At 63.9% G+C, this 53,466-nt stretch carries 64 protein-coding genes; 15 read left to right on the top strand and 49 right to left on the bottom strand.

Annotated elements, in window-relative coordinates; genetic code table 11:
* Positions 1–93 precede the first annotated feature (93 nt).
* The 7 genes from ttcA (at position 94) to PHA8399_RS07910 (ending at position 7,765) form a co-directional block, all read left to right on the top strand.
* A complete protein-coding gene (gene ttcA, locus PHA8399_RS07940) occupies positions 94–981 on the top strand; it encodes a tRNA 2-thiocytidine(32) synthetase TtcA (protein WP_058285625.1) in 888 nt (295 codons plus the stop codon).
* Positions 982–1,047: 66 nt separating this feature from the next.
* Positions 1,048–2,592 (top strand): putative bifunctional diguanylate cyclase/phosphodiesterase, encoded by a 1,545-nt coding sequence (locus PHA8399_RS07935; RefSeq protein WP_058285624.1) that lies wholly within the window; start codon positions 1,048–1,050, stop codon positions 2,590–2,592.
* Between the two features lie 133 nt (positions 2,593–2,725).
* The gene (gene yidC, locus PHA8399_RS07930) at positions 2,726–4,528 is read left to right on the top strand and encodes a membrane protein insertase YidC (RefSeq protein WP_058285623.1); all 1,803 of its coding nucleotides are present in this window, start codon (positions 2,726–2,728) and stop codon (positions 4,526–4,528) included.
* On the top strand, positions 4,525–5,280 hold the full coding sequence (locus tag PHA8399_RS07925; RefSeq protein ID WP_058285622.1) for an MOSC domain-containing protein: 756 nt from the start codon (positions 4,525–4,527) through the stop codon (positions 5,278–5,280). The genes yidC and PHA8399_RS07925 overlap by 4 nt, the downstream gene beginning before the upstream one ends.
* The gene (gene yihA / locus PHA8399_RS07920) at positions 5,280–5,927 is read left to right on the top strand and encodes a ribosome biogenesis GTP-binding protein YihA/YsxC (protein ID WP_058285621.1); all 648 of its coding nucleotides are present in this window, start codon (positions 5,280–5,282) and stop codon (positions 5,925–5,927) included. The genes PHA8399_RS07925 and yihA overlap by 1 nt, the downstream gene beginning before the upstream one ends.
* Positions 5,928–5,930: 3 nt before the next feature.
* Entirely contained in the window at positions 5,931–6,296 is a 366-nt protein-coding gene (locus PHA8399_RS07915) for a DUF2946 family protein (protein WP_082649493.1), read from the top strand.
* Positions 6,297–6,367: 71 nt separating this feature from the next.
* The gene (locus tag PHA8399_RS07910; RefSeq protein ID WP_058285620.1) at positions 6,368–7,765 is read left to right on the top strand and encodes a PepSY-associated TM helix domain-containing protein; all 1,398 of its coding nucleotides are present in this window, start codon (positions 6,368–6,370) and stop codon (positions 7,763–7,765) included.
* A gap of 143 nt (positions 7,766–7,908) precedes the next feature.
* Here PHA8399_RS07910 and PHA8399_RS07905 read toward each other — a convergent pair whose 3' ends face one another.
* Complete coding sequence (locus PHA8399_RS07905) at positions 7,909–8,637, bottom strand: SDR family NAD(P)-dependent oxidoreductase (RefSeq protein WP_058285619.1); 729 nt, start codon at positions 8,635–8,637, stop codon at positions 7,909–7,911.
* A 134-nt stretch (positions 8,638–8,771) separates the two neighbouring features.
* Between PHA8399_RS07905 and argB the strand changes: the two genes are divergently transcribed.
* The 5 genes from argB (at position 8,772) to PHA8399_RS07880 (ending at position 12,462) form a co-directional block, all read left to right on the top strand.
* The gene (argB, locus tag PHA8399_RS07900) at positions 8,772–9,632 is read left to right on the top strand and encodes an acetylglutamate kinase (protein ID WP_058285618.1); all 861 of its coding nucleotides are present in this window, start codon (positions 8,772–8,774) and stop codon (positions 9,630–9,632) included.
* Positions 9,633–9,794: 162 nt separating this feature from the next.
* On the top strand, positions 9,795–10,589 hold the full coding sequence (locus PHA8399_RS07895; RefSeq protein ID WP_058285617.1) for a sterol desaturase family protein: 795 nt from the start codon (positions 9,795–9,797) through the stop codon (positions 10,587–10,589).
* Positions 10,590–10,688: 99 nt separating this feature from the next.
* Complete coding sequence (locus PHA8399_RS07890) at positions 10,689–11,399, top strand: ferredoxin (protein ID WP_145977005.1); 711 nt, start codon at positions 10,689–10,691, stop codon at positions 11,397–11,399.
* The gene (locus PHA8399_RS07885) at positions 11,396–11,893 is read left to right on the top strand and encodes a SixA phosphatase family protein (RefSeq protein WP_058285616.1); all 498 of its coding nucleotides are present in this window, start codon (positions 11,396–11,398) and stop codon (positions 11,891–11,893) included. Before PHA8399_RS07890 ends, PHA8399_RS07885 begins: the two co-directional genes overlap by 4 nt.
* A gap of 113 nt (positions 11,894–12,006) precedes the next feature.
* Complete coding sequence (locus PHA8399_RS07880) at positions 12,007–12,462, top strand: DUF411 domain-containing protein (protein WP_058285615.1); 456 nt, start codon at positions 12,007–12,009, stop codon at positions 12,460–12,462.
* 92 nt (positions 12,463–12,554) lie between these two features.
* Here the strand turns inward: PHA8399_RS07880 and PHA8399_RS07875 are convergent, their stop codons facing one another.
* The 36 genes from PHA8399_RS07875 to PHA8399_RS07700 form a co-directional block, all read right to left on the bottom strand.
* Positions 12,555–13,346, bottom strand: a complete 792-nt coding sequence (locus PHA8399_RS07875; RefSeq protein ID WP_058285614.1) for an amino acid ABC transporter ATP-binding protein — start codon at positions 13,344–13,346, stop codon at positions 12,555–12,557.
* Between the two features lie 12 nt (positions 13,347–13,358).
* Positions 13,359–14,657, bottom strand: a complete 1,299-nt coding sequence (locus tag PHA8399_RS07870; protein ID WP_058285613.1) for an amino acid ABC transporter permease — start codon at positions 14,655–14,657, stop codon at positions 13,359–13,361.
* Between the two features lie 3 nt (positions 14,658–14,660).
* The gene (locus tag PHA8399_RS07865) at positions 14,661–15,893 is read right to left on the bottom strand and encodes an amino acid ABC transporter permease (protein ID WP_058285612.1); all 1,233 of its coding nucleotides are present in this window, start codon (positions 15,891–15,893) and stop codon (positions 14,661–14,663) included.
* Positions 15,894–16,019: 126 nt separating this feature from the next.
* On the bottom strand, positions 16,020–17,036 hold the full coding sequence (locus PHA8399_RS07860) for an amino acid ABC transporter substrate-binding protein (protein WP_058285611.1): 1,017 nt from the start codon (positions 17,034–17,036) through the stop codon (positions 16,020–16,022).
* A gap of 229 nt (positions 17,037–17,265) precedes the next feature.
* Complete coding sequence (locus PHA8399_RS07855) at positions 17,266–17,970, bottom strand: ATP12 family chaperone protein (protein WP_058285610.1); 705 nt, start codon at positions 17,968–17,970, stop codon at positions 17,266–17,268.
* Positions 17,971–17,973: 3 nt separating this feature from the next.
* Positions 17,974–18,642, bottom strand: coding sequence for an HAD family hydrolase (locus PHA8399_RS07850; RefSeq protein WP_058285609.1), 669 nt, complete (start codon positions 18,640–18,642; stop codon positions 17,974–17,976).
* A complete protein-coding gene (locus PHA8399_RS07845) occupies positions 18,639–19,685 on the bottom strand; it encodes an RluA family pseudouridine synthase (protein WP_058285608.1) in 1,047 nt (348 codons plus the stop codon). Before PHA8399_RS07845 ends, PHA8399_RS07850 begins: the two co-directional genes overlap by 4 nt.
* Positions 19,682–20,062 (bottom strand): fluoride efflux transporter CrcB, encoded by a 381-nt coding sequence (crcB, locus tag PHA8399_RS07840; protein WP_058285607.1) that lies wholly within the window; start codon positions 20,060–20,062, stop codon positions 19,682–19,684. The genes PHA8399_RS07845 and crcB overlap by 4 nt, the downstream gene beginning before the upstream one ends.
* Positions 20,063–20,206: 144 nt before the next feature.
* The gene (locus PHA8399_RS07835) at positions 20,207–21,529 is read right to left on the bottom strand and encodes a replication-associated recombination protein A (protein WP_058285606.1); all 1,323 of its coding nucleotides are present in this window, start codon (positions 21,527–21,529) and stop codon (positions 20,207–20,209) included.
* Positions 21,529–22,920, bottom strand: a complete 1,392-nt coding sequence (locus tag PHA8399_RS07830) for a trypsin-like peptidase domain-containing protein (protein WP_058285605.1) — start codon at positions 22,918–22,920, stop codon at positions 21,529–21,531. The genes PHA8399_RS07835 and PHA8399_RS07830 overlap by 1 nt, the downstream gene beginning before the upstream one ends.
* A gap of 304 nt (positions 22,921–23,224) precedes the next feature.
* Positions 23,225–24,304, bottom strand: coding sequence for a 3-deoxy-7-phosphoheptulonate synthase (locus tag PHA8399_RS07825; protein WP_058285604.1), 1,080 nt, complete (start codon positions 24,302–24,304; stop codon positions 23,225–23,227).
* A gap of 279 nt (positions 24,305–24,583) precedes the next feature.
* Positions 24,584–26,986: a CHASE3 domain-containing protein gene (locus PHA8399_RS07820; protein WP_058285603.1), complete on the bottom strand. Its 2,403-nt coding sequence runs from the start codon at positions 26,984–26,986 to the stop codon at positions 24,584–24,586.
* 172 nt (positions 26,987–27,158) lie between these two features.
* The gene (gene rplQ / locus PHA8399_RS07815; RefSeq protein ID WP_058285602.1) at positions 27,159–27,587 is read right to left on the bottom strand and encodes a 50S ribosomal protein L17; all 429 of its coding nucleotides are present in this window, start codon (positions 27,585–27,587) and stop codon (positions 27,159–27,161) included.
* A gap of 143 nt (positions 27,588–27,730) precedes the next feature.
* Positions 27,731–28,747 carry a DNA-directed RNA polymerase subunit alpha gene (locus PHA8399_RS07810; RefSeq protein WP_058285601.1) on the bottom strand — a complete coding sequence of 339 codons (1,017 nt, stop codon included), beginning with the start codon at positions 28,745–28,747 and terminating at the stop codon, positions 27,731–27,733.
* Positions 28,748–28,860: 113 nt separating this feature from the next.
* On the bottom strand, positions 28,861–29,250 hold the full coding sequence (rpsK, locus tag PHA8399_RS07805) for a 30S ribosomal protein S11 (RefSeq protein ID WP_008553560.1): 390 nt from the start codon (positions 29,248–29,250) through the stop codon (positions 28,861–28,863).
* Positions 29,251–29,264: 14 nt separating this feature from the next.
* Entirely contained in the window at positions 29,265–29,633 is a 369-nt protein-coding gene (rpsM, locus tag PHA8399_RS07800; RefSeq protein WP_008557298.1) for a 30S ribosomal protein S13, read from the bottom strand.
* Between the two features lie 223 nt (positions 29,634–29,856).
* On the bottom strand, positions 29,857–30,252 hold the full coding sequence (locus tag PHA8399_RS07795) for a hypothetical protein (protein ID WP_058285600.1): 396 nt from the start codon (positions 30,250–30,252) through the stop codon (positions 29,857–29,859).
* 71 nt (positions 30,253–30,323) lie between these two features.
* Positions 30,324–30,971 carry an adenylate kinase gene (locus tag PHA8399_RS07790; protein WP_058285599.1) on the bottom strand — a complete coding sequence of 216 codons (648 nt, stop codon included), beginning with the start codon at positions 30,969–30,971 and terminating at the stop codon, positions 30,324–30,326.
* Positions 30,968–32,332, bottom strand: a complete 1,365-nt coding sequence (secY, locus tag PHA8399_RS07785; RefSeq protein ID WP_058285598.1) for a preprotein translocase subunit SecY — start codon at positions 32,330–32,332, stop codon at positions 30,968–30,970. The genes PHA8399_RS07790 and secY overlap by 4 nt, the downstream gene beginning before the upstream one ends.
* Positions 32,333–32,442: 110 nt before the next feature.
* Positions 32,443–32,913 (bottom strand): 50S ribosomal protein L15, encoded by a 471-nt coding sequence (gene rplO / locus PHA8399_RS07780; RefSeq protein WP_058285597.1) that lies wholly within the window; start codon positions 32,911–32,913, stop codon positions 32,443–32,445.
* Positions 32,914–33,494: 581 nt separating this feature from the next.
* Positions 33,495–33,710 carry a DUF1127 domain-containing protein gene (locus tag PHA8399_RS07775; RefSeq protein ID WP_058285596.1) on the bottom strand — a complete coding sequence of 72 codons (216 nt, stop codon included), beginning with the start codon at positions 33,708–33,710 and terminating at the stop codon, positions 33,495–33,497.
* 263 nt (positions 33,711–33,973) lie between these two features.
* Complete coding sequence (locus PHA8399_RS07770; protein ID WP_058285595.1) at positions 33,974–34,186, bottom strand: DUF1127 domain-containing protein; 213 nt, start codon at positions 34,184–34,186, stop codon at positions 33,974–33,976.
* Positions 34,187–34,451: 265 nt separating this feature from the next.
* Positions 34,452–35,378: a hypothetical protein gene (locus PHA8399_RS07765; protein ID WP_082649491.1), complete on the bottom strand. Its 927-nt coding sequence runs from the start codon at positions 35,376–35,378 to the stop codon at positions 34,452–34,454.
* 177 nt (positions 35,379–35,555) lie between these two features.
* Positions 35,556–35,744, bottom strand: a complete 189-nt coding sequence (rpmD, locus tag PHA8399_RS07760; RefSeq protein ID WP_008554849.1) for a 50S ribosomal protein L30 — start codon at positions 35,742–35,744, stop codon at positions 35,556–35,558.
* Positions 35,745–35,757: 13 nt separating this feature from the next.
* On the bottom strand, positions 35,758–36,327 hold the full coding sequence (gene rpsE / locus PHA8399_RS07755) for a 30S ribosomal protein S5 (RefSeq protein ID WP_027235532.1): 570 nt from the start codon (positions 36,325–36,327) through the stop codon (positions 35,758–35,760).
* A gap of 119 nt (positions 36,328–36,446) precedes the next feature.
* Positions 36,447–36,806 carry a 50S ribosomal protein L18 gene (gene rplR / locus PHA8399_RS07750; protein WP_008554704.1) on the bottom strand — a complete coding sequence of 120 codons (360 nt, stop codon included), beginning with the start codon at positions 36,804–36,806 and terminating at the stop codon, positions 36,447–36,449.
* Between the two features lie 11 nt (positions 36,807–36,817).
* A complete protein-coding gene (gene rplF / locus PHA8399_RS07745) occupies positions 36,818–37,351 on the bottom strand; it encodes a 50S ribosomal protein L6 (protein WP_058285593.1) in 534 nt (177 codons plus the stop codon).
* Between the two features lie 12 nt (positions 37,352–37,363).
* Complete coding sequence (gene rpsH, locus PHA8399_RS07740) at positions 37,364–37,756, bottom strand: 30S ribosomal protein S8 (protein ID WP_019297998.1); 393 nt, start codon at positions 37,754–37,756, stop codon at positions 37,364–37,366.
* A 13-nt stretch (positions 37,757–37,769) separates the two neighbouring features.
* Positions 37,770–38,075, bottom strand: coding sequence for a 30S ribosomal protein S14 (gene rpsN, locus PHA8399_RS07735; protein WP_058285592.1), 306 nt, complete (start codon positions 38,073–38,075; stop codon positions 37,770–37,772).
* Positions 38,076–38,094: 19 nt separating this feature from the next.
* Entirely contained in the window at positions 38,095–38,658 is a 564-nt protein-coding gene (gene rplE / locus PHA8399_RS07730) for a 50S ribosomal protein L5 (protein ID WP_058285591.1), read from the bottom strand.
* Positions 38,658–38,963 (bottom strand): 50S ribosomal protein L24, encoded by a 306-nt coding sequence (gene rplX / locus PHA8399_RS07725; RefSeq protein ID WP_058285590.1) that lies wholly within the window; start codon positions 38,961–38,963, stop codon positions 38,658–38,660. The genes rplE and rplX overlap by 1 nt, the downstream gene beginning before the upstream one ends.
* Positions 38,964–38,965: 2 nt before the next feature.
* Positions 38,966–39,334: a 50S ribosomal protein L14 gene (rplN, locus tag PHA8399_RS07720; RefSeq protein WP_011567679.1), complete on the bottom strand. Its 369-nt coding sequence runs from the start codon at positions 39,332–39,334 to the stop codon at positions 38,966–38,968.
* A 99-nt stretch (positions 39,335–39,433) separates the two neighbouring features.
* Positions 39,434–39,664, bottom strand: coding sequence for a 30S ribosomal protein S17 (gene rpsQ / locus PHA8399_RS07715; RefSeq protein WP_005621877.1), 231 nt, complete (start codon positions 39,662–39,664; stop codon positions 39,434–39,436).
* 11 nt (positions 39,665–39,675) lie between these two features.
* Positions 39,676–39,876, bottom strand: coding sequence for a 50S ribosomal protein L29 (gene rpmC, locus PHA8399_RS07710; RefSeq protein ID WP_019297994.1), 201 nt, complete (start codon positions 39,874–39,876; stop codon positions 39,676–39,678).
* Positions 39,877–40,161: 285 nt separating this feature from the next.
* On the bottom strand, positions 40,162–40,956 hold the full coding sequence (locus tag PHA8399_RS07705) for an FkbM family methyltransferase (protein ID WP_058285589.1): 795 nt from the start codon (positions 40,954–40,956) through the stop codon (positions 40,162–40,164).
* Positions 40,957–41,068: 112 nt separating this feature from the next.
* Positions 41,069–41,689, bottom strand: coding sequence for a TIGR02466 family protein (locus tag PHA8399_RS07700; protein ID WP_058285588.1), 621 nt, complete (start codon positions 41,687–41,689; stop codon positions 41,069–41,071).
* Between the two features lie 201 nt (positions 41,690–41,890).
* Between PHA8399_RS07700 and PHA8399_RS07695 the strand changes: the two genes are divergently transcribed.
* Positions 41,891–44,059: a methyl-accepting chemotaxis protein gene (locus tag PHA8399_RS07695; protein WP_058285587.1), complete on the top strand. Its 2,169-nt coding sequence runs from the start codon at positions 41,891–41,893 to the stop codon at positions 44,057–44,059.
* A 30-nt stretch (positions 44,060–44,089) separates the two neighbouring features.
* On the opposite strand, the gene PHA8399_RS07690 is transcribed toward PHA8399_RS07695, so the two are convergent.
* From PHA8399_RS07690 to rplB, 6 genes are all read right to left on the bottom strand, one after another.
* Entirely contained in the window at positions 44,090–44,908 is an 819-nt protein-coding gene (locus PHA8399_RS07690) for a DUF2189 domain-containing protein (RefSeq protein ID WP_058285586.1), read from the bottom strand.
* Between the two features lie 255 nt (positions 44,909–45,163).
* Positions 45,164–45,577 carry a 50S ribosomal protein L16 gene (gene rplP, locus PHA8399_RS07685; protein ID WP_019297988.1) on the bottom strand — a complete coding sequence of 138 codons (414 nt, stop codon included), beginning with the start codon at positions 45,575–45,577 and terminating at the stop codon, positions 45,164–45,166.
* 12 nt (positions 45,578–45,589) lie between these two features.
* Positions 45,590–46,300, bottom strand: coding sequence for a 30S ribosomal protein S3 (gene rpsC / locus PHA8399_RS07680; RefSeq protein WP_058285585.1), 711 nt, complete (start codon positions 46,298–46,300; stop codon positions 45,590–45,592).
* Entirely contained in the window at positions 46,300–46,680 is a 381-nt protein-coding gene (rplV, locus tag PHA8399_RS07675) for a 50S ribosomal protein L22 (RefSeq protein WP_008557868.1), read from the bottom strand. The genes rpsC and rplV overlap by 1 nt, the downstream gene beginning before the upstream one ends.
* A 3-nt stretch (positions 46,681–46,683) precedes the next feature.
* Entirely contained in the window at positions 46,684–46,962 is a 279-nt protein-coding gene (rpsS, locus tag PHA8399_RS07670; RefSeq protein ID WP_024088539.1) for a 30S ribosomal protein S19, read from the bottom strand.
* Positions 46,963–46,965: 3 nt separating this feature from the next.
* Positions 46,966–47,808, bottom strand: a complete 843-nt coding sequence (gene rplB / locus PHA8399_RS07665; protein WP_058285584.1) for a 50S ribosomal protein L2 — start codon at positions 47,806–47,808, stop codon at positions 46,966–46,968.
* Positions 47,809–48,153: 345 nt separating this feature from the next.
* On the opposite strand from rplB, the gene PHA8399_RS22280 reads away from it, so the two are divergent.
* On the top strand, positions 48,154–48,663 hold the full coding sequence (locus tag PHA8399_RS22280; RefSeq protein WP_145977004.1) for a hypothetical protein: 510 nt from the start codon (positions 48,154–48,156) through the stop codon (positions 48,661–48,663).
* A complete protein-coding gene (locus PHA8399_RS21910; RefSeq protein ID WP_167592832.1) occupies positions 48,647–49,375 on the top strand; it encodes a hypothetical protein in 729 nt (242 codons plus the stop codon). Before PHA8399_RS22280 ends, PHA8399_RS21910 begins: the two co-directional genes overlap by 17 nt.
* Before the next feature lie 403 nt (positions 49,376–49,778).
* Here PHA8399_RS21910 and PHA8399_RS07660 read toward each other — a convergent pair whose 3' ends face one another.
* The 6 genes from PHA8399_RS07660 to PHA8399_RS07635 form a co-directional block, all read right to left on the bottom strand.
* The gene (locus tag PHA8399_RS07660) at positions 49,779–50,075 is read right to left on the bottom strand and encodes a 50S ribosomal protein L23 (protein ID WP_058285583.1); all 297 of its coding nucleotides are present in this window, start codon (positions 50,073–50,075) and stop codon (positions 49,779–49,781) included.
* On the bottom strand, positions 50,072–50,689 hold the full coding sequence (rplD, locus tag PHA8399_RS07655; protein ID WP_058285582.1) for a 50S ribosomal protein L4: 618 nt from the start codon (positions 50,687–50,689) through the stop codon (positions 50,072–50,074). The genes PHA8399_RS07660 and rplD overlap by 4 nt, the downstream gene beginning before the upstream one ends.
* Positions 50,686–51,390 (bottom strand): 50S ribosomal protein L3, encoded by a 705-nt coding sequence (rplC, locus tag PHA8399_RS07650; protein WP_058285581.1) that lies wholly within the window; start codon positions 51,388–51,390, stop codon positions 50,686–50,688. Before rplC ends, rplD begins: the two co-directional genes overlap by 4 nt.
* A gap of 18 nt (positions 51,391–51,408) precedes the next feature.
* Positions 51,409–51,723 carry a 30S ribosomal protein S10 gene (rpsJ, locus tag PHA8399_RS07645; RefSeq protein ID WP_005621947.1) on the bottom strand — a complete coding sequence of 105 codons (315 nt, stop codon included), beginning with the start codon at positions 51,721–51,723 and terminating at the stop codon, positions 51,409–51,411.
* Between the two features lie 225 nt (positions 51,724–51,948).
* The gene (locus PHA8399_RS07640; RefSeq protein WP_145977003.1) at positions 51,949–52,515 is read right to left on the bottom strand and encodes a PIN domain-containing protein; all 567 of its coding nucleotides are present in this window, start codon (positions 52,513–52,515) and stop codon (positions 51,949–51,951) included.
* Between the two features lie 427 nt (positions 52,516–52,942).
* Positions 52,943–53,466, bottom strand: a 524-nt coding sequence (locus PHA8399_RS07635) for an EF-Tu C-terminal domain-related protein (protein ID WP_244270176.1), incomplete at its 5' end; no start/stop codon positions are given.

The following is a 53,466-nucleotide window of genomic DNA, read 5'->3' as shown; positions in this document are numbered from 1 at the left end:
TATCGCTCCAGCTTAGCGCGCCTTGCCGCCGCCCCCTAGCGCTGCACACCTTTTTTCCTTGGCAAAACGCCCCTGCTCGGCTAGGGCGCGCCCATGCTTGATGATGATCTGGACGAAATCCATCCGCTGTTTGCCGGCGCCCCCGCGACCACTGAGTTCAAGAAGCTCAGGAAGCGCATCGTGCGCTATGCGCGTGAAGCCATCGACCAATACGGCATGGTCGAGCGGCGCGAGGACGGCAGCACGCCGAAATGGCTGGTCTGCCTGTCGGGCGGCAAGGACAGCTATACCCTGCTGGCCGTGCTATACGAGCTGAAATGGCGCGGCCTCCTGCCCGTCGATCTCTTGGCTTGCAACCTCGATCAGGGCCAGCCGGGCTTCCCGGCGACAGTGCTGCCGGAGTTCCTGGAAAAGATGGGCGTGCCGCACCGGATCGAGTATCAGGACACCTATTCCATCGTCGTCGACAAGGTGCCGCAGGGGCGCACCTACTGCGCGCTGTGCTCGCGCCTGCGCCGCGGCAACCTCTACCGCATCGCGCGCGAGGAAGGCTGCTCGGCGGTTGTGCTGGGCCATCACCGGGATGACATCCTGGAAACCTTCTTCATGAACCTCTTTCACGGCGGCCGCCTGGCGACCATGCCGCCCAAGCTGGTCAATGAGGAGGGCGACCTGTTCGTGTTCCGCCCGCTGGCCCATGTGGCAGAGGCCGATTGCGAGAAATTTGCGCGGTCCATGAACTATCCGATCATTCCCTGCGACCTCTGCGGCAGCCAGGACGGGCTGCAGCGCCAGCAGGTGAAACAGATCCTGGACCAATGGGAATCAAATTCGCCCGGACGCCGCCAGGTGATGTTCCGGGCGCTGATGAATGCGCGCCCGTCGCATCTGCTGGACCCGAAACTGTTCGATTTCGCCGGCCTGGAGCTGAAGAATTCCGGCGCTGAGCCGGAAAATTCCGAAATTCCCAAGCTGCGTTAACTCCCGGGTTAGAACAGCACCTTAGTCTCAGGCCGGAACGACTGGCTGCAGACGAAGGGTCTGAGAATGACAAATACGGGTTCAGGTCTCCTGGCACGGCTCCGGCAAACCCTTGCCCCCGCACTTTTCGGGCCGCCCGTGCTCGCTTTCCTGCCCGCGCTGACGCTGGCCACCTACTGGCTCGGCGGCGAGGTGGCGCTGCTGTCGGTGGCGCTAGGCCTGCCGGTGCTGCTCGCCGCCACCGGCGGCTTCAGCAAGCTCGGCGGCCGCGGCCGTCCCCGCGACAGCATCACCGGCATGATGCTGCGCGACGGATTCGAGGCGGAAACCGCCCGCATCCACGCCGAATGCGCCGATACCGATTTGCGCTCGGCCGTCTTCATCGTGGATCTGGACGACTATAAGGAGCTGGCCGACCGGCACGGCCAGGACGCGGGCGACCGGATCATGCAGCAGTGCGGCGCGCAGATCGCCTCTGCCCTGCGCCAGAACGATGTCGTGGCCCGGCTCGGCGACAGCCGGTTCGCGATCTGCCTGGCCCCTACCCTGCAGCTCGACCTGGAGCTGTGCATTCAGCTGGCGGGCCGGATTCAATCCGCCGCGGAGGAGCCGGTGCCGCTGGACGGCACCACGGTTTACATGACCTCGTCCATCGGCTTCTGCCAGCGCAACCGGGCGCCGGGCAAAACCGGCGCCGACTGGACCGGGGCCGCCATCGCTGCCCTGGCCGAGGCGCAAAGCAACGGCTCCGGCGGAATCCGCGCCTATTCGGCGGATATGTCGGGCCGCGGCAACTCCCGCTCCAGCCTGCGCGACGAGGCCGCGGCGGCGCTGGAAACCGGCCAGATCCAGGCCTGGTTCCAGCCGCAGATCTGCACCGACACCGGCCGGGTCTCGGGATTCGAGGCGCTGGCGCGCTGGTCGCATCCGGTGCAGGGGCTGATCCCGCCCTCCACCTTCCTGCCCGCGCTGGAGGAGGCCGGGCTGATGGACCGGCTCAGCCAGGTGATGCTCTACAACGCCCTGGTAGCGGTCAAGGCCTGGGACGCGGCCGGGGTGAACGTGCCCTGCGTCGGGGTGAACTTCGCCACCCAGGAGCTGCGAAACCCCGGGCTGGCCGGGCGCGTCAAATGGGAGCTGGAGCGGTTTGAACTGCCCCCCAGCCGCCTGTGTGTCGAGATCCTTGAAACCGTGATGACCGATCAGCCCGACGGCGTGGTCACCCGCAACATCCTCGCCCTCAGCGACCTGGGCTGCCACATCGACCTCGACGATTTCGGCACCGGCCACGCCTCGATCGCCGCAGTGCGCCGGTTCAACATCTCCCGCATCAAGATCGACCGCTCCTTTGTGATGAAGGCCGACCAGGACCCGGAACAGCAGAAACTGATCTCCGCCATCCTGACGATGGCAGAGCGGCTGGATCTGGACACCCTGGCCGAAGGGGTGGAAACCGCGGGCGAGCACGCGTTGCTGGCGCAGCTGGGCTGCGGCCACGTGCAGGGCTTCGGCATCGGCCGCCCGATGCCGTTTGAGCAGACGCTGGACTGGATCGCCGCGCATGAGGCGAAACTGCAGAACACGCCTGTGATCGGCCGCCAGACCCCCTGACCGCACACTTCCGGGCACTTTATACCGCGCCGGGGTGCTCTGCCGCCCCGGCGCGGCCCGATTCTGCTTGACCTTTGCGGCCCACCTCTGTTGAACCCCACGTGTCCTTCCCTACACGAGGTGGCAGTCCCCAATGGACGATCAGAACAAAAATCTTATTCTCGCAACCGTACTCAGCTTTCTGGTGATCCTCGGGTGGTATACCTTCTTCCCGCCGCCGGAACCGGAACAGGCGCCGGAAACCGCGGTCAGCGAAACCGCCCCCGCAGGCGATACCGCACTGGCGCCCAGCGCCGCGGCGGAGGCTGTGGACAGCAGCGCCCCGGCCCAGGCCGAAGCGCCGCAGGCCGCGCGCCTGGCCATCGACACGCCGCGGGTGACCGGCAGCATCTCGCTGCAGGGCGGCCGGATCGACGATCTGTCGCTGAAGGACTACCGCGAGACGCTGGACGCGAATTCCCCGATCGTCAAACTGCTGAAGCCGGTGGGCGAGGCCCAGGCCTATTACGCGCTCTATGGCTGGGCTCCGGGTTCGGGCCTGTCGCTGGATGACGTGCCGGGCGCCAACACCGTCTGGAGCGCCGGGGCAGACGCCACCCTGACCCCGGACAGCCCCGTCACCCTGACCTGGGACAACGGCAAGGGCCTGACCTTCTCGCGCACCATCTCGGTCGACGAGGACTACATGTTCTCGGTCACCCAGTCGGTTGCCAACGCCTCCGGCGGCACCGTGTCGCTGGCGCCCTACGGCACCCTGGCCCGCCATGGCCAGCCGGCCGACCTGAAGAACTTCTTCATCCTGCACGAAGGCCTGGTCGGCATGTCCGACGGCGAGCTGGCCGAGATCGACTATGACGACATGGCCGATTTCGAAGCCGATGCGCGCGACGGCTCCAAGGCAGAGGTCCGCCAGGTCGCCGAAAACGGCTGGATCGGCTTTACCGACCATTACTGGATGTCGACCCTGGTCCCCGCGCCGGGCCAGGCCTTCCGCTCGATCGCCAAATTCGACGAACGCCGCGAGATCTACCAGACCGACATCGTGCTGCCGACCGTGACCGTCGCCGACGGCCAGTCGTCCGAAGTGACCACCCAGCTGTTTGCCGGCGCCAAGGAATGGGAAACCATCCGCGGCTATCAGAAAGCAGGCATCCAGGGCTTCCTGGACGTGATCGATTGGGGCTGGTTCTTCTTCCTGACCAAGCCGATGTTCTGGCTCCTGCACAACCTGAACGTCCTGATCGGCAACATGGGCTGGGCGATCATCGGCCTCACCGTGGTGATCAAGATCCTGGTGTTCCCGCTGGCCTATAAATCCTACGCCTCCATGGCGAAGATGAAAGAGCTTCAGCCGGAGATGGAGAAGCTCAAGGAGCGCGCCGGCGACGACCGCCAGAAGATGCAGAAGGAGATGATGGAGCTCTACAAGCGGGAGAAGGTGAACCCCGCCGCGGGCTGCCTGCCGATCCTGATCCAGATCCCGATCTTCTTCTCGCTCTACAAGGTGATCTTCGTCACCCTGGAACTGCGCCACGCGCCCTTCTTCGGCCCCTTCCAGGACCTCAGCGCGCCGGATCCGACCTCGATCTTCAACCTGTTCGGCCTGCTGCCCTTCGCGGCCCCGGCCCCGGAAAGCATCCTGGCACTGGTCTTCATCGGCATCCTGCCAATCCTGCTGGGTGTCTCGATGTGGCTGCAGCAGAAGCTGAACCCGGCGCCCACCGACCCGACCCAGCAGATGATCTTTGCCTGGATGCCCTGGGTGTTCATGTTCATGCTCGGCGGCTTCGCCTCCGGCCTGGTGGTCTACTGGATCGCCAACAACACAATCACCTTCACCCAGCAGTATCTGATCATGCGCAGCCATGGCTATTCGCCGGACGTGTTCGGCAACATCAAGTCGAGCTTCAAGAAGAAGCCGAAGGCTGAGAAGTGAGGCCCGCTGAGGTCACAGAAATCTGGCGCCACCCGCTCAAATCACACGGGCGGGAGGCACTGGAAACCGTAACTCTGAGCGCCGGGCAGACCATGCCCGGCGACCGCGTTTGGGCGGTCGCGCATGAGGCGTCCAAGGCGGATGGCTCCGAATGGGTGCCTTGCCAGAACTTCACCCGCGGCGCCAAGGCGCCCGCGCTGATGGCGGTCAATGCCCGGCTGGACGACGCCACCGGCCAGCTGACGCTGACCCACCCGGACCGCCCCGATCTGACCTTCGACCCGGAAAACCCCGCGGATCTGCCGCGGTTCCTGGACTGGGAAAAGCCGCTGCTGCCTGCAAACCGGGCCGGCTCCTCCCATATCGTGCGGGTGCCGGGCCGCGGCCTGACCGACAGCGCGTTCCCCTCGGTAACGCTCTGCAACCGGGCCTCCCACCGCGCGGTGGAACAGGCCATCGGCCACCCGCTGTCGCCGCTGCGCTGGCGCGGCAACATCTGGTTCGACCTCGGCGAGGCCTGGGCCGAAAACGAGTGGCTGGGCCGCGAGGTGCAGATCGGCGAGGCCGTCCTTGCGGTGCGCGACCGGGTGGTCCGCTGCCTGGCGACCACCGCCAATCCCGAAACCGGCGAACGCGACGCCGACACGCTGAAAACCCTGAAAGACAACTGGGGCCATCAGGACTTCTCGGTCTACGCCGAGGTGGTCCGCGGCGGCCCTGTCCGCATCGGCGATGCGGTGAAGGTACTGTGATGCAGATGCAATTCCCCCTGGCCGAGGCGCCGGACGAAATTTCCCTGGAAAAAGGCCGCAAGCTGTTTGCGGGCGAGACCGAGTTCCTGAAAGGCGTGGTCGCTATGAACGGCCTGCCCGGCGCCGACCGGATGGAGGTCTGTTTTGCCGGCCGCTCCAACGTCGGCAAGTCGAGCCTGATCAACGCGCTGACCGGCACCAAGGGGATCGCGCGCGCCTCCAACACCCCGGGCCGCACGCAGGAGATCAACTTCTTCACCCAAGGCCCCGACCTCTATCTGGTCGACCTGCCGGGCTACGGCTATGCCAACGCGCCGCTGGCGGTGGTGGAGAAATGGCAGAAGCTCTTGAAGCAGTATCTGTCCGGCCGCCAGAACCTGCGCCGCGCCTTTGTGCTGATCGACAGCCGCCATGGCGTCAAGAAGGTGGACGAGGACATCATGAAGCTGCTGGACAGCTCCGCCGTCACCTTCCAATGCGTGATGACCAAGGCCGACAAGGTCAAGGACAAGGACCGCGCCAAGGTGCTGGAGCAGGTCCGCGGCGCGCTGGCCAGACACCCGGCGGCCTATCCGGAAATCGTGCTGACCTCGTCCGAGAAGGGCGACGGCATCCCGACCCTCAGGTCGATCATCGCCGGCCTCTGATCCGTGATTGCCCGCCTCGCCTCTTATCTGGTTGTGATCGCCCTGGCCGTGGCCGGGCTGATCCCCTCCGGTTGGATGCCGGGCGCCGGGCAGGACGGCAAGGTGCTTCTGGTGATCTGCACCGGCAGCGGCACGGTGGAAACCTGGGTCGATCTGGAGGGCGAAGGCGGACACGCCCCTACCGAACAGATGGAGGACCGCAGCTGCCCCTTTGCCGCCCTTGGCGCGGTGGCGCTGCTGCCGGACAGCCTGCTTGACCTGAACCTTGAGACCCCGCTGACAGACCGCTGGTCGCGCGAGGCGTTCACCCATCACACCGCCGGTTTCCACTGGCGCTATGACGCCCGCGGCCCGCCCGCGCTCTCCTGACCTTCTGAACACTTCTGACATTTCCGCCGGCGCCCCGCGCGTCCGGCCCTGTTCCGGTACGGAGAGACCCAATGGCACCCAGCCAACCGCATTCCGCGGGCCAATCGCGCCCGCTTACCGATAAATTCTACTTTGCCGTCTGGCGCTGGCACTTCTACGCCGGCCTGTTCGTGATCCCCTTCCTGATCATGCTGGCAGTGACCGGCCTGATGATGATGTTCATCACGCAAGTTGACGGCCGCGACGGCGAGAAGATCCCCGTCACCCCAGCCCCCGCCGCGCTGAGCCTCCCTGAGCAGGAGGCCGCCGTTCTGGCCGCCCAGCCCGGCACCATCGCCGAATGGATCGGCCCCAAGGCCCCCGGTCTGGCCGCCGTGTTCCGCGTGAAAAGCGATGACGGCCAGCGCCTGGTTGCCCTGAACCAGTACACCGGCGAGGTGATCGAGGTCTGGGACCGCCGCGCCGGCTGGTATGACCTGGCCGACAACATCCACTCCACCCTGCTGATCGGCGACACTGGCGACCGGCTGATCGAGATCTCCGCCGGTTTGGGCCTCGTGCTGGTGCTGACCGGGCTGTACCTGTGGTGGCCCCGCGGCAACGCCGCCAGCGCCCTCGTCCCGAACTTCCGCGCCCGTGGCCGCGCCCTGTGGAAAAGCCTGCACGCCGTGACCGGCTTCTGGATGTCGGCGCTGCTGGTGGTGTTCCTGATCTCGGGCCTGTCGTGGACCGGCATTTGGGGCGGCCAGATCATGCAGGCGTGGTCCACCTTCCCGGCTGCGAAATGGGACAACGTGCCCCTGTCCGATGACATCCACGCCAGCATGAACCACGGCCACACAAACGACGTGCCCTGGGCGCTGGAGCAGACCCCGATGCCCGCCTCCGGCTCGGACGCAGGGATCACCGGCGTGACCGAGGGCGCGCCCGTTGACGCTGCCAGCCTGATTGCCCTGGGCCGTGCCTTGGGGATGGAGGGCCGCTTCCGCCTTGCCTACCCCGGCGGCGAAACCGGTGTCTGGACCCTCAACCGCGACAGCATGAGCGGCGACGGCGACAGCCCCTTCATCGACCGCACCGTGCATGTGGACCAGTACAGCGGCAGGATCCTGGCAGATGTGAAATACGAGGACTACTCCTGGGCGGGCAAAGCCATGGCCGTCAGCATCCCCTTCCACATGGGCCTGATGGGCAGCTGGAGTTTCGTGCTGAACGTGGTGTTTTGCCTCGCGGTGATTTTTGTCTGCCTCTCTGGCCTGGTGATGTGGGTCAAGCGCCGCCCTGCCGGTGCCGCGCGCCTCGCCGCGCCGCCGGAACCGGCGGAGATGCCGTTCTGGAAGGGGGCTGCGCTGATTGCCGTGCTGGTGTCGCTGGCCTTCCCGCTGACCGGCCTGACGCTGCTGGCGGTGCTGGCGTTTGACGTGCTGCTGCTCGGCAACCTGCCGGTGCTGAAGCGTGCTGTGAGCTGACCGCGCCAGAGCGCAACATCAATGATGGGCAGCGCCCGACCCTGGGTGGGTGCGAAAGCGCCCTCCCGTCGTGCTGCAAGCACGCCTCTGGCGTGACGGGAGGGTCGGGCGCTGCCCGGCGCGCTTCGCGCTTGTCCCGGGCTTTAAACGTGCTGCGCGCCGTTCACCTCGATCTCGGTGCCGGAGATATAAGAGCTTTCCTTGGAGCACAGGAAGTAGATCGCCGCCGCCACCTCCTCCGGCTGGCCCAGCCGCTGCATCGGCAGCTTGGCGACGATCTTTTCGGTACCGGGCGACAGGATCGAGGTCTCGACCTCCCCCGGCGCAATCGCATTCACCCGCACCCCCATCGGCCCGAAGTCATGCGCCATTTCCCGCGTCAGCGCCGCCAGCGCCGCCTTCGACGTGGCATAGGCGGCACCCGCGAACGGATGCACCCGGCTGCCCGCGATCGAGGTCACATTGACGACGGAGCCCTGCGCCGCCGCCAGCTCTTCCTTGAGGCCGCGGGCCAGCACCACCGAGGCAAAGAAGTTCACGTGAAACACCTTGCCCCAGTCCATCAGGTCGGTGTTGAGCGTATTGAGCCGCTCCCCCTCCGGCCCCTTGGGCGAGATGCCCGCGTTGTTGACCAGCGCGTCCAGCCGCCCGTCCAGCAGCTCCTGGATCTGGCCCACCGCGTTGATCGTGTCCGACGGGTCCGACAGGTCCAGCTGCACATGATTCTCCTGGCCGCCGCCCCAGGGGCATTCCTGCGGGAACGGCTGGCGCGAGCAGGTGATCACCCGCCAGCCCTCCGCGTTGAAGCGGCGCACGGTGGCATGGCCGATGCCGCGGCTGGCGCCGGTCAGCAGCAAAGTCTTCTGGCGCATGGCGCCCTCCTTGTGTGAGAATCTGGCCTGAGACTAGCACCCGAGCCGCGATCCGCAACGGGGTGCGCCAAACGCAACCCTTGGCAGCGGCGCCGGAACCCCGTAACACATCGGGGCCAAGGGATGATGCAGCAATGAAGAAACAAGATATGAACCGCGATTGGATTGCCACCGCCGAAACTCTCTCCAGCGCGCTGCCCTATTTCCAGCGCTTTGCCGGGGCCATTGTCGTCATCAAGCTGGGCGGCCACGCCATGGGCAGCGATGAGGCGATGGACACTTTCGCCCGCGACATCGTGCTGATGCGCCAGGTGGGCGTCAATCCGGTGATCGTGCATGGCGGCGGGCCGATGATCAACGCGATGCTGGAAAAGCTGCAGATCAAGTCGGAGTTCGTGAACGGCAAGCGTGTCACCGACGCGGCCACCATGGAAGTGGTGGAGATGGTGCTGTCCGGCGTCGTCAACAAGCGCATCGTGCAGGCGATCAACCGCCAGGGCGGCCGCGCGGTGGGGCTGTCGGGCAAGGACGCGAACCTCATCATCTGCGATCAGGCCGATCCGGACCTGGGCTTTGTCGGCGCACCGGCCGAGATGGACCCCAAGGTGCTGTACGGCCTGTTTGAAAAGAACATGATCCCGGTCATCGCCCCAATCGGCGGCGGCCGCGACGGCGAGACCTACAACATCAACGGCGACACCGCCGCCGGCGCCATCGCCAAGGCGTTGACCGCCGACCGGCTGCTGCTGCTGACCGATGTGGCGGGCGTCAAGAATGCCGATGGCGACGTGGTGACAGAGCTGAAGGCGGCGGATGTCGAGGAGATGACCGCCAGCGGCGTAATCGCGGGCGGCATGATCCCCAAGACCGAAACCGCGCTGGACGCAGTGCGGAACGGCGTGCGCGCCTGCACCATCGTCGATGGGCGGGTGCAGAACGCGGTGCTGCTGGAGCTTTACACCGACCACGGCGCGGGCTCGATGATCCGCGCCTGAGGCGGCTGTTGCAGGGGGACTGAGGGGCGCTGCCCCTCTTGGCCCCCTGGGCCAATTCACCCCGGGATATTTTCAGCCAGAAGAACAGGGGATCCGTGCTGCGCAGCGCCCGCTCCGCGCAACACAGTTGCTTTTTGCTGCCATATGCGCCTCGCTGCATCTATGGAGCATGAAACCCTGATCCGCCTTGCGGCCTTCCTGGGGCTGTTTGCGCTGTTTGCGGCGGCAGAGGCCTGGGCGCCGCGCCGCGCCCGCAGCCTGCCGCGGCGGCGGCGCTGGCCCGCGAACCTGTCGATCTCCATCCTGAACACGCTGACCCTGCGGGCGCTGGCGGCGGGGCTGCCCCTGCTCGCCATTGGCGCGGCGCTGGATGCGGCAGAGCATGGCTGGGGGCTGCTGAATGCGGTGCGCTGGCCCGGCTGGGTGGAGGGGCTGCTGGCGGTGCTGGTGCTGGATTTTGCGATCTGGCTGCAGCATCTGATCACCCATAAGGTGCCGCTGTTGTGGCGGCTGCACCGGGTGCATCATGCCGACCGCGACATGGATGTGACCACCGCGGTCCGCTTTCACCCGGTCGAGATCGCGCTGTCGATGCTGCTGAAGATCGGGCTGGTCTATCTGCTGGGGCCTTCGGCCCTGGCAGTGGTGCTGTTTGAGATTCTGCTGAACGGCACCGCGCTGTTCAACCATGCCAACCTGGCGCTGCCCCGCAGGGCGGACGCGCTGCTGCGGCTGCTGCTGGTGACGCCGGACATGCACCGGGTGCATCATTCCATCCGCCGCAGCGAGCATGACAGCAACTACGGCTTTGCCCTGTCGGCCTGGGACCGGATCTTTGGCACCTACACCGCGCAGCCCGGCCAGGGGCATGACGGCATGACCGTGGGGCTGCAGTGGCAAGACGGGCGGCCGGCGCGGCTGGGCTGGAGCCTGATGCTGCCGTTCCGCCGCCGCTGAGCCGGGCGGCAGGAAGACGCCGGCAGGCGGTTGCGCGGCGTTTTTGCGCTCCGGAAGGGGCTGCCGCGCTGCTAGGCTCGCCCCATGCCACCGGACCGGATGCCGCTTATGACCCTGACAGACCTGCCGGACGCCCCCGCCCGGGACACTCCGTTTTATACGCGGATCGAAGCGGCGGCCGCACAGGCCGGGCTTGCGGTTTTCGGCGCGCTGCATCCGCGGCGCCAGCCTGTCAAGGCGCTGGCGGGCGGCACCCTGGTGCTGCTGGGCACGGACAAGGCGTTCTGGCCGCGCTTCACCGCCACCCCGGAATACAGCGACGGCCGGCCTGACCCGGTGGACCGCTGGTCGCAGCGGGTGATCGGATCGCTGGCAGAGACCCTGGGCGGCGGCGCCCATTACCCCTTTGGCGGGCCGCCCTATACGCCCTTCATCAACTGGGCGCTGGCCACGGGGCGGTTCTTCACATCGCCGTCACAGATGATGGTGCATGATCAGGCCGGACTGATGATTTCTTTGCGGGGGGCCCTTCATTTCAAACCGGAATTTGACATCCCCCCTCCCCCTTTGGCAGAGTCGCCCTGCCACAGCTGCCGCTCCCGTCCCTGCCTGACCGCCTGCCCGGCGGCGGCGCTGGCGGACGGGGGACCCTACGATCTGGCGGCCTGCCATGACTATCTTGATACCAGCGCAGGCGCCGGCTGCATGACCGGCGGCTGCCTGGCCCGCCGCGCCTGCCCGCTAAGCCGCACCGCCGGCCGGGCGGCTGACCAAACCGCACATCACATGAGGCATTTTCACCCGCAATGACCTGCACCCTGATCCTGACCCGCCACGCCAAATCCGCCTGGGACACCAGTGTCCCCAGCGACCACGCCCGCCCGCTGAACAAGCGGGGCCGCCGCTCCGCCCCGGTCATTGCCGACTGGCTGCGCGGCAACGGCTATCTGCCGGATCAGGTGATCTCCTCCTCTTCCCGGCGCACCCGCGAAACCTATGAGCTGATGGAGCTGGGGGTGCCCGCGGCCTTTACCGAGCGGCTGTACCACGCCAATTCGGACATCCTGTTCAAGGTGCTGAGCCAGGCCGAGCATCGCCGCGTGATGCTGATCGCCCATAATCCCGGCATCGCCGCCTTTGCCCACTCCATCGTGGCCAACCCGCCGGACCATGCCCGCTTTGACGACTACCCGACCGGCGCAACCCTGGTGGCGGAGTTCGATATCGGCAGCTGGAAGGATCTGAGCTGGAGCAGCGGCAAGGCCATTGATTTCGCCGTCCCGCGGGAGCTGCTGGGCGAGTAGCCGGCGCCTGCGTCATTCTGGCGCATCCCGCGCCGGAGGCCTCTGGCAGGGCGGCGCGGGCAGACCTATATTCCGGGCCGGAAACACGCCCCCGCGAGGATTGGAGAAGACCCATGCACCGCCGTACCCTGCTGCTGGCCGCAGCCGCCCTGCCCTTCGCCGCCCTGCCGGGCTTTGCCGCGGAAGCGGAGACCACCATCCGCATCATGAAGTCGCCCACCTGCGGCTGCTGCACCGCCTGGGCCGACCGCCTGGCCGCCGCCGGTTTCACCACCGAGGTGCGCAATGTAGGCGACGAGGAGCTGTGGGCCATGAAGGAGCGGCTGGGCGTCGGCGGCGATCTGGCGTCCTGCCACACAGCGATGGCCGGCTCTTACGTGATCGAGGGCCATGTGCCCGCGGCGGACATCCAGCGGCTGCTGGCGGAACAACCGGCGGCGCTGGGGCTGACCGTGCCGGGAATGCCGGTCGGCTCGCCGGGCATGGAGATGGGAGACGAGCGCGAGGCGTTCGATACCCTGCTGGTCCTCGCCGATGGCACCACCGAGGTCTTCGCGAGCCATTCCTGATCCGGACAGCCGGAACGGAAAAAGGCCGGGCGCACTGCCCGGCCTTTCTGTTTTGCCCGGCGGGGCGGTTCCGCCCGCCGCCGCTGCGGCCCTCAGTGACCTAGGATCTGGCTGAGGAACAGCTTGGTGCGGTCGCTTTTCGGGTTGTTGAAGAACTCTTCCGGCTCGTTCTGTTCGACGATCTGGCCTGCGTCCATGAAGATCACCCGGTTCGCCACCTGACGGGCAAAGCCCATCTCGTGGGTCACGCACAGCATGGTCATGCCTTCCTCGGCCAGTTCGATCATGGTGTCGAGCACCTCCTTGATCATCTCCGGGTCGAGCGCCGATGTCGGTTCATCGAACAGCATGATACGCGGCATCATGCACAGCGAGCGCGCGATCGCCACACGCTGCTGCTGGCCGCCCGACAGCTGGCCGGGGTACTTATCGGCCTGCTCCGGGATCTTGACCTTCTCCAGGAAGTGCATCGCCCGCTCCTCGGCCTCTTTCTTGGGCGTCTTGCGGACCCAGATCGGCGCCAGGGTGCAATTCTCCAGGATGGTCAGATGCGGGAACAGGTTGAAGTGCTGGAACACCATCCCGACCTCGGACCGGATCTTGTCGATGTTCTTGAGGTCGTTGGACAGCTCGGTGCCGTCCACCACGATCCTGCCCTGCTGGTGCTCTTCCAGCGCGTTCAGGCAGCGGATCAGGGTGGATTTGCCGGAGCCCGACGGGCCCGCGATCACGATCCGCTCGCCCTGGTTGACGGTCAGATTGATGTCGCGCAGCACGTGGAAGGACCCGTACCACTTGTTCATGTTGGAGATTTCAATGGCGACCTCGTCGCTCACCTGCATCTTGGAGCGGTCGATTTCGCGGTCGGACATAAGTTCAGACATGTGTTGAACTCCTTAACGGTGGTCGGTGGCGAGACGGCGCTCAAGCCACTGTGAGTATTGAGAAATGCCGTAGCAGACGACGAAGAACAGAAGCGCGGCAAAGCCCAGAAGCTCCCAATAGACCCCGTTCCACTCGGTGGAGGCGAGGATCGGGCCGCGGATCATGCCCACCAGGTCGAACATCGAGATGACCGAAACCAGGGTGGTGTCCTTGAACAGGCCCACGGCCACGTTCACGATGCCCGGGATGGAGATCTTCAGCGCCTGCGGCAGGATGATCAGCCGCATTGCCTGCGCATAATCCAGGCCCAGGCTGTCCGCCGCTTCATACTGCCCCTTCGGAAGCGCGGCGAGACCGCCGCGGATCACCTCGGCGATATAGGCCGCCGAGAACATGGTGATCATGATCACCACGCGCAGGAACAGGTCCACCGTGCTTTCCGGCGGGAAGAAGTAGGCCAGCATCACCGATGCCACGAACAGCAGGGTGATCAGCGGCACGCCGCGCACGAACTCGATGAAGATCACGCACATCCACTTGATCAGCGGCATGTCCGACTGGCGGCCCAGCGCCAGCGCGATGCCCAAGGGCAGCGACAGCGACACGCAGGTCACCCCCAGCATCAGGTTCAGCATGAAGCCGCCCAGATCGCGCGAGGGCACCGGGGCGAGCCAGGCGTTTTCCGACGCCCCTTCGGGGATCAGCAGCCCGCCGAGGATCCAGACCGCAAAGGCCGCTGCGATTGCGCCGAAGAAGGCTATCGCAAAGCTGCTCTTGCTGAAGGTCTGGAACACGGCCGCAGCCGCCGCAAAGCCCAGCAGCGCCACCACCGGCACCATCAGCGTGCCGCCCCAGATCAGCCAGAAGGCCAGGAACGGGTAGATGGCAGTGAAGATCAGCAGCTTGCGCGGCAGATCGAAAAACAGCACCGGCGCGGCTGCAAACAGCAGCAGAACCAGGGCCAGGTTCGGACGCCAATAGGCATCAGAGGGATATTTGAAACCGTACAGAAGCTGGTTCCAGCGCTCGGTCAGCACCGAGAAACAGGCCCCGGTCTTGCCCTGCAGAATTTCGCGGCATTCAGCCAGCGAGCTGGTGGTCCAGACCCCGTTCAAAATCCACGGCAGGGTGTTTTGCAGCACCATGTAGATCACCGCCAGCGCCGCGATGGTCAGCGCGGAGTTCGCGGCGTTGGAGAACAGGTTCTCGCGCAGCCATTTCACCACACCGGTTTCCGACGCCGGCGGCGGGGCCGGCGGGATCTGGGTTTCGCGGACAAAGGCGACGGTTTGTGCGTGTGTATCGCTCATGTCTCAGCGCTCCTTCAGCTTCACAGATGCGTTGTAGACGTTCATCACCATCGAGATCACCAGCGAGGCGGTCAGGTAGAACAGCATCAGGAGCAGCACGCACTCGATGGCGCGGCCGGTCTGGTTCAGGGTGATGCCGCCAAGGGTTGCGGTGATATCCGCATAGCCCACGGCGATGGCGAGCGAGGAGTTCTTGGTGATGTTGAGGAACTGCGAGATCAGCGGCGGGATGATCACCCGCAGCGCCTGCGGCAGAACCACCAGGTTCATCACCCGGCGCGGGCGCAGGCCCAGCGCCGCCGCGGCTTCGGTCTGGCCCTTGGACACCGCCTGGATGCCGGCCCGGACGTTTTCCGCGATAAAGGCGCCGGTGTAGATCGACAGCGCAAACCACAGCGCGATCAGCGGGCCGCCGACCTTGATGCCGCCAGTGAAGTTGAAGCCCTTCAGCTCAGGATATTCCCAGGTCAGCCCCATGATCATGGTCAGCGCCAGGAACGGCACCAGCCAGGCTGCGAGGACCGGCAGCAGGGTCTTGGGGCGGACACCGGTGGCTTCCTGCTTGCGGCTGGCCCAGACGTTGATCTGATGCACCACCCCCCAGGACAGGGCAAACCCGGCCAGGATCAGCAGCCAGTTCATTGCGGTGCTCTCAAAGATCCCGTTCTGGAACCAGGGCAGCGGCGTGTAGATCCCGCGGTTGGTGAAGGCAAAGGCGTCAAACAGCATGCTTGCCGACGGATCGTCGCCGCGGAACTCCCGCGGCCCCGGCAGCACCGCCGTCATGATGGTGAAGATGATGATGATCCAGATCAGCACCGGAATGTTGCGGAAGATCTCCACGTAGACCGCCATCAGCTTGGAGACGAGCCAGTTGTTGGAGAGCCTCAGCACCCCTGCGACCACCCCGAAGACGGTAGCGGTGATACAGGCCAGGAAGGCCACCAGCAGGGTGTTCAGCACACCGACCAGCGCCGCGCGGGCGTGGCTGGACTGGCTGTCGTATTCAACCAGGCGCTGGTTGATGTCGTACCCGGCCGAGTCGCCAAGGAATGAGTAGGAAATATTGAGCCCCGCAGCCCGCAGGTTCTGGATCAGGTTGTTGCCCAGATACCAGATGCACAGGGCCAGAACGATCGCCGCAATCACCTGAAACGTCAGGGAACGGTAGCGGGTATCGTTAATGAGCATAGACAGCCGAAAACCTTCGTTCGGCGGGTCAGTAAGCGTTGACATGTATTGTGATCCCCTGGCTCCGGTTCTTTGTCCTGGCGGCGTTTGTCGCCGCTCCGCAGCGGACCGGAGCTTTTTTCTGATAGGAAAAGGGCGCAGGAATGTCCTGCGCCCCTCCCGGTGGTATGTTTAGCGGAACGGCGGAGCGTACAGCAGGCCGCCTTCGGTCCACTGTGCGTTCAGGCCGCGGGCCAGGCCGACCGGGGTGTCTTCGCCGATGTTCTTGGCAAAGATCTCACCGTAGTTGCCGCCGGCGGCCACAGCCTTTTGCGCCCAGTCAGCTTCCAGGCCCAGCATCTCGCCCAGGGTGCCTTCGCTGCCCAGCAGGCGGTTGATTTCCGGGTTGTCGGTGCCGGCTGCCATTTCGCTGATGTTGGCCGAGGTGATGCCCAGCTCTTCAGCCGCGATCAGCGCCATCAGGCTCCAGCGGACAACGTCGCCCCATTCGTGGTCGCCATGGCGGACCAGCGGGCCGAGCGGCTCTTTGGAGATGATTTCCGGCAGGATCACGTGGCCCGACGGATCGTCGAAGGTGGCGCGGGTTGCGGCCAGGCCGGAGGCGTCGGTGGTGTAGACGTCGCAGGACCCAGCCAGGTACTGCTGCTGCGCTTCGGCGTTGGTTTCGATCGGAACCGGCTCATAGCTGATGTTGTTGGAGCGGAAGAAGTCCGCCAGGTTCAGCTCGGTGGTGGTGCCGGTCTGGATGCAGACAGTGGCGCCGTCCAGTTCCTTGGCCGAGGACACGCCCAGCTCTTTCGGGACCATGAAGCCCTGGCCGTCATAATAGTTCACGCCCACGAATTCGAACTTCAGGTCGACATCGCGCGAGAAGGTCCAGGTGGTGTTGCGCGCCAGCAGGTCGATCTCGCCGGAGGCCAGCGCGGTGAAACGGGTCTTGCCGGTGGTCGGCACGAATTCAACAGCGGTCGAGTCGCCCAGAACGGCTGCAGCCACAGCCCGGCACACGGCAACGTCAAAACCTTCCCATTCGCCATTCGCATTCGGGGCCGCAAATCCGACCAGGCCGGTGGTGACGCCGCAGTTCAGCTTGCCGCGGGCTTTCACGTCATCCAGCGTGCCGGCAGCAGCTGCGCCAGCCGCCAGACCGGCAACGGTCAGAGCGCCCAAAAATACGGTTTTTTTCATTTTTACCTCTTCCTGATAGTCCGCCTGTACGGCGGTTCTTATTACCCGGCGATCCCCCGCCGGAAATGAGACCGAAGAAGGGTTTACCCCTTTTTCGCGCCTGAGTGTGGGCGCATTCATCAACAAACGTCAAGGCCGCTATCAGGAAATTCGATGGGCGGGATGCGCACAAATGCACCGGGAGTAAACATTTTTACTCCACGCGGCCCGAATTGGTAATTTTCTGTTCTCAGGAAAAATCGAAGAAGCGTTTGGCGTGCAGAAATTCCTGCCGTTTGACGGCGGCGGCGGCGGCGGCCTCCTCGTCCGCGCCCCATTGCTCTTCCTGCCAGCGCTCGTCCAGCCGCGACAGCAGCCAGATCTCATCAGCGCTGCGCCAGCCATGCGCGGCGGCAAAGCCCAGGATCAAAGAGCCGGAAATCCCTACCAAATCGTGGAACGCCGCCAGCTGGAACGGCGTCATCGCCCGGACCCTTTCCGCCAGCACCGCCAGCGCCGCGGTCTCCTGCGGCTGATGCAGCACGCCCATGCGGGGCTGCAGCCGCGCGCCCAGCGTCTCTGCCGCCCAGTCCAGCGCCGGATCCCATTCCTGCGCCTGCCGCAGCGTCAGCTCAACCGGCGCGTCCGCGCGGTAGCACAGCAGATCGCTGTCGCCGTATTCGGCCAGCATGGCGGCCACTTCGCTGTGCTGATGTGTCACCTTGTCAATTGCGGCGTTCGCCGACCGGGTGCAGGGCATCGCCAGCGGGTCGACTGATTCGGTCTGCGCGTCCCACTCGGCGGCGATGGCCGCGGCCATGTCCCGCGTCGGCAGCATCAGCGGCGCCTTGGCGGGCGTCTTGACCCGGCGGCCGTCCAGTTCCACCGCAAACCCGCCGCCGGTCTCCGCCACCGAGACCTCTTTCCAGAACCGTTTCTGTGCCCAGCCGCTCATCTCTTAGCCTCTCCAGATCTCTGCCAGCAGCGGGCGCAGCTCCGCGAAATCGCGGATCAGGTAATCGGCGCCCAGTGTCGCTGCCGGATGATAGCCCCAGGGCACGGCGATGGTGGTGACCCCCGCTGCGCGCCCCATTTCAATGTCAAACCGCGTGTCGCCGATCATCACGGTGCTGCCGCGCTCCACCCCGGTCTCTGCCATCGCTGTCAGGATCATCGAGGGGTGCGGTTTCGACGGATGATGATCCGCCACCTGCCGGGTCACGAAACAGGTCAGCCCATGCGCCGCGATCAGCGCGTCAACGCCGCGCTGGGATTTGCCGGTGGCAACCCCCAGCAGGTATTCCGGCACCTCGTTCAGCTCCGCCAGCATCTCCCGCGTGCCGGGATAGAGCGGCGAATGCGCCGCCCCTGCCGCCTCGCGCGCCAGCATGTAGGAAGACTTGTAGCCCTCCACCAGCGCTTCAACGGTGGCGGCATCCTCGGCCGGCGCCAGCTCCCGCATCGCCAGCGGCAGCGACAGGCCGACAATCGACAGGATCGCCTCGCGCGGCGGCACCGTCAGGCCCACACCCTCGAACGCCTCCGCCATCGCGCCGGTGATCGCGCCCTGGCTGTCCGCCAGGGTGCCATCGACATCAAACAGGATCAGCCGCAGCGGTGCGCTCACTTCAGGTCCTCAAACGGATCGTCCGCCGCCAGGTCCTCGCTCCAGCCGAAGGTCTCCCAGCTTTCCTTCATATGCTCCGGCAGCGGTGCCACCACCGAAACCGGCTTGCGCGTCACCGGGTGCTCAAACACCATCCGGCGCGCGTGCAGATGCAGCTTCTTGGAGATCACCCCGCCGATCTGCGCACCCCAGCCGTCGCCCAGGTTCTCCTGCCCCGAGCCGCCGTATTTGCCGTCGCCGGCGATGGGATGGCCCATGCCCGACATATGCGCCCGCAGCTGGTGGGTGCGCCCGGTGATCGGCTCCATCGCCACCCAGGCGGCGCGGCTGGCCACACGGTAGAGCGTGGCATACAGCGTATGCGCCCGCTTGGCGCCCGGCGTGTCGTCGATGTCGCGCGGATGCACGTTGATCATCTTCTCGCCTTCGCCGGACTTGCCGTGGCCCGGCGCCTTCACCAGCCCGTTCTTGATCTCGCCCAGATAGGGCGTCGGCACGCCGGCCACCAAGGCCCAGTAAATCTTGCGGGTGTTCTTGTGGCGGAAGGCGGCGGTCAGCGCCTGCGCCGCCTTGCGGTTCCGCGCCAGCACCAGGACCCCGGAGGTGTCCTTGTCGATCCGGTGCACCAGCTTGGGCTTTTCCTCCAGCCCGAACTTCAGCGCCTCGGCCAGCCCGTCCACGTGCTTGGTGGTGCCGGAGCCGCCCTGCACCGCCAGCCCTGCGGGCTTGTTCAGCACGATCACATCATCGTCGCGGTAGATGACGCAGGACTGGATCATCCTGGCATCCGTCTCCGAGATTTTCATCGCGCGCGGCTCGGCCGGTTTCAGGTCGCTGTCCGCCAGCGGCGGCACCCGCACCACCTGCCCCGCCTCGACGCGGCTGCTGGCCTTCACACGGGCACCATCCAGCCGCAGCTCACCCTTGCGGCACATCTTCTCGATGCGGCCCTGGTTCACATGCGGAAACAGCCGCCGCAGCCAGCGGTCGATGCGCTGGCCGCCATCGTCTTCGCTGACGGTAATCATCTGAACGCCGCTCATGCGAACACTCCCCTTGCGGCCATCAGGCCGAGAAACAGACCGCCGACCGACAGGCCCACGGACAAAACTACATAGAGCGCCGCCTGCCCGAAGGCGCCGCGCTCGATCAGGTTGGCGGTCTCCAGCGAGAACGCCGAGAAGGTGGTGAACCCGCCCAGAAGCCCGGTCATCACCAGCGGGCTCAGATGGGTCAGCCCGCGCATCGCGGCGGCCACCACAAACACCCCCATCAGGAAGGAGCCGATCACGTTCACGGTGATCACCGCCACCGGGAAATCGTGATGCCCCAGCAGGCGGATGATGCCCAGCCCGGCCAGATAGCGGCATACCGCCCCGATTGCGCCGCCGATCGCGACCATGGAAACCGAAAAAATCATCCCAGTCCTGTCGCCGGCGCAGGCAGGGATGTCAAGTTTTGCCCGTGTTGCAAGGGCTGCAGAGCTGCCACTGCAACGCCCGCCCTTTCATCTTTCCCGAAATACTCCCGCCGGAGGCAGCGGCTTTCCCCGGGGAAAGCCGCCTCATTTGTTCCGCTTCAGCCTGAGATTCGCGAAATAGTCATTCCGCCGCTTCAGCTCACGCTCAAACCCCCGCTCCACCGGCTGATACAGCACCGGCCGCTTCACCCCGTCGGGGAAGTAATTCTGGCCGGAGAACCCGTCCTCCGCGTCGTGGTCATAGGCATAGCCCTCGCCATAGCCCTGCTCCGACATCAGCTTGGTCGGCGCGTTCAGGATATGCTTGGGCGGCGGCGCGCTGCCGGTCTGCTTGGCCAGCCGCCGCGCCGCCTTGATGCCCACGTAAACCGCGTTGGATTTCGGCGCCAGCGCCAGGTAGACCGCGGCATTGGCCAGCGCCAGCTCGCCCTCCGGGCTGCCAAGGCGCTCATAGGTCTGCCAGGCATTGAGGCAGACGGTATTGGCCTGCGGGTCGGCCATGCCGATGTCCTCGGTCGACATCATCGTCAGCCGCCGGGCCAGAAACCGCGGATCCTCGCCGCCCTCCAGCATCCGCCCCAGCCAGTAAAGCGCGGCATCCGGATCGGAGCCGCGGATGGACTTATGCAAGGCGGAGATCAGGTTGTAATGCTCGTCGCCGGACTTGTCGAACTTGGCCGCCCGGCGCATCAGCCGGTTTGACAGCGCCTCGCGCCCCAAGGGCGCCTCCACCTTCCACGCAGCGACCTGCTCGATCAGGTTCAGGAGCGCCCGGCCGTCGCCGTCGGCCATCCCCTGCAGCGCATCGCGGGCATCGCCCGACAGCGGCAGGGCGCGGCCCAGCTCCTTCTCGGCGCGCTGGGTCAGGCGCTCCAGATCACCCAGCGACAGCCGCTCCAGCACCAGCACCTGGCTGCGGCTGAGCACAGCGGCATTGAGTTCAAACGAGGGGTTTTCGGTCGTCGCCCCAACCAAGAGGATGGTGCCATCCTCCATATGCGGCAGGAAGCCGTCCTGCTGGGCCTTGTTGAAGCGGTGGATCTCATCCACGAACAAGAGCGTGCCCTGCCCGTTCTGGCGGCGGATCTTCGCGGCCTCGAACACCTTCCTAAGTTCCGGAACGCCGGTGAAGATCGCCGAGATCTGCACGAAATGCAGATCGGTCTCCTTGGCCAGCAGCCGCGCGATGGTGGTCTTGCCCACCCCCGGCGGCCCCCAGAAGATCAGCGACGACAGCGAGCCGGAGGCCAGCATCACCCCCAAGGGCGCCTCTGGCCCCAGCACCTGTTCCTGGCCGATCACCTCGCCCAGCGACTGCGGCCGCAGCCGGTCGGCCAGCGGCCGGTTCGGCGCGGGCTGCTGCGCAGCGGCGTCCGCAGACGCAGGGCTGCCGAACAGATCCGCCATCAGAGCCGGAACCTCAGCGCCATGCGGCGGCCGTGCCGGTTCAGGTCCAGCTGGATCCAGCGGCCGCTGCCCGCGAGAATTGCATAGACGTCGTCGGTGCTGGCCACTGCCTGGCCATTCACTGCCAGCAGCTGGTCGCCCGCCTGCACCCCGCCGCGCCCGGCATAGGGGCCGGGGTCGGTGACCACCACGCCCTCCGCCGACAGGGGCAGGCCGAGGCGGGCGATCACCTGCGGATTGACCCGCGCCACGGTCAGCCCGGGCAGCGCGGTTTTCTCATCCAGCTGCACCGGGTTAGCGGGCGGCTGGTCGGGCGCCACGATCATCGGCACCTCGATCTCCTCGCGGGCGCCGCCGCGCAGGCGGGTGATGACGGACATATCGCCAAGCCCCGCCACCGACATGCGGAACACCATTTCCGAGGGCGAATTCACCACCTCGCCGTCCACATGGGTGATCACGTCGCCCGCCCGGAACCCCGCCTTGGCAAAGGGGCTTTCGGCGTGCAGATCCGAGACCACCATGCCCTCCGGCAGGTCCATCCCGAGAGAGGCCGCCAGATCCGCATCCACCGGCTGGCCCGCCATGCCCGCCCAGGGGCGCTGAAACTCTTCCGCGCCGCTGCGGGCCTGCGCGACGAATTCCTTCACCAGATTGGCGGGAATCGCAAAGCCGATGCCGTTGGAGCCGCCGGAGCGCGACAGGATGCGGGTGTTGATGCCAATGAGGTCTCCATTGACGTCGATCAGCGCGCCGCCGGAGTTGCCCGGATTGATCGGCGCGTCGGTCTGGATGTAATAGCCAAAGCCATCGCCCGCCCCCATGCCGGTGCGCGCCAGCCCCGAGATGATGCCGCTGCTGACGGTCTGCCCCACCCCGAACGGGTTGCCGATCGCCAGCGCCAGCTCGCCCACCTGCACCTCGTCACTGTTGCGCAGGTCCAGATGCGGCAGGCCTTCGGCCTCTTCCAGCTGCAGGATCGCCAGGTCGCTGGCCTTGTCGCCCAGGATCACCCGCGCATTGTATTCGCGCCTGTCTGCGGTCACCACGCGGATTTCGGTGGCGCTGCCGACGACATGGTAATTGGAGACCACGATGCCGTCCGCCGACAGGATCACCCCGGAGCCGAGCGAGTTTTCCACCCGCGGCTGCGGCTCGGCAAAGCCGCGGAAGAAATCATCGAAGAACGGATCGTTCATGAACGGCGAGCGGCGGCGCTGCTGCACCTGGCGCACCACCTTGGCGTAAATATTCACCACCGCCGGCGCCGCCTCCTTGACCAGCGGCGCAAACCCCAGCGCGATCTCCGCCTGGCTTTGCGGCACCCGCGTTTCAGCGGCGGCAGGCAGGGCAAGAACGATGGCAAGGGCAGTGAGCGCGGGACGGATCATGTGGACTCCAGCAAGTGTTGCCCGAAGGATATGCGGAGTGCGCGCGCGGATTGCAAGGCGGCAGGCGGCCCGGGCCGCACCGCGGCGGAGGCGCGCTGTCCCGCAGGCCAAGGGAAAGAGGGGCGCTGCCCCGCAGGCCAGAGGAAAGAGGGGCGCTGCCCCTCTTGGCCTCACGGCCAATTCACCCCGGGATATTTCCAGCCAGAAGAAGCGGGCGGCCGGACAAGGCGCCGGCCCTTCATCTTTCCCGAAATACTCCCCGCCGGAGGCACGCGCCGCCCGGCGCGTTCTCTTGCGGCGGGCCTCAGGCCTCGGCCAGCTCCCGCTGCGCCGCCACCATGCGGCGCTTGGCGACCGCTGCGGCCAGATGCTCCAGCTCGGCCACGGTGTCCTCCCAGCCCAGGCAGCCGTCGGTGATGGACTGGCCGTAGGTCAGCTCTCCCTTGCCCAGATCCTGGCGGCCCGCCACCAGGTGGCTTTCGACCATCACGCCGGTGATGCGGCTGTCGCCCGCGGCGATCTGGGCCGCCACATCGCGCAGCACGGCGGGCTGGCGCATCGGGTCCTTGCCGCTGTTGGCGTGGCTGGCGTCAATCATCACATGGCCGCGGATGCCGTCCTTCTCCGCCAGATTGCAGGCCGCATCGACCGAGGCCGCGTCATAATTGGTGCCGCCGCCGCCGCGCAGGATCAGGTGGCCGTCGGGGTTGCCGCTGGTGGCCGCGATTGCCGCCCGCCCCGATTTCGCCAGCGCCATGAAATGATGCGGATGGGCCGCCGAGCGCACCGCGTCCACCGCGATCTGCACATTGCCGCGGGTGCCGTTCTTGAAGCCCACCGGGCAGCTGAGGCCGGAGGCCATCTCGCGGTGGATCTGGCTTTCGGTGGTGCGGGCGCCGATGGCGGCCCAGGCGACCAGATCGGAGATGTACTGCGGCACCGCGGTATCCAGGAACTCGGTGCCGACCGGCAGGCCCAGGGCGTTGATGTCCAGGCACAGGCGGCGCGCCAGCCCCAGCCCCTCGTTGATGCGGAAGGAGCCGTCGAGGCCGGGGTCGTTGATCAGCCCTTTCCAGCCGCTGATGGTGCGGGGCTTCTCGAAGTAGACCCGCATCACGATTTCCAGCTCACCGGCCAGCCGTTCGCGCAGCGGCGCCAGGCGGCGGGCATAGTCCATCGCCGCCTTGGGGTCATGCACCGAGCAGGGGCCGACGATGGCGATCACCCGGTCGCCGCGGCCGTGCAGCACGTCCTGAATGGCGGTGCGGCTGGCCAGCACAGTATCGGTCACCGCTGCCGTTGAAGGCAGCTGCGCGGCGAGGTCTTCGGGCGAGATCAGTTCCTGCATGCCGGTGATGCGGAGGTTTTCGGTCTGGGGTGTCATGTTTCAGCTTCCTTGGCGGGGGCCCTGGGCGCTGCGGCGGATACAAAAAAACCGCCTGCGGGCTGCGGGCGGTTGGTGGTATCCTGGTGCGTTCCGATCCTGGTTTTCAGAATGCGCTGACCCCTCCGTCCGCCATGTGGCGCGGATAAAAGAAATACCAGAATGCGGCGTAAGTGCGGGTCATGGGCCGGACGCTAGCGGAGATTCGCCCCCCTGTCACCCCGGAAAATGGCAGCAGGCCCTCCGCGCGGGAGGGCCTGCTTTGCCGGCTGGAGCGGGTCAGAAATCCTGCCACAGATCGCGGGCGGCATTGCCCTCTGCCGCGGGCATGGCTGCGGCGGGCAGCGGGCTGGCCTCGATCTCCCAGTCATCGCCGCCGTGGGCAGACGGCGCCGGCGCCGCCGGGGCGGCAGGCGCGGCGGCGCTGCCGTCCACCTGGAAGCGCGCCACCAGTTCGGCCAGCTTGATCGCATCGGTGTTCAGCATGTGGCCTGCGGCGGTGGCCTGCTCCACCATCGCCGCGTTCTGCTGGGTCACCTGGTCCAGCTGGGTCACACCGGTGTTGATCTCATGCAGGCCGGTGGACTGCTCCGCTGCGCCCTCGGCGATCTCCGACACCAGCTGCGAGATATGGCTGACCCGGCCGGCGATGGACTGCAGCGCCTGACCGGCGCGGCCCACCAGATCCACGCCTTCCGCCACCTGGCGCGAGCTGTCGCCGATCAGCGCCTTGATCTCCATCGCCGCATCCGAGGAGCGCTGCGCCAGGGCGCGCACCTCGCTGGCGACGACCGCAAAGCCGCGGCCCGCCTCGCCCGCGCGGGCGGCCTCGACGCCGGCATTCAGCGCCAGCAGGTTGGTCTGGAAGGCGATGTCGTCGATCACCGAGATGATCTGCGAGATCTTGTTGGAGCTGTCCTCGATGCCGCTCATCGCGGTCACCGCATCCTGCACCACCTCGCCGCTGCTTTCGGCCTCCTGGCGGGCCTCCCGCACCGTGGTCTCGACGTTGCGCGCGCCTTCCGCTGCCGAACGCACGCTGGCGGTCAGCTCGTCGATGGCGGCGGCGGTCTCCTCCAGCGTCGCGGCCTGGCTTTCGGTGCGGTGCGACAGGTCGTCGGAGGCCTGGCTGATCTCGGCGGCACCATTGCGGATGCTGGCCGAAGCGCCGATCACCTCCTGCACGGTGGCGGTGAGGTTGTCGATCGAGCCGTTGAAGTCCGCCCGCAGCTGCTCGTACTCCTCCGGGAAGGGGTCTTCGATGCGGATGGTCAGATCGCCGTGCGACAGCCGGGACAGGCGCTCGCTCAGCTCCTGCACCACGCCGGCCAGCTCCGCGTCCTTGCTTTGCGCCTTCTGCTGTTCGGCTTCCTGCATCCGCACCAGCTCGTCGCGGAACTTCTCCAGCGCGCGGGCCATGTCGCCGACTTCGTCGCCGCGCTCCTGGCCGTGAATCTCCACTGCATTGTTGCCTTCGGCCAGTCCGCGCATCGACACCACGATGCGGCGGATGCCGGACGCGATGCCGGAGCTGGTGACCAGCGCCATCACCGCGCCGATCAGAATCGCCGCGCCGATGGCGGCGGGAATCATGATCCGGGTTTGTGCCGCGATCTCGTCGCTGGCGGCGCGGCGGGCGGCCATGGTCTCAGCGCCGCGGGCCTGCAGCGAGGCCAGGGTTTCGCGGAAGCGGTCGAAATACGCCTTGCCCTGCCCTTCGGCGACCCGGTCGGCCATGTCATCCATGGTGGCGGCGCTGCCGATCACCCGGCGCAGCTGCAGCATCGGCACCACCACGTCATTGCGCCAGTTGCCGATGATCTCAGCCACGGTGTTCAGGCGGTTGGTCTGCATCAGCTTGTCCGTGAAGGCCAACCGCAGGTCTGCCAGGATCTCGTTGAAGCGCTCGTTGCCTTCCATATAGGGGTCCAGAAACGCCCGGTCGCCCGCCAGCAGGAAGCCGCGCACGCCGGTTTCCATGTCGACGGCGGCGGCCAGAAGGTCCTTGGCGGTGCTGATCACCTCATGGGCCTCTTCCACCTCTTCCAGCGAGGCGCTCAGATAATCCGGATCGGCGATCCCGGCATTGACCAGCGAGGAGAAGATGTTGCGGCGGTTGGCAAGCTCCACCTCCTCGTCCGCGATGATCTTGCCGACTTCGGCGCGGAACTCATCAAACAGGACCCGGCCCTTGGACTTCTTCACCGCGTCCGCCATGTCGTTCATGCTCATGGCGTCGCCGATTTCGCGGCGCAGGTCGATGGCGCCAGCGGCCACGTTCTCCTGCCAGCCGGCCAGGATCTGTTCCGCCTCCTTCAGGTCCGCCAGCATTTGGGGATCATCCGCCGCCAGGGCCTTGAGCGCCGTCAGCGCCTCTGCCAGGTCAGCCTGGCCTGCCTCATAGGGCACCAGAAACTCTTCCCGCCCGGCCAGCAGGTAGCCGCGCAGCCCGGCTTCCATGTCCAGCGCCGCCACAGCCAGCGATTGCGACTCGCTCAGGATCCGTCCGGTATGATCGACCGCCTTGGAGGTCTTCTCCATACGGCCCAGGTCCAGAACTGCCATCACGCCGACGCCAAGCACCAGCAGCAGCGGAAACAGGGCCACCGAAACGATTTTTGTTTTCGTACTGAGGTTTGCCAGGGAAAACCGCCTGGCTGCGGGAGGGTTCTTCTTTTTCATCACGACCGATCCGGAACTAAAGGGATACGGCAGTGAAATCAGAATAAAATTACGATTCTCTTTCGCACAAAAAGTGAATCCAAAACATCCGCAGATTGTCGTCGCGTCACGAAAAACCCCCGCTCCGGGGGAGCGGGGGCCAGACAGTCAAACCCGATAGGGTCAGCGCGTCTTATTCTTCAGCTTCGGCGGCTGCTTCTTCTGCTGCCAGGCGGGCCTTGTCGGCGGCGCCTTTGGCGGAAACGTCGCGGTCGACGAACTCGATGATCGCCATCGGAGCCATGTCGCCATAGCGGAAGCCGGCCTTCAGGACACGGACATAGCCGCCCTGACGGTCCTTGTAGCGCGGGCCCAGAACCTCGAACAGTTTTGCGACGTCCTTGTCCTCTTTCAGCTTGGAAGCTGCCTGACGGCGGGCGTGCAGATCGCCGCGCTTCGCCAGAGTGATCAGTTTTTCAACGATCGGGCGCAGTTCTTTTGCTTTGGGCAGGGTGGTCTTGATCTGCTCGTGCTCGATCAGCGAGCCGGCCATGTTGGAGAACAGGGCCTTGCGGTGCTCATGAGTACGGTTCAGGCGGCGGTAACCACGTGCGTGACGCATTTTTCAGTTCCTTGTCTTGCGTTTTGCTTTGTCAGGCGGCTGATGCGTGTCAGCTGCTCTCCTTGGGGCAGGTGCCCGATTGTCCCCGGCCAAACCCGGGAATGTATCGGGGAGGACCTTGGCCCTCCCCTCAAAGACATGCCTTAGAAGCTGTCTTCGAACTTTTTGGCCAGATCTTCGATGTTGTCCGGCGGCCAGTCCTCGACGTCCATGCCAAGGTGCAGGCCCATGCCCGACAGCACTTCCTTGATCTCGTTCAGCGACTTGCGGCCGAAGTTCGGGGTGCGCAGCATCTCCGCTTCGGTCTTCTGTATCAGGTCGCCGATATAGACGATGTTGTCGTTCTTCAGGCAGTTTGCCGAACGCACCGACAGTTCCAGCTCGTCCACTTTCTTCAGCAGAAGCGGGTTGAACTCCAGACCATCGTCCTCGTCCTGGCGGCCAGCCGATTCCGGCTCGTCGAAGTTGACGAAGATGCCCAGCTGGTCCTGCAGGATGCGGGCAGCAAAGGCCACGGCGTCATCGGGGGTGATGGAGCCGTCGGTTTCCACCTTCATGGTCAGCTTGTCATAGTCCAGCACCTGGCCCTCACGGGTCGGCTGAACGTCATAGGAGACCTTCTTGACCGGCGAGTAGATCGCGTCGATCGGGATCAGGCCGATCGGTGCGTCTTCCGGCTTGTTCTTGTCTGCAGAGACATAGCCCTTGCCGGTGTTCACGGTCAGTTCCATGAACAGGTCGGCGCCGTCGTCCAGGTGGCAGATCACGTGATCGCGGTTCAGAACCTCGATGCCGGAGGTCTCAGCAATGTCGCCTGCGGTGACGACTGCCGGGCCCTTGGCATTGATCGACAGGCGCTTGGGGCCTTCGACTTCCATGCGCAGGGAGACCTGCTTGAGGTTCAGGATGATGTCGGTGACGTCTTCACGCACACCTGCGACGCTGGAAAACTCGTGCAGCACGTTGTCGATCTGCACGCTGGTGATGGCGGCGCCTTGCAGCGAGCTCATCAGCACGCGGCGCAGCGCGTTGCCCAGGGTCAGGCCGAAACCGCGTTCCAGCGGCTCTGCAACAACGGTTGCCTGGCGTGCAGGATCGTTGCCCGGCTTCACTTCCAGCTGTGCCGGCTTGATCAGCTCTGCCCAGTTCTTGTGGATCATGCGTTCCCTCCATTCCTGTCCTTGCCCCATGTCCGGAAGGCCAAGGACGCCCGAGGTTTAAATGACGCACTGGGGCCCTGCGAATCAAGCGGGGCCCCAGCAAAAAATGCGGATTAGACGCGGCGGCGCTTCGGCGGGCGGCAGCCGTTGTGTGCGATCGGGGTCACATCACGGATCGAGGTGATGTTGAAACCGACAGCGGCCAGCGCGCGCAGCGCCGATTCACGGCCCGAACCGGGGCCCTGAACTTCGACTTCCAGGGTCTTCACACCGTGTTCCTGTGCCTTCTTGCCTGCATCTTCTGCAGCCATCTGAGCGGCATAGGGGGTCGATTTCCGCGAGCCTTTGAAGCCCATGGTGCCGGCCGACGACCAGGAGATCGCGTTGCCCTGCACGTCGGAGATCAGGATCTTGGTGTTGTTGAACGAAGAGTTCACGTGAGCAACGCCGGTGGCGATGTTCTTGCGCTCTTTACGCTTAATGCGGGATTTATCGCGTGCCATTGATCAAGCCTCCCTTACTTCTTCTTGCCGGCGATCGGCTTCGCCGGGCCCTTGCGGGTGCGGGCGTTGGTATGGGTACGCTGACCGCGGACCGGCAGGTTGCGGCGGTGGCGCAGGCCACGGTAGCAGCCGAGGTCCATCAGGCGCTTGATGTTCATCTGCACTTCACGGCGCAGGTCGCCTTCGACGGTGTAGTTGGCGTCGATGTGCTCGCGCACGGCCAGAACTTCAGCGTCGGACAGTTCGTTCACACGGCGGGTCGGGTCGATGCCAACGGCGTCGCAGATCGCTTTCGCCGAGGTGTTGCCGATACCGGTGATATAGGTGAGGGCGATGGGAACCCGCTTTGCAGTCGGGATGTTAACGCCGGCAATACGTGCCACGTGTCACTTTCCTTTTCGTTGCGGTTCCGTAACGCCGGAACCTTTTTTCACAACACTTGACCGTGGCAGTGTGGCCAGAGGGTCCAGCATTTCGAGGTGGTAAGGCAGACAGACGAATCCATCCGCCGGGAATCATTCCCAGAAGGGATGGGGTTGCCTATGTGGAATTACCGCGAGGGTCAACCCGTGATCTGCGAAAACGCGGAAGGCTGCCCCTGCCCCGTCAGCTGCTGCAGGCAAAGAAGCGCAGCGGCTCAGCCTCGCCCATCCAGATGGATACTGTGCCCGGCTCCTCCGGGTCCAGTACAATCGTGAACAGCTGCGGGAAGTACTGCGGCCCCGGCAGTTCGCAGCGGCCCGTGTGATCGGTTGCGCTGTAGCTGCGCTGGCCAAACCGGATCGGCGGCTGGAAGCTGCAAAAATATTCCATCGAGTTGAAGCCGCTGCTGTCCAGGATCAAGCCGCCCTCGGCTGCATAGTCCAGAACCCCGTCCTCGCTGATCAGCACACGGTCGCAGGCAGCGGCATCATCAAGATAGAGCTGCTGTGCAGACAACGGGCCGGACAGGGCAATCATCGCGGCACATGCGGCGGACAGTTGCAGACAGGGTGCGGGCATCGGGGCCTCCGGAAATGAAAATGCCCCGTGCTTATGCAGCACGGGACACTTCGAACCGGTAAACGGGCGGGTTATTCGCCCATGATCCAGGCCATGTTCTTGCGCACTTCCTCGATCGAGGCGAGGCCGTCGATGCGCTGGAGGTTGCCCTTGGCGTAGTAGTAGCCGATCAGCGGCGAAGTCTTCTTGTAGTATTCCATCAGGCGGGTCTTGAGGCTGTCCTCATTGTCGTCCGCCCGGCGCTTGACCTCGGTGGAGCCGCAGTTGGCGCATTTGCCGTCCGCGGGCCAGGGTTTGGTCTGGTCGTGGTAGACCTCGCCGCAGCCGCCGCAGGTGGAGCGGCCGGTGATGCGGGCGACCAGCGCCTCGTCATCCACCTGCATCTCGATCACGGCGTCAAGCTTCAGGTCCATCTCATCGAGCAGCTTGGCCAGCGCGTCGGCCTGGGCCAGGGTGCGCGGGAAGCCGTCGAAGATAAAGCCGCCCTCGGCGCCGCCCTGCAGCTTCTCGCGGATCAGGCCGATCACGATCTGGTCGGTGACCAGCTTGCCCTCGGCCATGATGGCGGCAACCTTCTTGCCCATATCGGTGCCCGAGGTCTGGGCCTCGCGCAGCATGTCACCGGTGCTGAGCTGCACCATGCCGCGGCTTTCCACAAGATAGCGCGCCTGCGTGCCTTTGCCCGCACCAGGCGGGCCAAGGAGAATAATGTTGGTCATCGGCGAGAGGGTCCCCGTTTTGTCCGTTTCTTGTTGCGCCCGCGCAGCTGGCTCTTCTCGATAAGGCCCTCATACTGATGCGCGAGGAGGTGGCTTTGCACCTGCTGGATTGTGTCCATGGTGACGGATACCACAATCAGAACGGACGTGCCGCCAAAATATACCGGGATGGCGAATTGGCCGCGGAGGACCTCCGGCAGCAGGCAGACCAGCGCCAGGTAGCCGGAGCCCAGAACCAGGATGCGGTTGACCACGTATTCGATGTATTCGGCGGTCTTCTTGCCGGGGCGGATGCCGGGAACAAAGCCGTTCTGGTTCTTCAGGTTGTTCGCCACGTCCTCCGGCTTGAAGGAGACGTTGAAGGTGTAGAAGTACGCAAAGAACACGATCATCGCGACGAAGAACAACAGGTACAGCGGCTGGCCGGGTCCGAAGTTGGCCAGCAGCCAGGACATCACCGGACCGGTCGCAGCGCCGGACGAGAACGCCGAGATGGTGGTCGGCAGCAAGAGCAGCGAGGAGGCGAAGATCGCCGGGATCACGCCCGCCGGGTTCACCTTGACCGGCAGATGCGAGGAGCCGCCGTCATAGACCTTCATGCCGACCTGGCGGCGCGGGTACTGGATGTGGATCTTGCGCAGCGCGCGCTCCATGAACACCACGAACATGATCACGGCCACGACCATCAGGATCACGCCGATGATCACCGCGGGGCTGATCGCGCCGGAGCGGCCGGAGGCGAAGAACTGGGCAATCGCTGCCGGAACCTCGGCGATGATGCCGACGAAGATGATCAGAGAGATGCCGTTGCCGATGCCGCGCTGGGTGATCTGCTCGCCCAGCCACATCAGGAACATGGTGCCGCCGACCAGGGTGATCATGCAGGCCATGCGGAAATACATGCCCGGATCGGTCGCCAGGTCGCCCTGCTCCAGCGACACGGCAAGGCCGTAGGCCTGCGCGGTCGCCAGCAGCACGGTGCCGTAGCGGGTGTACTGGTTGATCTTCTTGCGGCCCTGCTCGCCCTCTTTCTTGAGCTGCTCAAGCGCGGGCACCATCGAGGTCAGAAGCTGAACGATAATGGAGGCGGAGATATAGGGCATGATGCCGAGGGCAAAGATCCCCATCCGGCCAAGCGCGCCGCCGGTGAACATCGACACCATGCCGCCGATGCCCTGGCCTGCCTGCTCCATGAACTGGCGCAGGGCGGCTGCGTCGATGCCGGGAACCGGAATGAAGGTGCCCAGGCGGTAGACAATCAAAAGGCCGATGGTGAACAGGATGCGGTTGCGCAGATCCGTGGCCTTGCCAAGGGCAGCCCAGCTGGTGTTCGCCGCCATTTGTTCTGCTGCTGATACCATGAAAAGGTCTCTTCTTTAGCGAAACGCCGCCCGGAACCGTTTTCCGGCTCGGGCGGCGTTCTAGGAAAACTTAGGCCTATGTATGCGGCATTGGCGCCGCTCACAAGCCGTTACTCTGCGGCGGCTGCAGTTGCCACAGTCAGAGCGCCGCCAGCTTTTTCAACGGCCTCAACAGCGGCTTTCGACGCGCCGGTGACCGCGATGGTGGCTTTAGTGGTCAGTTCGCCTTTGGCCAGGACGCGGATGCCGTCCAGCTTGCGGCGGACCAGGCCGGATGCGACCAGCGAATCTTCGGTGATCTCGGCTGCGTCCAGCTTGCCTGCGTCGATGAATTTCTGGATCAGGCCCAGGTTCACAACGGCGTATGCCTTGCGGTTCGGCTTGTTGAAGCCGCGCTTGGGCAGACGCTGGTAGAGCGGCATCTGGCCGCCTTCGTAGCCATTGATCGAGACGCCCGAACGGGATTTCTGGCCCTTGATACCACGGCCGCCCATTTTACCTTTGCCGGAACCCGGGCCACGGGCCACACGGGTGCGTTTCTTGGCGGCGCCGGGATTGTCGCGCAGTTCGTGAAGTTTCATGTCGCTTCTCCTTGCCGGATGCGGGCCCCGAAGCGTGATGGCCCGACCGCGGCTTTTCTTGATTGGTGATTCCGTGGCGCAGAACGCCACCGGGTGCCTATAGACGGGTTGGGGGATGGGATCAAGCCCCGCGGGCTAGGCCATATCCCACAGCGCGCGGGACCAGCCGCCAAGGCCCCTGCCCTGCCGGTTGCTCTCTGTTCCGTCTGTCTCTCTGTGTCCGTTCCGTCGTGGGCCGTCTGTTAAAGGGTGGCGGCGCCGCCGGGGTGGAGATGGGATGGGGATGTCCCCATGCGAAAACGCGTCTCACGCGCTCCGGCTGCCACGCCGGAGCCCAGTTCCAGGTGCCGGGGGTGTCAGGCCCGGCGGGTGATCATAACCGGGGATGATATTGCCTTGGACGGGTTAATTCGCCGTAGGCGGGGCGTACGGCGGCTGCGCAACGGCGGCTTCAGGCCCTGAAGCCGCGAAGGGCCGCGGCCTTCTCTGTGCAGAAAACAAAAACGCCCCCGCCGGGATGGCAGGGGCGCTTTTGGGCCAGGCGTTGGAGAGGGAGGAGGATCCGCCGCCGGCCGTGGAGATCACTTGCCGTAGACGTGCTCGCGGGCGGCGCCGGGGATGGCGCAGCGGCTGAGGCCGATGTCGGCCAGGTCGCGGGCGGACAGAGCGCGCAGGGCGTGGACGGTCTGCCGGTAGTCGCGGCGCAGCTTCCAGTTCTGCAGCAGGCCGGCGGCGATGCCGCGCAGGCGGGTGGAGAAGCCGGCGGAGGCAGGGGCGGAGAGTGTCGAATAAGCCATTATTCTTTTTCCTTCACATCGGTGCCGGGACGGGCTCCCGGTGCGGTGCTTGATCTGTTCCTTTGAAGTGAACGGGACATAAGGACGCATCCGGGCGGGTACAACGGCTGCTTTGGTCTGGCGGATATGCAGCCGCCGCATAGCACGCCCGCAACCGCAATCCTGCCCCCTTGGCAAAAGAAAACGCCCCCGCCCCGGATGGGGCAGAGGCGCTTTGGCCCGGGCTTGAAGAGGAGGAGGAGAAGAGTGCCCGGGCGGGAAAATTACTTGCCATAAACGTGCTGCTGCGCGATGTCAGCGATATCGCTGCGGCGCACGCCGATGTCGGCCAGCTCGTGATCGGAGAGCGCGTCCAGCTCATTATAGGTGCGCTGGTATTCGCTGTGCAGCGCCCAGGCTTCCAGCACGCCCTCGACGGTGCGGCGGATGCGGGCGGTCAGGCTGAGCGACGGGGCAGCAGAAATAACATGTGCCATCTTGGTGATCCTTGTCTCTTGGGCCGGGCCTATTCCCGGCGGTCCGTTGTGTGGTCTTTTCTGTGACAGCCCCGAGATAGGAGCGCCGCCCGATTCCAACAACTGACGCAGCCGGCAAGCCGCTATGCACGCGCTGCAAGGGGCCTTGGGTCGGATAACCGCGCCCTGCCCCGGCCAGACCTGCGAAGGCATATGCGGGTGCCCGGACCGCGGGCCGGCCAACCACGCAGGCCAGGCGCTTCTTACGCGAGGGGTGCTGAGGGCATCACCTTTCACCCGCAGGGCGCAAAACCGTCCTGAGCAGCGACAATGCGCCCCACAGCAGGAAGACCGGCAAGACGAGCATCCGGAGGGTGAAGATGCCGATGATGGTCAAGGAGGAGCGCAGGATCGTGTCGGCTTCCTCCACAAAGACCTGCGCGGCGTCCAGATACCGGCCGCTCTGCTCAAAAACACCGCTCACGCTGTCGCCGGCTTCGCTGATCCGGCTGCTCAGCCATCCCAATACCCCTGCATCTCCTTCCTCTGCCGGAGACACCGCCTCTGCCTCATCGACCTCCGCGCCGATCAGGAAATTCGCCTCCTGCGCGACGGCATCAAGCTCAGCCATGGCAGCGCTCATCTGCGCCGCGGTGGCCTGCTCCCCGACCCACACAGCCAGCACGAACACAGAGGGGATGGCAAAGCCGACCGCAATGCCCAGGGCGATCCCCTTATCGCAAAGCGGTTTCACTGTCCTGGAGAGAACGGGACTGCGGCCGAGGGAGACCCGGCCCAGCAGCGCGGCGCCGAGCACAACGAGGCCAATGGACACCACCGGCGCCAGACCCACTGCGGCAAGCGCGGCGCCGGCTGCAACCAGGAACACGGCATCGGCCACGCGCTCCACCGTGTCATCGACGGGTTCCAGCACCTTCAAGGGCTGCAGGCTCGCCTGCCCGACAACCGACGCGCCCACCTCGATCTCCTGCGCCGTGGACAGCGCGGCGTTGATCGCCCGCAACGACACATAGACCGTTACCGCTGACGCCGCGATGGTCTCTGCCGTCTGCTCAGGGACAGTGGCAAGCGGGTTCCAATCGCTGCGCCCGGACAGGCCAAGGGCGCCGGTGAGCAGAAAGAGCAGGCCTGCCACCACCCCAAGGGCGGTGCGGGCGCGTTTCCTCGGGAGCTCTCGGGAGGGGTCGGTCATTGCTGGGTCGCTGCCTTTGCCGGAACGGATCTGCAAACGCATACCATGCAAAGGCCGCATCGCAACACGCCCGCTTTACCTTAGACCGGACAACCAGGGTCTGCCGCGGCGCCCTGAAAACGAAAAACGCCCCCGGCGGACCGGAGGCGTTTTCCAAAGTCTGATACCGAAAAGGGCTTAGCCGCGCTCTTCGATGATCTGAACCAGGTGCGGGATCGATTCGACCATGCCGCGGACCGAAGGAGTGTCCTCCAGCTCACGGGTCTTGTGCATCTTGTTCAGGCCCAGGCCAACCAGGGTTGCGCGCTGTTTGGCGGGGCGGCGGATCGGCGAGCCGATCTGCTTGACGACGATGGTTTTTGCCATGTCTCTCTACTCCTTACGCTTCAGCTTCGGCAGCTGCCGGTGCGTCGTCCCGCTTGGGCAGGATGTCAGCAACCTTTTTGCCGCGGCGCTGAGCCACCGAACGCGGGCTCTGCTCTTTCTGCAGGCCGTTCAGGGTGGCGCGGATCATGTTGTAGGGGTTCTGCGAACCGATCGACTTGGAGACCACGTCCTTGATGCCCAGCATCTCGAACACGGCACGCATCGGACCACCTGCGATGATACCGGTACCTTCCGGCGCGGTGCGCATCACAACTTTGCCCGCGCCGTGACGGCCGGCCATGTCGTGGTGCAGGGTGCGGCCCTCTTTCAGCGGCACGCGGATCATCTGGCGCTTGGCCTGCTCGGTCGCCTTGCGGATCGCCTCGGGCACTTCTTTCGCCTTGCCCTTGCCAAAGCCGACGCGGCCTTTCTGGTCGCCAACGACAACCAGGGCTGCGAAGCCAAAGCGCTTACCGCCTTTAACGGTTTTCGACACGCGGTTGATCGCGACCAGACGATCTGCGAATTCCGGTGTTTCTTCACGGTCGCGGCGCGGGCCGCGGCGGTTTTCACGTTCTGCCATCAGGCATTCCTTTCAGTGCGGCGCTCAGGCGCCTGTTTGTCCGATCCTTGGTGAGAACCGGCCCGCAGGCCGGTCTCCCGGATCATCGGGGCAGCCCCGAGAGGCTGCCCGCATGGGATTTAGATCTTCAGGCCGCCTTCACGCGCAGCGTCGGCCAGAGCCTTCACCTTGCCGTGGAACAGGAAGCCGCCGCGGTCGAAGTAGGCTTCGCTCACGCCAGCCGCTTTTGCGCGCTCGGCGATCGCTGCGCCAACTTTGGCCGCTGCTTCGACGTTGTTCTTGCCGACAACGCCCAGATCTTTTTCCAGGGTCGACGCGGCTGCCAGGGTCACGCCGCGCAGGTCGTCGATCAGCTGAACAGAGATGTTCTTGTTCGAACGGTGCACGGACAGACGCGGACGGCCTGCGTTCACTTTGCGAAGCTTGTTCCGGACGCGCAGCCGGCGCTTCAGAAACAGGGTACGTTTGCTGTTTGCCATTTTGCTGGTCCTTACTTCTTCTTGCCTTCCTTGCGGAAGATGAACTCGCCCTTGTAGCGGATGCCCTTGCCTTTGTACGGCTCGGGACGGCGCCAGTCGCGGATTTTCGCCGCCACTTCGCCCACCTGCTGCTGGTCGATACCTTCCACAACGATTTCGGTCTGCTTCGGCGCGGTGATGGTGACACCTTCCGGAGCAACGAAGTCGACGTCGTGGCTGTAGCCCAGGTTCAGCTTCAGGGTGTTGCCCTGCATCTGAGCCCGGTAACCCACGCCCTGGATTTCCAGTTCTTTCTTGAAGCCCTGGGTCACGCCGGTCACGAGGTTTGCCACCTGAGTGCGGGACATGCCCCACTGCTGACGGGCACGCTTGGACTTGCCGCGCGGCTCGATGGTGACAACGTTGTCGTTCACGGTCAGGGTGACGTCGTCGGTTGCGGTGAAGGTCCGGGCGCCTTTCGGGCCTTTCACTTCGATGGTCTGGCCGGACACAGAGGCGGAGACGCCGCTGGGCAGTTCGACCGGTTTCTTACCAATACGGGACATTGCGAGGCCTCCTTAGAAGACGGTGCAAAGCACTTCGCCGCCAACGTTGGCTGCGCGTGCGTTTGCGTCCGACATCACACCCTTGGGGGTGGAGACAATCGACACGCCCAGGCCCTGACGGACCGACGGGATGTCATTGACGCCCATGTAAACGCGGCGGCCGGGCTTGGAGACCCGCTTGAGCTCGCGAATGACAGGTTCGCCGTCGAAGTACTTGAGGCTGATTTCGATGGCCGGGTGGCCATTTTCACCAGTCATCTTCTCATAACCGCGGATGTAGCCCTCGTCCGCCAGCACGTCCAGCACCCATGCCCGCAGCTTGGAAGCCGGGGTCATGACGGTGGATTTGCCGCGCATCTGAGAGTTACGGATACGGGTGAGCATATCGCCGATAGGATCGTTCATACTACTCTCTCCCTTACCAGCTCGATTTCACCAGGCCGGGGATCTGGCCAGCAGACCCCAGCTCGCGCAGCGCGATACGGCTGATCTTCAGCTTACGGTAGTAAGCGTGCGGACGGCCGGTCAGCTGGCAGCGGTTGTGCAAACGGCTCGGAGCCGAGTTGCGCGGCAGTTTCGCCAGCTTCAGACGCGCCTTGAAGCGGTCTTCCATCGGGCGGGATTCGTCGTTTGCGATTTCTTTCAGCTCGGCACGCTTTGCGGCGTATTTTGCCACCAGGCGCTCGCGCTTCTTCTCGCGTTCGATCATGCTTTTCTTAGCCATGGTCTCTTCCTTCCCGCGCTTAGCTGTTGAAGGGCATGTTGAAAGCTTTCAACAGCGCCTTTGCTTCCGCGTCGGTTTTCGCGGTGGTGGCGATCACGATGTCCATGCCCCAGGGCTCGTCGATTTTGTCGAAATCGATCTCCGGGAACACGATGTGCTCTTTCAGGCCCATGGCATAGTTGCCGCGGCCGTCAAACGAGTTGCCCGAAACGCCGCGGAAGTCGCGGATACGGGGCATCGCGATGGTGATCAGACGATCCAGGAATTCGTACATCCGGTCGCCGCGCAGAGTCACCTTTGCGCCCATCGGCATGCCTTCGCGAACGCGGAAGCCGGCGATGGAGTTCTTTGCCACGGTGGTCAGAGCTTTCTGGCCCGCGATGAGGGTCAGGTCGGCCTGAGCGGATTTGGCTTTCTTGCTGTCTTTGACAGCAGCGCGGCCGCAGCCGATGTTCAGAACGATTTTCTCCAGCTTGGGGAGCATCATGTCGTTCTTGTAGCCGAATTCCTCTTTCAGAGCGCCACGGATGGTCTCTTTGTAGAGGGCTTTCAGACGCGGGGTGTAGGTTGCAGCGTCAAGCATCAGACAGTCTCCCCGGTGGTCTTGGCGAAGCGCACCTTCTTGCCGTCTTCCTCGCGGAAGCCGACGCGGGTGGCTTTACCGTTGCTGTCCAGCAGTGCCAGGTTCGACAGGTCGATCGGCAGTGCCTTGGACAGACGGCCGCCCTGGCTGTTCTGGGTCTGGCGGGTGTGGCGGATCGCCATGTTCACGCCTTCGACAACGGCTTTGCCGGCTTTCGGGTCAACGGAGGCGATGGTGCCTTCCTTGCCCTTGTCCTTGCCGGCCAGCACGACGACCTTGTCGCCTTTACGGAGTTTCGCAGCCATGATTACAGCACCTCCGGAGCCAGCGAGATGATCTTCATGAAGTTCTTCGCGCGCAGTTCACGAACAACCGGGCCAAAGATACGGGTACCGATCGGCTCGTTGTTGTTGTTCAGGATAACGGCTGCGTTCCGGTCAAAACGGATCGCGGTGCCGTCTTCGCGGCGGACTTCTTTGGCGGTGCGCACGACAACGGCCTTACGGACGTCGCCTTTTTTCACGCGGCCGCGCGGGATGGCTTCCTTGACCGAGACGACGATAATGTCGCCAACGGATGCGTATTTACGCTTGGAGCCACCCAGAACCTTGATGCACTGAACTCGGCGTGCGCCGGAGTTGTCAGCAACATCCAGATTTGTTTGCATCTGGATCATGTGGTTTCTCCCGACCTATGGGGCAGCGATGCGTGCTGGTATCCCCCAGGGTTTCGACTGACTGTTAAGTCTAGCCGCCAGGAGTCTCGGATGAGACTCTTAGGCTTCCAGAACTTCCCAGCGTTTCGTTTTCGATTTCGGCGCGCATTCGATGATGCGTACGGAGTCGCCGACCTTGAAAGCGTTCTTTTCATCGTGAGCCCGGTATTTCTTGGACTTACGGATGGTTTTCTTCAGAACCGGGTGCGTGAAGCGGCGTTCAACCGAGACGGTGACGGTCTGGGCGTTTGCGTCGCTGGTCACAACGCCTTGCAGGATACGTTTGGGCATTGTGTCGCTCCTTATTCGGCTGCTGCTGCAGCTTTTTCGTTCAGGATGGTCTTGACGCGGGCAGCGTTGCGGCGAGCCGCTTTGATGCCGGAGGTCGATTCCAACTGACCGGTTGCCTGCTGAAAGCGCAGGTTGAAGCTCTCTTTTTTCAGGGAAGCGAGCATATCGCGGAGTTCATCCACGGTCTTCTCGCGCAGATCATTGGCGTTCATCGCCTTTGTTCCTTGTCCAAAGCACCAGAAGGCCCCTGACGGGTCACCTTGCAACCTGGTGGGTTATGTCAAACCGCGCTGGAAGGCGCGGAAAAAAGAATCACCCGACCCGGATCCGAAGCGGATTGGGGACAGGCGATGGGTCCCTATAATGGAGACAGGGTGCGGGGGCAAGGGAAAGATTGGCCGCCGCGCCGGGCAGCCGCCGGCCCCGGTGCGCGCCCTGCCCTGCCAATGGCGAGCCGCGTGCAGGCTGCCGGTTCTGGCGGCTGCGGCCCTGGCTGGTCAGCCAGCCTTGACCGGGCTGTCCTTCGGCACGAACCAGTCGTCATAGCCGGACGCCCCGGTGGCCACGTTCCTGTAGCCGTTCTGCTCCAGCAGCGCCCGGATCGCCGCCCTCTGCTCGGTGTAATTATGCTCCACCGTGATGGCGTTGAACCGGTACTTGCTGAAATCGAACGCCTGCAGAATGTCCAGCTCGCTGCCCTCGGTATCGACCGACAGGAAATCAATCTCCCGCGGGGCGCCGTGCCGGTCGAGCATATCCAGCAGCGAAACGGTTTTCACCGGATAGCTGATCGCCTTGCGCCGGCTTCTGGAGTGGAGATCCGCTTCGCTGAAGTCCGAGATCGTCGACAGCTCCGCCGCGCCGGTCTCCTTGAACTCCAGCTCGGCCCCGGTTTCCTTCCAGACGCAGTCGTACTCCACCTCGCAGGACCGGTTCCGGCGCAGATCCTCGTGCCAGCACTTCGCGGGCTCAGCCACGATGCCGGTCCAGCCGAACTCCTTTTCCAGCACATATGTATTGCTGATGGATTTGCCGTTGGTGGCGCCGAACTCGACGAAATACCCGCCCCGCTTAAAGCCATTGGCGACCAGGGCAAAAACATCCTGGCTGGCCTGGGACTGCCAGCCGGCGCTGGTGCCGTTGAGATTGGCCAGCAGGAAATCCCGGAACGCATCGCCCTCAGCGGCCTTGCGGCGGCTTTCCTGCAGCTCATTCTGCAGGGCCTTGTACTTGGACGCGCTGCTCACATGGAGGCCGATTGCATGAAGCGCGCTTCGGATCTTGGGATGCATTTGGGGTTCCAGTCGGTTTGTGTCAGACAAGCGCCCTGGGCGGGCACGGCGCGTTCAGGTCAGGCAGCTTGTGCCGCAGCGGCGCCCCAGGGCAGCGGAGCGGCCCGCGGGCTCACTCCCACTTGTAATTGAAGCTCACAGAAATCCGCTCTTCCTCTGCCATGTTCAAAGGCACCTCGTGGCGGATGAAGCTTTCCCAAAGCAGCACGTCGCCAACGGCGGGTGCCTGATAGACAAAGGTCTTCAGCTCCTGGCGGCAATCCTTCAGGCGCGGCGGGTGCGCCATCATCATCGCGTGGCGCGGATCCTCCAGCTTGAGCGCGGAGGCGCCGTCCGGCATCGACACATAGGTGGTTCCGGAAATCACCGAATGCGGATGAATGTGGCTGGCATGGGTGCCGCCTTCCGGCAGGATGTTGATCCACAGATCCTCCAGCTTCAGATCGCGCCCGTCCAGGTCCAGCTCCAGATCCTTGGCAAAGGCCGAGACATGCTGGTCCAGAGACTTCACCAGATCGGCGAAGATGGGGAACCGCCAGGGCAGATCCGACAGCGAGGCATAGGAGGTATAGCCGGGGTAGCCGTTCTCCTCGCACCAGTCCTGCCCGGCATCGTCGTCGCCGGCGATGACAAGACAGGAGTTTTCCAGTTCCTGCGCGTCAACCGACGGTCCGAATTCGGACAGCTGCGCGCGGTAAAGGCGGGTCACAAAGAGCGATTCAATCTGGGCCATGGCTGCGTCTTACCGCAACCCGCAGCCAAGCGCGAGGGCCTGGCGCGGGGCAGCCGCCGGTTTCAACCCGGCCCGCAGACCCGCCAGCATGTTAAAATAGTGCAATTTACGCCAGGTAAACTCACGCTGATTTAACGAATGAAGTCCACTCTAGACCAAAAACGCCTCTGCAAGATGTCTCAGTGAAATGGTCCAGGTCTCATGAAAGCAAAATTTACCGTCAGCACGGCAATCCTCTCCATCATCGTTCTCGCAGGCGGCCTGATGGCCGCTCTGGTCAGCCTGCTGCTCTATTCGCACGCCGTGCGCGATGACGTGCAGCGGCGCGTCGCCGGGATTGAGGAGATCTATCTGAACCTCGACAAGATCGAGCTTGAGTTCCTGAAGGCCCGGCGCGCCGAAAAGGATTTCCTGCTGCGCCGGGATGAAAAATACCTGTCCCGCCACGCCGCAACAATGACCCGGATAAAGGAGACTTACGGCTCTCTTGGCCGCCAGATGCCGGCGGTGGCCGAACTGTCCGGCACCGCCCTGCAGCTCAAGGGCATCGGTGCCGCGATTGACGCCTATGAGGCGAGCTTTATCGCGCTCGCCAGCAGCAACACGCGGCTGGGGCTGGATGAAAACAGCGGCCTGGAGGGGCAGCTGCGCACGGCGGTCAAGAATGCCGAAGCCACTCTGCAAGAGCTGGATCAGCCGGTCATGCAGGTGAAAATGCTGATGATGCGGCGGCATGAGAAGGACTTCATCATGCGTCAGGCGCCGAAATACCTGGACCGGCTGAACGCCCGCGTGGAAGAGTTCCGCGCCTTCCCGGCCAGCTATTACACCAGCGCCGCCCAGCAGAAAGAGATCCTGGGCCTGATCGGCGTCTACCAGGCGTCCTTTGCCGCCTATGTGGAGGAATCGCTGAACGAACAGCAGCTGCGCAAGCAGGTGTCCGGCCATTATGCGGATGCCGAGCCGCTGCTGGCCGCCGTCCACGAGGACGTGCGCACCCTGCTTGATCAGGTGTGGACCCGCGGCGAGACGGTCAGCGCCGAGGCGCAGACAAACGCGCTGCGGGCGGGCACCGGCGGCTCACTCCTGTTTGTGGCGGTGGCCCTGCTCCTGGCCCGCAGCATCGCCCGGCCGCTGAAGCAGACTGATACCGTGCTGAAGAAGATGATGCAGAACGACTTCACCCCGGAGATCCCGAAATCCGGCATCCGCGAGATTGCCGCGATTGCCCAGGCCGCCGGCGCCTTCCGCAAGGCCGAGGCCGCCAAGCAGCAGCTGACCCGGGAGATCACAGAAGTGATCGCCGCCTGCGGCGAGGGCGATTTCTCGCGCCGGATCGCAGACACCGGCGACGGCGGCCAGGACGGCAGTCTGGGCCGCGGCGTGAACGCCATCGGGGACGTGGCCGGCAAGGGGCTGGGCGATGTTCTGAAGGTGCTGGACGCGCTTGCCGAGGGCGACCTGACCCAGCGGATGCCGGCAGGCCAAAAGGGTGTCTTCAAGGAGATCGCCGGGGCCATCGACAACCTGGCGGGCAGCCTTGAGGATGTGGTCGGGCAGCTGGCCGGCAGCGGCAGGATGCTGAACGACACCTCGCAGGAGATCGCCGCGGCGGTGGCAGATGCCTCGCAACGCGGCGAATCCTCTGCCGCGGCGCTGGAACAGACCGCGGCGGCGCTGCAAACCATCCGCGACACCGTCCACGATACCGCCGCCAGCGCGCAGGACGCCCGTCAGTTCGTCAACGACGCCCAGACCAAAGCAGAAGCCACCCGGGAGGTTGCCGAAAAAACCGTCGCCGCCATGCAGCGCATCAAGGAGTCCTCCGACGCGATCTCCAAAATCACCGGCCTGATTGACGATGTGGCGTTCCAGACCAACCTGCTGGCGCTGAACGCCGGGGTGGAGGCCGCGCGCGCGGGCGAAGCCGGGCGCGGGTTCGCGGTCGTCGCCTCAGAGGTGCGGGCGCTGGCGCAGCGATCGTCGCTCGCGGCGCAGGAAATCAGCGCGTTGATCAGCAGCAGCCAGGGCGAGGTGACCGGCGGCGTGGAACTGGTGGATGAGGCGGGCGCGGCACTGGCCGTGATCCTGCAGACCGTGACCCAGGCCGCGGATAAAGTGAACGAGATCGCGGAAAACACCAGCGAACAGGCCAACGGCATTTCCGAAGTCAGCGCGGCGATCGAGGCGCTGGACAAGGATTCCCAGCGCAGCGCCGCCATGCTGGAGGAAACCGCGGCGGCCGGCCAGATGCTTCGCGACGAGGCGGGCAACCTGGCGCGGGCGATTGCCGGCTTCCGGCTGGAGCCAGCGGCCCCTGCCGGTGCGGAGCCGGCACCGGAACGCGCACCCGCTGCACAGGCCGCATAGAACGCCCGCGCAAGGGGGTGGCTGGACAGGTCACCCCTCCACTGGCGGCACGGCCCGCCGGTAGAGGTGCCATGTGGCATGGCCAAGGATCGGCAGGGTGAAGATCAGGCCCAGAAACGCCGGAACCAGCGACAGCAGCATGGCGGCGGAGATGATCGCCGCCCAGCTGAGCATGACCGCCGGGTTTTCCGTGACGACGCGGATGGATGTGATCATGGCGGACACGAAATCGGTTTCCCGGTCCAGCAGCATGGGCATCGCGATGACGGTCACCGAGAACAGAACTGCCGACAGAAAGGCGCCCACGCAGGTGCCGACCGCAAGGAAGGTCCAGCCCTGCGGCGTGAAGAATACGGTGTTCCAAAACCCGTAAAAATCCGAGAATGAGGCATCCTTGAGGATAATCGCCAGCCAAAGCCGGACCTGGTAAATCCACACCCAGAAAATGAACAGGGTGACAAAGGCCATCCAGCCCATCTCGCGCTTGCGCTGACCGGCCGCCACGGTGAGGATGGCGGACCAGCTGAAACTCTCCCCCCTCTGGCGGCGGCGGGACATTTCATACAGCCCGGCGGCGGCGAAGGGCGCAACCAGCGGAAAGCCGACCGCGGCGGGGATGATCATCCAGATCGCGCCGAGCCAGATCAGGCACCAGACAAACAGGATCCCGAAAACCGCATAGAACAGGCCGAAAAAGCCGCTCATGAAAGGGTGCGCGCGGAAGTCCGACAAACCGGCCTTCAGCGCCGCGGCGATATCGCCCGCAGTCACCTTGTTGATCTTGGGCACGGCCTGCGGCGGCGGTCTCAGATTGTCCGGGGGCGTGGTCCCTGCGGTCTTGGATGTCATGACACACTCCTCCCAAAGCATGGCACCGCGCTGGCCCGTTTGCCCGGAAACCCGGCGCTGGACCCGGCGGTGAAACAGGCATCCCTCCTCCGCCTGCAAGTGTGCATCAGGCAAGGCTTTGCGGCAAGGGGCCGCAAGGCAGCCAAACCCGCGCAGAAGGCCTGTCTGCCCCCGTCGCCTCATGCAGCTGTCCGAAACGAAAAAGCCCCCGCCGGTGTCCCGGCGGGGGCTTCAATCTCTTGGCAGTCGCGAAACTTACCAGTCTTCGCGGACCACGACGCGGGTCTTGACCGGCAGTTTCATCGCCGCCAGGCGCAGGGCCTCGCGGGCGATTTCATCGCTGACGCCGTCGATCTCGAACATCACGCGGCCAGGCTTAACCTTGGCTGCCCAGTAGTCCACGGAGCCTTTACCTTTACCCATACGGACTTCGGTCGGCTTCGAGGTCACCGGAGTGTCCGGGAAGATACGGATCCAGACACGGCCCTGACGTTTCATGTGGCGGGTCATGGCGCGGCGGGCAGCCTCGATCTGGCGTGCAGTCACACGCTCAGGCTGGGTTGCCTTCAGGCCATAGGTGCCGAAGTTCAGGTCGGAACCGCCTTTTGCCAGACCGTGAATCCGGCCCTTATGCATCTTGCGGAATTTAGTGCGCTTTGGCTGAAGCATCTCAAATCCTCCTTAGCGACGGCCGCCACCGGCACCACGGGGTGCAGGGCCGTCCTGGATTTCTTGTGCTTTACGGTCACGCGCCGAAGGATCGTGCTCCATGATCTCGCCTTTGAAGATCCAGACCTTGATCCCGATGATCCCGTAGGGGGTCATCGCTTCGGAGTGTGCGTAATCGATGTCGGCACGCAGGGTGTGCAGCGGCACGCGGCCCTCACGGTACCATTCGGTACGCGCGATTTCCGCTCCGCCCAGACGGCCAGCGACGTTCACCCGGATACCCAGGGCGCCCATGCGCATGGCGTTCTGAACCGCACGCTTCATGGCGCGGCGGAAGGACACACGGCGCTCCAGCTGCTGGGCGATGGACTCGCCGACCAGCTGGGCGTCCAGTTCCGGCTTGCGCACTTCAACGATGTTGAGGTGCAGCTCGGAGTCGGTCATCTTCGCCAGCTTCTTGCGCAGGACTTCGATGTCCGCGCCTTTCTTGCCGATGATGACGCCCGGACGGGCGGTGTGGATGGTGACGCGGCATTTCTTGTGCGGGCGCTCGATGATCACGCGCGCGACGCCTGCCTGCTTGCACTCTTCCTTGATGAACTCGCGGATTTTGATGTCCTCGAGCAGCAGATCACCGTAGTCTTTGGTGTCGGCGTACCAGCGGCTGTCCCAGGTGCGGTTCACCTGCAGGCGCATGCCGATCGGATTGACTTTCTGACCCATTAGGCTTGCTCCTCAACTTGACGCACCTTGATGGTGATCTCCGCGAACGGCTTCAGGATTTTGCCGAACCGGCCACGAGCCCGCGGACGGCCGCGCTTCATGGTCAGGTTCTTGCCAACCCATGCCTCGGCGACGATCAGTTCATCGACGTCCAGGTTGTGGTTGTTTTCAGCATTCGCGATGGCGGACTGAAGGCATTTCTTCACGTCCTGCGCGATCCGCTTGTTGGAGAACGTCAGGTCGGTCAGCGCCTTCTCGACTTTCTTGCCGCGGATCATCTGCGCCACCAGGTTCAGTTTCTGCGGCGAGGTACGGAGCATGCGCAGTTTTGCCATTGCTTCGTTGTCTGCCACGCGGCGGGGATTCTTTTCCTTACCCATGACTTACTTCCGCTTCGCTTTTTTGTCAGCGGCATGGCCATAATAGGTGCGGGTCGGCGAGTACTCACCGAACTTCTGACCGATCATGTCTTCCGAGACGTTGACAGGGATGTGCTTCTTGCCGTTGTAGACACCAAAGGTCAGGCCGACGAACTGCGGCAGGATGGTGGAACGGCGCGACCAGATCTTGATCACTTCATTGCGGCCCGATTCACGCGCTGCTTCGGCCTTTTTCAGGACGTAAGCATCAACGAAGGGGCCTTTCCATACGGAACGTGCCATGGATTAGCGGCCTTTCTTCTTGGCGTGGCGCGAGCGGATGATAAGCTTCTGCGACGCCTTGTTTTTGTTGCGGGTCCGTTTGCCCTTGGTCGGTTTGCCCCAGGGGGTCACCGGGTGGCGCCCGCCGGAGGTCCGGCCTTCACCACCGCCGTGGGGGTGGTCGATCGGGTTCATCACGACACCACGCACGGAGGGACGCTTGCCCTTGTGGCGCATACGGCCGGCTTTACCGAAGTTCTGGTTCGAGTTGTCCGGGTTCGACACGGCACCGACGGTGGCCATGCATTCCTGACGCACCAGGCGCAGTTCGCCCGAGGACAGGCGGATCTGGGCGTAACCGCCGTCACGGCCAACGAACTGAGCGTAGGTACCGGCTGCACGGGCGATCTGGCCGCCTTTGCCGGGCTTCATTTCGATGTTGTGAACGATGGTACCGATCGGCATGCCCGAGAACGGCATTGCGTTGCCCGGCTTGATGTCGGCTTTTGCAGACGCGACGACCTTGTCGCCAACAGCCAGACGCTGCGGCGCCAGGATGTAGGCTTGCTCGCCGTCTTCGTATTTGATCAGCGCGATGAATGCGGTCCGGTTCGGGTCGTATTCGATCCGCTCAACGGTGGCCGCTACATCAAATTTGTTCCGTTTGAAGTCAACGATCCGGTAGAGGCGCTTTGCGCCGCCGCCACGGCGGCGTGCAGTGATCCGTCCGGTGTTGTTCCGGCCGCCCGATTTGGTCAGGCCCTCAGTGAGGGATTTGACCGGACGCCCTTTCCAAAGCTCCGAACGGTCGATCAGAACCAGCCCACGCTGGCCCGGCGTCGTCGGCTTATACGACTTGAGTGCCATGCTTTCTGTCTTCCGTTTAGCGTGCAGGCCCTTAGGTTCTTGTCTTTGGACCCGCTATGTTTAAGGCCCCCGTAGGTGCCTGAGTTATAGGGCCCCGAAGGTCCCCAGGTTCGAACATCCTGACAAACGTAACGACCCCGGAACGAATCCGGGGTCTGCAGGATGGGTGGCGTTTAGCAGTGATGCGGAGGGGTGTCTAGGGGGGTTATACAGTGCTCATATGAATACACCATACGACGTAGACTAGACTAAAATTTTGAAAGCTTGGGCGAATAAAACACTGCTTGCCCCAGAACTCTCCCAAAAGTAATGTCTCACCACCCCGGAACAACGAAGAGATTAACAATGTCGAGCGCAAAAATCCGCATCAAAGTGGCTTCGATGGAACTTGAGTACGAAGGTGATCCATCTTTTCTTACCGGGGGTATTGAAGAGCTTCTAACCACAATGGGAGACCTCTCCACTCGCGTTCCCAAAGAACTCACTCAAACCACACCGGCAACAACACCTGCAACCAATGCCACCAGTTCACCCGAAAGCGCGGCCGACTCTTACAATTTTTCCACCAACACAATTGCTGCCCATTTGGATGCCAAGACCGGCCCCGAGCTCATCATTTGTGCCTTAGCTCAGCTAGAACTTGTTCAAGGGAAGCCCTCGTCCGTACGCACTGAAATTCTAACAGAAATGAAAGGCGCGACCACATACTACAACGAAAATATGCGCAGCAACATGACGAAGAGCCTAGGCAATCTCACAAAGGCTAAGCGCATTAATCAGGTTGCGAAAGATACGTATTCCCTGAGTGCATCTGAGCGCAAACAGGTTGAGGCCAAAGTTGCTAACATCGAATGAGCTTAAGGATTGGCTTCACCGAGACCTAACACGTCTTGATAAGTTACTTCTTGTACTAGCATCTCTAAATCAACCTTCGACAGTTACCCAGATAAAAGAAACTGCGGCTGGCGCTGGCAATCGAGACCTGAGGAAATGGAATATTTCTCAAGTTCTCGGCTCCAGTAAAGGTCGGGCGATCCGCGTTGAAGCCGGCTGGGAACTGACTGAAGTTGGAAAATTGCATTTGCGTGAATTAGGGGTATCAAAGGTTAGCCCAAGCGCAATGCAAGTAGCCGTAGATCTACGCACGCACCTAAAGAAAATCTCCGATGCCGAAACCCGTCACTTCGTAGAAGAAGCCATTAGGTGTCACGAAGCTGAGCTTTTTCGTGCAGCAATCGTTATGTCGTGGCTTGGTGCGATGGACGTACTACACAAGCACGTACACGAGCACCACCTTTCAGCCTTTAATGCAGAGGCGAAGCGTGTAAACGGAAAGTGGAAGCCCGCAAAGACACCAGATGACCTTGGCAGAATGGGTGAGGCTGACTTCCTTGATCGCCTTGCAGCAATTTCAGTTTTAGGAAAGAACTCCAAAGAAGAGCTTCAGAAGGCTCTTGGCCTTCGTAACGGTTGCGGTCATCCAAACTCGCTCAAAGTAAGCTCAAACAAGTCTGCAGCTCATATTGAGACGCTCTTACAAAACGTGTTCGAAAAATTTTCTCAATAGAGAAAGAAGGAAATCATTGCGCCAGCGCCGTCCCGCGGGGTGGCGTTCTCAACGTGGCGTTTGGCAGTTTATCCCGGCCAAGTCCGTACGACCTCACCGACACGCAGAACAGCAGCCAAAGCGCCGCCCCATGGGGGCGGACCACGCCGGAGCCATGCTTTCAGCATGACGCTGGCGCGGCGGCCTGCGGCCTTGGTTCCGCGCCCGGGAGCAAGATCACAGCTCAGCGCTTTGATGGCCGTTGCGAACCCACCGCACGCAGGGCTTCGCGGATCTTAACCGGCAGCGGTTATACCTTGAGTCCAAGCTGCCCGTAGGACCCCGCCATGCCCAAGCCCCCTCCCCCAACGCAAAAGGCCCCCGCTTCCGCGAGGGCCTCTCAATCTTGTCAAAGACACAAACCTCAGAGTCCGGTGGACACGTCGATGGTGTTGCCTTCTTCCAGGGTCACATAGGCTTTTTTCACGTCCTTGCGGCGGCCCATCTGGCCGCGGAAACGCTTGACCTTGCCCTTGGTGACGGTGGTGTTGACCGCTTTCACCTTGACGCCAAAGAGAGCTTCGACAGCCTCCTTGATCATCGGCTTGTTGGAGTCGATTGCCACCTCGAACACCACTGCGCCGTTTTCGGACGCCATGGTGGATTTCTCGGTGATGATCGGCTTGCGGATCACGTCGTAGTGTTCTGCCTTCACGCTCATTTCAGACGAGCCTCCAGTGCTTCGACACCTGCCTTGGTGATCACCAGGGTGTCACGCTTCAGGATGTCATAGACGTTTGCGCCCATCGTCGGCAGGATATCCAGGCCTTCGATGTTGCGCGACGCTTGCAGGAAGCCTTCGTTGACCGCTGCGCCGTCGATGATCAGCGCGCGTTTCCAGCCCAGGTTTTTCACCTGCTTGGCCAGAGCTGCGGTTTTGCCTTCGGCTGCTGCATCCTCGATGATGACCAGCTCGCCCGCTTTGGCTTTGGCGGACAGCGCGTGGCGCAGGCCCAGCTTGCGGAACTTCTTGGTCAGCTCGTGGCCGTGCGACCGGACAACGGGGCCCTTGTAGATGCCGCCCTTGCGGAAGATCGGCGCGTTGCGGTCACCGTGGCGTGCGCCGCCGGTGCCCTTCTGGCGGTAGATCTTCTTGGTCGAGTAGGAGGTCTCCGAGCGGGTCTTCACCTTGTGGGTGCCCTGCTGCGCGTTGTTGCGCTGCCAGCGGACCACGCGGTGCAGGATGTCCGCACGCGGCTCCAGGCCGAACAGGTCTTCGGACAGCTCGATGTCGCCAGCCTTGCCGCCGTCGAGTTTGATCACGTCAAGTTTCATGCTTCACCACCTTCCGCGGAAGCTTCCGCAGTTTTCAGACCGGCCGGGAAAGGCAGACCCTCGGGGGCTTTCTTCTTCACGGCATCCTTGACGGTAACCCAGCCGGATTTCGGGCCCGGAACGGCGCCCTTGATGAAGACCAGACCGCGCTCGGCGTCGGTTTTCACCACTTCCAGGTTCTGGGTGGTCACGCGGGCAGCACCCATGTGGCCGGCCATTTTCTTGCCTTTGAAGACCTTGCCCGGGTCCTGACACTGACCGGTCGAACCGTGCGAACGGTGCGAGATCGACACACCGTGCGAGGCGCGCAGGCCGCCGAAGTTGTGCCGCTTCATGGCACCGGCGAAACCCTTACCGATCGAGGTGCCGGTCACGTCCACTTTCTGGCCAGCCAGGAAGTGTTCGGCCGAGATTTCGGCGCCGACTTCGATCAGCGCGTCAGCGGGGACGCGGAATTCGACCAGCTTGCGCTTGGGCTCAACCTTGGCAGCTGCGAAATGGCCGCGCATGGCTTGCGACGTGCGCTTTGCCTTGGCGGTGCCTGCACCCAGCTGAACGGCGGTGTAGCCGTCTTTTTCCTCGGTGCGCTGCGCAACAACCTGCAGGCCGTCAAGGTGGAGAACGGTCACAGGGATCTGCTTGCCGTCTTCCATGAACAGCCGGGTCATGCCGACTTTCTTCGCGATAATACCGGAACGCATAATCTATACCCTCCGATCTTACGACTGCAGCTTGATTTCGACGTCGACGCCGGCGGCCAGGTCGAGCTTCATCAGCGCGTCCACGGTCTGCGGGGTCGGGTCGACGATATCGAGAAGGCGCTTGTGGGTGCGGATCTCGAACTGGTCGCGGGATTTCTTGTCAACGTGGGGGCCACGCAGAACGGTGAATTTCTCAATCTTGTTCGGCAGCGGGATCGGGCCGCGCACTTGGGCGCCGGTCCGCTTGGCAGTGTTGACGATTTCCTGGGTGCTGGCATCCAGCACGCGGTAGTCAAATGCCTTCAGCCGGATACGGATGTTTTGGCTTTGCATCGTATAGCCTTATTCTAGGCGTTGGGGTTGAGAGGAGGGCCTGCGCTCACCGCAATCCCTCATCGAACCCAAAAGGCGGGAATCATCCCGCCCATATTCGCATCAGCGAACTTGCGCCCTATACGCCCTGCGGGCCCTAGTGGCAAGGGGTTTCGCCGCGAAACGGTTGCGTTCGGGGCGTACGGCGGGCTTAGAGTTTGTTAGGGGAGGTTAACGCCCAAGAAATTAACACACCAAACAGTTAACAGCTTCCTCCGGTGTTCTAACTCTAACCGCCTCGAAACCCTCCGCGCCGTCGATCTTCCTGAAGTTGGAGTCGCTGGTTACAAAGATGTCTCTACCATTGGTGATATGCGCCCACATCATTTGACGGTCGCACCAGCGATTACGCCATTTCTTGTCTGCCAAAGTATCGCCGGTAGCTTCTGGGGTCAGCCTTTTGAAGTCCGAGTAGTTGAAGGCTACAGTTGGAAACAGAACATTGTGAATTCTTTCTTCGAGGTCACACTCTTCGTCCGGGTCAACAGCGTGATCCCAATAGCTGATATCAGAATAAGCTATTCCCAGCAGCAAGGGAATGTCGTCTACGTTCAGCTTCTTCAAGCGAGCTTCAAAATCGCAAAAGCTATCCAGGAATCTATCTCCTGGCTGGCGTTCAGATGCAGAAACCGCCACAAAAGCTACTTCCGCATTTCCAGCTCTGTGAGCCGAGATCAATTCCTCAACCTTCGTCGCGTTTGGCCGGCCAAGGTCCAAGTCGATTAAGCAATTAGTATCAAAAGTAAATTTCAAGCCCCAACCCTCACATTGCGGTCGATCAGAGAGACTCTACTTCTTCTTTCTGAGTGTTAACACCCAGTTGCTAACACTACCCCGCCCGGACGCCCCGCGTTCGGGCCGCGCCCGGCCTGCCAGGAGGGCGGGCGCGATTGCATCGCACCCGGAGCTGGCGCTCCCTGCGGCCTCAAAAGCTCCACTGGAGCTTTTGCAAGACGGCCTTCGGCCCCAGGCCGGACCCTGCCCTGTTCTAAGGTTGCGGGAAGAGGCGGGGAGGTGGGCGTGTCCAGTGTCCCCAAACGGTGGGCAGATTGCCCACCCTACGGGGGCTGTGCGCCATACAGGAAAAGGGCCGCCCGAAGGCGGCCCTCTCTTAGATCAGAACCGTATGGCTCTCAGCGGTTTTCCTGCGGAAAACCGCCTGCCGCCACCGTTTCCAAAATCACTCGATGATTTTGGACACGACGCCGGCGCCGACGGTGCGGCCGCCTTCGCGGATGGCGAAGCGCAGGCCGTCTTCCATCGCGATCGGCGCGATCAGCTCAACGCCGAACTTCAGGTTGTCGCCCGGCATCACCATCTCGGTGCCTTCCGGCAGGGTCACGGTGCCGGTCACGTCGGTGGTGCGGAAGTAGAACTGCGGACGGTAGTTCGCGAAGAACGGGGTGTGGCGGCCGCCTTCTTCCTTGGTCAGGATGTAGGCTTCGGCTTCGAACTTGGTGTGCGGCTTTACCGATTTCGGCGCGCACAGAACCTGGCCGCGCTCAACGCCTTCACGGTCGATGCCGCGCAGCAGCGCGCCGATGTTGTCGCCCGCTTCACCGCGGTCCAGCAGCTTGCGGAACATTTCCACACCGGTGCAGGTGGTGGTCTGGGTGTCGCGGATGCCGACGATCTCGATCGAGTCGCCCACGTTGATCACGCCACGCTCCACACGGCCGGTCACAACGGTGCCGCGGCCGGAGA

Origin of the sequence: Leisingera aquaemixtae, from assembly GCF_001458395.1 — a bacterium.
GTDB lineage: Bacteria > Pseudomonadota > Alphaproteobacteria > Rhodobacterales > Rhodobacteraceae > Leisingera > Leisingera aquaemixtae.
Note: the sequence above shows the minus strand (reverse complement) of the source record. Positions and strands in the feature narration are given on the sequence as shown.

What these genes read in the sequence shown, in the direction of transcription:
- ttcA (WP_058285625.1), top strand. Translation starts at nt 94, where the DNA reads ATGCTTGATGATGATCTGGACGAAATCCATCCGCTGTTTGCCGGCGCC.
- PHA8399_RS07935 (WP_058285624.1), top strand. Translation starts at nt 1,048, where the DNA reads ATGACAAATACGGGTTCAGGTCTCCTGGCACGGCTCCGGCAAACCCTT.
- yidC (WP_058285623.1), top strand. Translation starts at nt 2,726, where the DNA reads ATGGACGATCAGAACAAAAATCTTATTCTCGCAACCGTACTCAGCTTT.
- yihA (WP_058285621.1), top strand. Translation starts at nt 5,280, where the DNA reads ATGCAGATGCAATTCCCCCTGGCCGAGGCGCCGGACGAAATTTCCCTG.
- PHA8399_RS07910 (WP_058285620.1), top strand. Translation starts at nt 6,368, where the DNA reads ATGGCACCCAGCCAACCGCATTCCGCGGGCCAATCGCGCCCGCTTACC.
- PHA8399_RS07905 (WP_058285619.1), bottom strand. Translation starts at nt 8,637, where the DNA reads ATGCGCCAGAAGACTTTGCTGCTGACCGGCGCCAGCCGCGGCATCGGC.
- argB (WP_058285618.1), top strand. Translation starts at nt 8,772, where the DNA reads ATGAAGAAACAAGATATGAACCGCGATTGGATTGCCACCGCCGAAACT.
- PHA8399_RS07895 (WP_058285617.1), top strand. Translation starts at nt 9,795, where the DNA reads ATGGAGCATGAAACCCTGATCCGCCTTGCGGCCTTCCTGGGGCTGTTT.
- PHA8399_RS07890 (WP_145977005.1), top strand. Translation starts at nt 10,689, where the DNA reads ATGCCGCTTATGACCCTGACAGACCTGCCGGACGCCCCCGCCCGGGAC.
- PHA8399_RS07885 (WP_058285616.1), top strand. Translation starts at nt 11,396, where the DNA reads ATGACCTGCACCCTGATCCTGACCCGCCACGCCAAATCCGCCTGGGAC.
- PHA8399_RS07880 (WP_058285615.1), top strand. Translation starts at nt 12,007, where the DNA reads ATGCACCGCCGTACCCTGCTGCTGGCCGCAGCCGCCCTGCCCTTCGCC.
- PHA8399_RS07875 (WP_058285614.1), bottom strand. Translation starts at nt 13,346, where the DNA reads ATGTCTGAACTTATGTCCGACCGCGAAATCGACCGCTCCAAGATGCAG.
- PHA8399_RS07870 (WP_058285613.1), bottom strand. Translation starts at nt 14,657, where the DNA reads ATGAGCGATACACACGCACAAACCGTCGCCTTTGTCCGCGAAACCCAG.
- PHA8399_RS07865 (WP_058285612.1), bottom strand. Translation starts at nt 15,893, where the DNA reads ATGTCAACGCTTACTGACCCGCCGAACGAAGGTTTTCGGCTGTCTATG.
- PHA8399_RS07860 (WP_058285611.1), bottom strand. Translation starts at nt 17,036, where the DNA reads ATGAAAAAAACCGTATTTTTGGGCGCTCTGACCGTTGCCGGTCTGGCG.
- PHA8399_RS07855 (WP_058285610.1), bottom strand. Translation starts at nt 17,970, where the DNA reads ATGAGCGGCTGGGCACAGAAACGGTTCTGGAAAGAGGTCTCGGTGGCG.
- PHA8399_RS07845 (WP_058285608.1), bottom strand. Translation starts at nt 19,685, where the DNA reads ATGAGCGGCGTTCAGATGATTACCGTCAGCGAAGACGATGGCGGCCAG.
- crcB (WP_058285607.1), bottom strand. Translation starts at nt 20,062, where the DNA reads ATGATTTTTTCGGTTTCCATGGTCGCGATCGGCGGCGCAATCGGGGCG.
- PHA8399_RS07835 (WP_058285606.1), bottom strand. Translation starts at nt 21,529, where the DNA reads ATGGCGGATCTGTTCGGCAGCCCTGCGTCTGCGGACGCCGCTGCGCAG.
- PHA8399_RS07830 (WP_058285605.1), bottom strand. Translation starts at nt 22,920, where the DNA reads ATGATCCGTCCCGCGCTCACTGCCCTTGCCATCGTTCTTGCCCTGCCT.
- PHA8399_RS07825 (WP_058285604.1), bottom strand. Translation starts at nt 24,304, where the DNA reads ATGACACCCCAGACCGAAAACCTCCGCATCACCGGCATGCAGGAACTG.
- PHA8399_RS07820 (WP_058285603.1), bottom strand. Translation starts at nt 26,986, where the DNA reads ATGAAAAAGAAGAACCCTCCCGCAGCCAGGCGGTTTTCCCTGGCAAAC.
- rplQ (WP_058285602.1), bottom strand. Translation starts at nt 27,587, where the DNA reads ATGCGTCACGCACGTGGTTACCGCCGCCTGAACCGTACTCATGAGCAC.
- PHA8399_RS07810 (WP_058285601.1), bottom strand. Translation starts at nt 28,747, where the DNA reads ATGATCCACAAGAACTGGGCAGAGCTGATCAAGCCGGCACAGCTGGAA.
- rpsK (WP_008553560.1), bottom strand. Translation starts at nt 29,250, where the DNA reads ATGGCACGCGATAAATCCCGCATTAAGCGTAAAGAGCGCAAGAACATC.
- PHA8399_RS07795 (WP_058285600.1), bottom strand. Translation starts at nt 30,252, where the DNA reads ATGCCCGCACCCTGTCTGCAACTGTCCGCCGCATGTGCCGCGATGATT.
- PHA8399_RS07790 (WP_058285599.1), bottom strand. Translation starts at nt 30,971, where the DNA reads ATGACCAACATTATTCTCCTTGGCCCGCCTGGTGCGGGCAAAGGCACG.
- secY (WP_058285598.1), bottom strand. Translation starts at nt 32,332, where the DNA reads ATGGTATCAGCAGCAGAACAAATGGCGGCGAACACCAGCTGGGCTGCC.
- rplO (WP_058285597.1), bottom strand. Translation starts at nt 32,913, where the DNA reads ATGAAACTTCACGAACTGCGCGACAATCCCGGCGCCGCCAAGAAACGC.
- PHA8399_RS07775 (WP_058285596.1), bottom strand. Translation starts at nt 33,710, where the DNA reads ATGGCTTATTCGACACTCTCCGCCCCTGCCTCCGCCGGCTTCTCCACC.
- PHA8399_RS07770 (WP_058285595.1), bottom strand. Translation starts at nt 34,186, where the DNA reads ATGGCACATGTTATTTCTGCTGCCCCGTCGCTCAGCCTGACCGCCCGC.
- PHA8399_RS07765 (WP_082649491.1), bottom strand. Translation starts at nt 35,378, where the DNA reads ATGACCGACCCCTCCCGAGAGCTCCCGAGGAAACGCGCCCGCACCGCC.
- rpmD (WP_008554849.1), bottom strand. Translation starts at nt 35,744, where the DNA reads ATGGCAAAAACCATCGTCGTCAAGCAGATCGGCTCGCCGATCCGCCGC.
- rpsE (WP_027235532.1), bottom strand. Translation starts at nt 36,327, where the DNA reads ATGGCAGAACGTGAAAACCGCCGCGGCCCGCGCCGCGACCGTGAAGAA.
- rplR (WP_008554704.1), bottom strand. Translation starts at nt 36,806, where the DNA reads ATGGCAAACAGCAAACGTACCCTGTTTCTGAAGCGCCGGCTGCGCGTC.
- rplF (WP_058285593.1), bottom strand. Translation starts at nt 37,351, where the DNA reads ATGTCCCGTATTGGTAAGAAACCGGTCGAACTGCCCAGCGGCGTCTCC.
- rpsH (WP_019297998.1), bottom strand. Translation starts at nt 37,756, where the DNA reads ATGAACGATCCTATCGGCGATATGCTCACCCGTATCCGTAACTCTCAG.
- rpsN (WP_058285592.1), bottom strand. Translation starts at nt 38,075, where the DNA reads ATGGCTAAGAAAAGCATGATCGAACGCGAGAAGAAGCGCGAGCGCCTG.
- rplE (WP_058285591.1), bottom strand. Translation starts at nt 38,658, where the DNA reads ATGCTTGACGCTGCAACCTACACCCCGCGTCTGAAAGCCCTCTACAAA.
- rplX (WP_058285590.1), bottom strand. Translation starts at nt 38,963, where the DNA reads ATGGCTGCGAAACTCCGTAAAGGCGACAAGGTCGTCGTGCTGGCCGGC.
- rplN (WP_011567679.1), bottom strand. Translation starts at nt 39,334, where the DNA reads ATGATCCAGATGCAAACAAATCTGGATGTTGCTGACAACTCCGGCGCA.
- rpsQ (WP_005621877.1), bottom strand. Translation starts at nt 39,664, where the DNA reads ATGCCCAAACGTATCCTGCAAGGCGTTGTGACCAGCGACGCAAACGCC.
- rpmC (WP_019297994.1), bottom strand. Translation starts at nt 39,876, where the DNA reads ATGAACGCCAATGATCTGCGCGAGAAGACCGTGGATGAACTCCGCGAT.
- PHA8399_RS07705 (WP_058285589.1), bottom strand. Translation starts at nt 40,956, where the DNA reads ATGCATCCCAAGATCCGAAGCGCGCTTCATGCAATCGGCCTCCATGTG.
- PHA8399_RS07700 (WP_058285588.1), bottom strand. Translation starts at nt 41,689, where the DNA reads ATGGCCCAGATTGAATCGCTCTTTGTGACCCGCCTTTACCGCGCGCAG.
- PHA8399_RS07695 (WP_058285587.1), top strand. Translation starts at nt 41,891, where the DNA reads ATGAAAGCAAAATTTACCGTCAGCACGGCAATCCTCTCCATCATCGTT.
- PHA8399_RS07690 (WP_058285586.1), bottom strand. Translation starts at nt 44,908, where the DNA reads ATGACATCCAAGACCGCAGGGACCACGCCCCCGGACAATCTGAGACCG.
- rplP (WP_019297988.1), bottom strand. Translation starts at nt 45,577, where the DNA reads ATGCTTCAGCCAAAGCGCACTAAATTCCGCAAGATGCATAAGGGCCGG.
- rpsC (WP_058285585.1), bottom strand. Translation starts at nt 46,300, where the DNA reads ATGGGTCAGAAAGTCAATCCGATCGGCATGCGCCTGCAGGTGAACCGC.
- rplV (WP_008557868.1), bottom strand. Translation starts at nt 46,680, where the DNA reads ATGGGTAAGGAAAAGAATCCCCGCCGCGTGGCAGACAACGAAGCAATG.
- rpsS (WP_024088539.1), bottom strand. Translation starts at nt 46,962, where the DNA reads ATGGCACGTTCCGTATGGAAAGGCCCCTTCGTTGATGCTTACGTCCTG.
- rplB (WP_058285584.1), bottom strand. Translation starts at nt 47,808, where the DNA reads ATGGCACTCAAGTCGTATAAGCCGACGACGCCGGGCCAGCGTGGGCTG.
- PHA8399_RS22280 (WP_145977004.1), top strand. Translation starts at nt 48,154, where the DNA reads ATGTCGAGCGCAAAAATCCGCATCAAAGTGGCTTCGATGGAACTTGAG.
- PHA8399_RS07660 (WP_058285583.1), bottom strand. Translation starts at nt 50,075, where the DNA reads ATGAGCGTGAAGGCAGAACACTACGACGTGATCCGCAAGCCGATCATC.
- rplD (WP_058285582.1), bottom strand. Translation starts at nt 50,689, where the DNA reads ATGAAACTTGACGTGATCAAACTCGACGGCGGCAAGGCTGGCGACATC.
- rplC (WP_058285581.1), bottom strand. Translation starts at nt 51,390, where the DNA reads ATGCGTTCCGGTATTATCGCGAAGAAAGTCGGCATGACCCGGCTGTTC.
- rpsJ (WP_005621947.1), bottom strand. Translation starts at nt 51,723, where the DNA reads ATGCAAAGCCAAAACATCCGTATCCGGCTGAAGGCATTTGACTACCGC.